Source organism: Synergistaceae bacterium DZ-S4 (assembly GCA_025943965.1).
GTDB classification, from domain to species: domain Bacteria; phylum Synergistota; class Synergistia; order Synergistales; family Synergistaceae; genus Caenicola; species Caenicola nitritireducens.
The window spans coordinates 57672-115180 of sequence record JAPCWD010000004.1; the positions used below are offsets into that span (position 1 = coordinate 57672).

The 57509-nt window shown below is 50.8% G+C and carries 57 protein-coding genes (2 of these 57 cut by a window edge); 24 read left to right on the forward strand and 33 right to left on the reverse strand.

Translation table 11 applies throughout. The features are described 5' to 3' along the window. The 3 genes from nifJ to fsa all read left to right on the forward strand — a co-directional run. A protein-coding gene (gene nifJ, locus OLM33_03630) for a pyruvate:ferredoxin (flavodoxin) oxidoreductase (protein ID MCW1712762.1) crosses the window boundary here: on the forward strand, nt 1-903 show its end. It extends 2628 nt beyond the left edge of the window; the window shows 903 of its 3531 coding nt (coding positions 2629-3531); its start codon lies beyond the left edge, outside the window; its stop codon occupies nt 901-903. Nucleotides 904-909: 6 nt separating this feature from the next. Beyond that, the gene (locus OLM33_03635; protein ID MCW1712763.1) at nt 910-2496 is read left to right on the forward strand and encodes a pyruvate carboxylase subunit B; all 1587 of its coding nucleotides are present in this window, start codon (nt 910-912) and stop codon (nt 2494-2496) included. 164 nt (nt 2497-2660) lie between these two features. Continuing rightward, nucleotides 2661-3317, forward strand: a complete 657-nt coding sequence (gene fsa, locus OLM33_03640) for a fructose-6-phosphate aldolase (GenBank protein ID MCW1712764.1) — start codon at nt 2661-2663, stop codon at nt 3315-3317. Between the two features lie 393 nt (nt 3318-3710). Here the strand turns inward: fsa and OLM33_03645 are convergent, their stop codons facing one another. From OLM33_03645 to OLM33_03675, 7 genes are all read right to left on the reverse strand, one after another. Beyond that, nucleotides 3711-4742: a M20/M25/M40 family metallo-hydrolase gene (locus OLM33_03645; protein ID MCW1712765.1), complete on the reverse strand. Its 1032-nt coding sequence runs from the start codon at nt 4740-4742 to the stop codon at nt 3711-3713. A 1-nt stretch (nt 4743) separates the two neighbouring features. Continuing rightward, the gene (locus OLM33_03650) at nt 4744-5874 is read right to left on the reverse strand and encodes an aminotransferase class III-fold pyridoxal phosphate-dependent enzyme (protein MCW1712766.1); all 1131 of its coding nucleotides are present in this window, start codon (nt 5872-5874) and stop codon (nt 4744-4746) included. Continuing rightward, on the reverse strand, nt 5859-6671 hold the full coding sequence (locus tag OLM33_03655; protein ID MCW1712767.1) for a uridylate kinase: 813 nt from the start codon (nt 6669-6671) through the stop codon (nt 5859-5861). The genes OLM33_03650 and OLM33_03655 overlap by 16 nt, the downstream gene beginning before the upstream one ends. A gap of 55 nt (nt 6672-6726) precedes the next feature. Continuing rightward, nucleotides 6727-7776 (reverse strand): N-acetyl-gamma-glutamyl-phosphate reductase, encoded by a 1050-nt coding sequence (argC, locus tag OLM33_03660; protein MCW1712768.1) that lies wholly within the window; start codon nt 7774-7776, stop codon nt 6727-6729. Between the two features lie 208 nt (nt 7777-7984). Then, the gene (locus OLM33_03665) at nt 7985-8827 is read right to left on the reverse strand and encodes a RimK family alpha-L-glutamate ligase (protein ID MCW1712769.1); all 843 of its coding nucleotides are present in this window, start codon (nt 8825-8827) and stop codon (nt 7985-7987) included. A 2-nt stretch (nt 8828-8829) separates the two neighbouring features. Then, nucleotides 8830-8997 carry a lysine biosynthesis protein LysW gene (gene lysW / locus OLM33_03670; protein MCW1712770.1) on the reverse strand — a complete coding sequence of 56 codons (168 nt, stop codon included), beginning with the start codon at nt 8995-8997 and terminating at the stop codon, nt 8830-8832. Nucleotides 8998-9362: 365 nt separating this feature from the next. Then, a complete protein-coding gene (locus OLM33_03675; protein ID MCW1712771.1) occupies nt 9363-10805 on the reverse strand; it encodes a 4Fe-4S dicluster domain-containing protein in 1443 nt (480 codons plus the stop codon). A 198-nt stretch (nt 10806-11003) separates the two neighbouring features. On the opposite strand from OLM33_03675, the gene sdaAB reads away from it, so the two are divergent. Both sdaAB and sdaAA read left to right on the forward strand, forming a co-directional pair. Continuing rightward, the gene (sdaAB, locus tag OLM33_03680) at nt 11004-11672 is read left to right on the forward strand and encodes an L-serine ammonia-lyase, iron-sulfur-dependent subunit beta (protein ID MCW1712772.1); all 669 of its coding nucleotides are present in this window, start codon (nt 11004-11006) and stop codon (nt 11670-11672) included. Continuing rightward, nucleotides 11669-12547 carry an L-serine ammonia-lyase, iron-sulfur-dependent, subunit alpha gene (sdaAA, locus tag OLM33_03685; GenBank protein ID MCW1712773.1) on the forward strand — a complete coding sequence of 293 codons (879 nt, stop codon included), beginning with the start codon at nt 11669-11671 and terminating at the stop codon, nt 12545-12547. Before sdaAB ends, sdaAA begins: the two co-directional genes overlap by 4 nt. Nucleotides 12548-12601: 54 nt before the next feature. Here sdaAA and OLM33_03690 read toward each other — a convergent pair whose 3' ends face one another. The 17 genes from OLM33_03690 to yqeC form a co-directional block, all read right to left on the reverse strand. Continuing rightward, on the reverse strand, nt 12602-13759 hold the full coding sequence (locus OLM33_03690; protein ID MCW1712774.1) for an ABC transporter substrate-binding protein: 1158 nt from the start codon (nt 13757-13759) through the stop codon (nt 12602-12604). A 61-nt stretch (nt 13760-13820) separates the two neighbouring features. After that, nucleotides 13821-14525, reverse strand: coding sequence for an ABC transporter ATP-binding protein (locus tag OLM33_03695; protein ID MCW1712775.1), 705 nt, complete (start codon nt 14523-14525; stop codon nt 13821-13823). Continuing rightward, nucleotides 14515-15282, reverse strand: a complete 768-nt coding sequence (locus OLM33_03700; GenBank protein MCW1712776.1) for an ABC transporter ATP-binding protein — start codon at nt 15280-15282, stop codon at nt 14515-14517. Before OLM33_03700 ends, OLM33_03695 begins: the two co-directional genes overlap by 11 nt. Then, the gene (locus tag OLM33_03705) at nt 15279-16181 is read right to left on the reverse strand and encodes a branched-chain amino acid ABC transporter permease (protein MCW1712777.1); all 903 of its coding nucleotides are present in this window, start codon (nt 16179-16181) and stop codon (nt 15279-15281) included. The genes OLM33_03700 and OLM33_03705 overlap by 4 nt, the downstream gene beginning before the upstream one ends. A 10-nt stretch (nt 16182-16191) precedes the next feature. Continuing rightward, nucleotides 16192-17055: a branched-chain amino acid ABC transporter permease gene (locus OLM33_03710; protein MCW1712778.1), complete on the reverse strand. Its 864-nt coding sequence runs from the start codon at nt 17053-17055 to the stop codon at nt 16192-16194. A gap of 166 nt (nt 17056-17221) precedes the next feature. Continuing rightward, nucleotides 17222-18943, reverse strand: coding sequence for a dihydroxy-acid dehydratase (locus OLM33_03715; protein MCW1712779.1), 1722 nt, complete (start codon nt 18941-18943; stop codon nt 17222-17224). Then, nucleotides 18921-20306 (reverse strand): UDP-glucose/GDP-mannose dehydrogenase family protein, encoded by a 1386-nt coding sequence (locus OLM33_03720; protein MCW1712780.1) that lies wholly within the window; start codon nt 20304-20306, stop codon nt 18921-18923. Before OLM33_03720 ends, OLM33_03715 begins: the two co-directional genes overlap by 23 nt. A 15-nt stretch (nt 20307-20321) precedes the next feature. Continuing rightward, a complete protein-coding gene (locus OLM33_03725; protein ID MCW1712781.1) occupies nt 20322-20693 on the reverse strand; it encodes an SMR family transporter in 372 nt (123 codons plus the stop codon). A gap of 2 nt (nt 20694-20695) precedes the next feature. Continuing rightward, on the reverse strand, nt 20696-21580 hold the full coding sequence (locus OLM33_03730; GenBank protein ID MCW1712782.1) for a polysaccharide deacetylase family protein: 885 nt from the start codon (nt 21578-21580) through the stop codon (nt 20696-20698). Beyond that, nucleotides 21577-22605, reverse strand: coding sequence for a bifunctional UDP-4-keto-pentose/UDP-xylose synthase (locus tag OLM33_03735; protein MCW1712783.1), 1029 nt, complete (start codon nt 22603-22605; stop codon nt 21577-21579). The genes OLM33_03730 and OLM33_03735 overlap by 4 nt, the downstream gene beginning before the upstream one ends. Nucleotides 22606-22609: 4 nt before the next feature. Further along, the gene (locus tag OLM33_03740; protein ID MCW1712784.1) at nt 22610-23494 is read right to left on the reverse strand and encodes a formyltransferase; all 885 of its coding nucleotides are present in this window, start codon (nt 23492-23494) and stop codon (nt 22610-22612) included. After that, the gene (locus OLM33_03745) at nt 23478-24416 is read right to left on the reverse strand and encodes a glycosyltransferase (GenBank protein ID MCW1712785.1); all 939 of its coding nucleotides are present in this window, start codon (nt 24414-24416) and stop codon (nt 23478-23480) included. The genes OLM33_03740 and OLM33_03745 overlap by 17 nt, the downstream gene beginning before the upstream one ends. 3 nt (nt 24417-24419) lie before the next feature. Further along, entirely contained in the window at nt 24420-25589 is a 1170-nt protein-coding gene (locus tag OLM33_03750; protein ID MCW1712786.1) for a DegT/DnrJ/EryC1/StrS family aminotransferase, read from the reverse strand. Between the two features lie 3 nt (nt 25590-25592). Further along, nucleotides 25593-27254, reverse strand: coding sequence for a glycosyltransferase family 39 protein (locus tag OLM33_03755; protein MCW1712787.1), 1662 nt, complete (start codon nt 27252-27254; stop codon nt 25593-25595). A 222-nt stretch (nt 27255-27476) separates the two neighbouring features. Then, a complete protein-coding gene (locus OLM33_03760) occupies nt 27477-28853 on the reverse strand; it encodes a purine/pyrimidine permease (protein ID MCW1712788.1) in 1377 nt (458 codons plus the stop codon). A gap of 103 nt (nt 28854-28956) precedes the next feature. Further along, nucleotides 28957-29535, reverse strand: coding sequence for a nucleotidyltransferase family protein (locus OLM33_03765; GenBank protein ID MCW1712789.1), 579 nt, complete (start codon nt 29533-29535; stop codon nt 28957-28959). After that, complete coding sequence (gene yqeC / locus OLM33_03770; GenBank protein ID MCW1712790.1) at nt 29532-30323, reverse strand: selenium cofactor biosynthesis protein YqeC; 792 nt, start codon at nt 30321-30323, stop codon at nt 29532-29534. The genes OLM33_03765 and yqeC overlap by 4 nt, the downstream gene beginning before the upstream one ends. Before the next feature lie 524 nt (nt 30324-30847). On the opposite strand from yqeC, the gene OLM33_03775 reads away from it, so the two are divergent. The 4 genes from OLM33_03775 to OLM33_03790 are packed head-to-tail and all read left to right on the forward strand — an operon-like array spanning nt 30848 to nt 33845. Next, entirely contained in the window at nt 30848-31426 is a 579-nt protein-coding gene (locus tag OLM33_03775; GenBank protein MCW1712791.1) for a hypothetical protein, read from the forward strand. A gap of 9 nt (nt 31427-31435) precedes the next feature. Continuing rightward, entirely contained in the window at nt 31436-32275 is an 840-nt protein-coding gene (locus tag OLM33_03780) for an energy-coupling factor ABC transporter ATP-binding protein (GenBank protein ID MCW1712792.1), read from the forward strand. Continuing rightward, nucleotides 32272-33078 (forward strand): energy-coupling factor ABC transporter ATP-binding protein, encoded by an 807-nt coding sequence (locus OLM33_03785; GenBank protein ID MCW1712793.1) that lies wholly within the window; start codon nt 32272-32274, stop codon nt 33076-33078. The genes OLM33_03780 and OLM33_03785 overlap by 4 nt, the downstream gene beginning before the upstream one ends. Further along, nucleotides 33078-33845, forward strand: a complete 768-nt coding sequence (locus OLM33_03790; GenBank protein ID MCW1712794.1) for an energy-coupling factor transporter transmembrane protein EcfT — start codon at nt 33078-33080, stop codon at nt 33843-33845. Before OLM33_03785 ends, OLM33_03790 begins: the two co-directional genes overlap by 1 nt. Here the strand turns inward: OLM33_03790 and OLM33_03795 are convergent. Together OLM33_03795 and OLM33_03800 are read right to left on the reverse strand one after the other, a co-directional pair. Further along, complete coding sequence (locus OLM33_03795; protein MCW1712795.1) at nt 33842-36112, reverse strand: DEAD/DEAH box helicase; 2271 nt, start codon at nt 36110-36112, stop codon at nt 33842-33844. The genes OLM33_03790 and OLM33_03795 overlap by 4 nt on opposite strands. A gap of 4 nt (nt 36113-36116) precedes the next feature. After that, nucleotides 36117-36875, reverse strand: a complete 759-nt coding sequence (locus OLM33_03800; GenBank protein ID MCW1712796.1) for a sulfite exporter TauE/SafE family protein — start codon at nt 36873-36875, stop codon at nt 36117-36119. 47 nt (nt 36876-36922) lie between these two features. Here OLM33_03800 and OLM33_03805 point away from each other — a divergent pair, with 47 nt between their 5' ends. Together OLM33_03805 and OLM33_03810 are read left to right on the forward strand one after the other, a co-directional pair. Next, nucleotides 36923-37744 carry an MBL fold metallo-hydrolase gene (locus OLM33_03805; GenBank protein MCW1712797.1) on the forward strand — a complete coding sequence of 274 codons (822 nt, stop codon included), beginning with the start codon at nt 36923-36925 and terminating at the stop codon, nt 37742-37744. 13 nt (nt 37745-37757) lie between these two features. Continuing rightward, entirely contained in the window at nt 37758-38123 is a 366-nt protein-coding gene (locus tag OLM33_03810) for a metal-dependent transcriptional regulator (GenBank protein ID MCW1712798.1), read from the forward strand. Nucleotide 38124: 1 nt separating this feature from the next. On the opposite strand, the gene OLM33_03815 is transcribed toward OLM33_03810, so the two are convergent. The 3 genes from OLM33_03815 to OLM33_03825 form a co-directional block, all read right to left on the reverse strand. Then, nucleotides 38125-38721: a biotin transporter BioY gene (locus tag OLM33_03815; protein MCW1712799.1), complete on the reverse strand. Its 597-nt coding sequence runs from the start codon at nt 38719-38721 to the stop codon at nt 38125-38127. Between the two features lie 72 nt (nt 38722-38793). After that, nucleotides 38794-39486, reverse strand: coding sequence for a DUF554 domain-containing protein (locus OLM33_03820; GenBank protein ID MCW1712800.1), 693 nt, complete (start codon nt 39484-39486; stop codon nt 38794-38796). A 124-nt stretch (nt 39487-39610) separates the two neighbouring features. Beyond that, on the reverse strand, nt 39611-40012 hold the full coding sequence (locus OLM33_03825) for a hypothetical protein (GenBank protein MCW1712801.1): 402 nt from the start codon (nt 40010-40012) through the stop codon (nt 39611-39613). Nucleotides 40013-40317: 305 nt separating this feature from the next. Here OLM33_03825 and OLM33_03830 point away from each other — a divergent pair, with 305 nt between their 5' ends. Further along, on the forward strand, nt 40318-41625 hold the full coding sequence (locus OLM33_03830; GenBank protein MCW1712802.1) for an O-acetylhomoserine aminocarboxypropyltransferase/cysteine synthase: 1308 nt from the start codon (nt 40318-40320) through the stop codon (nt 41623-41625). 185 nt (nt 41626-41810) lie between these two features. On the opposite strand, the gene OLM33_03835 is transcribed toward OLM33_03830, so the two are convergent. After that, a complete protein-coding gene (locus OLM33_03835; protein MCW1712803.1) occupies nt 41811-42134 on the reverse strand; it encodes a pyrimidine/purine nucleoside phosphorylase in 324 nt (107 codons plus the stop codon). 119 nt (nt 42135-42253) lie between these two features. Here OLM33_03835 and nudC point away from each other — a divergent pair, with 119 nt between their 5' ends. The 10 genes from nudC to OLM33_03885 all read left to right on the forward strand — a co-directional run bounded on the left by nudC (nt 42254) and on the right by OLM33_03885 (nt 53378). Then, nucleotides 42254-43018 (forward strand): NAD(+) diphosphatase, encoded by a 765-nt coding sequence (gene nudC, locus OLM33_03840; protein MCW1712804.1) that lies wholly within the window; start codon nt 42254-42256, stop codon nt 43016-43018. 88 nt (nt 43019-43106) lie between these two features. Beyond that, nucleotides 43107-43916 (forward strand): M48 family metallopeptidase, encoded by an 810-nt coding sequence (locus tag OLM33_03845; GenBank protein MCW1712805.1) that lies wholly within the window; start codon nt 43107-43109, stop codon nt 43914-43916. Then, a complete protein-coding gene (gene cobO, locus OLM33_03850; GenBank protein MCW1712806.1) occupies nt 43916-44443 on the forward strand; it encodes a cob(I)yrinic acid a,c-diamide adenosyltransferase in 528 nt (175 codons plus the stop codon). Before OLM33_03845 ends, cobO begins: the two co-directional genes overlap by 1 nt. Nucleotides 44444-44537: 94 nt before the next feature. Then, complete coding sequence (locus tag OLM33_03855; protein MCW1712807.1) at nt 44538-45032, forward strand: rubrerythrin family protein; 495 nt, start codon at nt 44538-44540, stop codon at nt 45030-45032. A 201-nt stretch (nt 45033-45233) separates the two neighbouring features. Then, entirely contained in the window at nt 45234-47378 is a 2145-nt protein-coding gene (locus tag OLM33_03860) for an AMP-binding protein (GenBank protein ID MCW1712808.1), read from the forward strand. A 137-nt stretch (nt 47379-47515) separates the two neighbouring features. Continuing rightward, on the forward strand, nt 47516-48628 hold the full coding sequence (locus tag OLM33_03865; protein MCW1712809.1) for a sodium ion-translocating decarboxylase subunit beta: 1113 nt from the start codon (nt 47516-47518) through the stop codon (nt 48626-48628). A gap of 153 nt (nt 48629-48781) precedes the next feature. Further along, nucleotides 48782-50134 carry a hypothetical protein gene (locus OLM33_03870; GenBank protein MCW1712810.1) on the forward strand — a complete coding sequence of 451 codons (1353 nt, stop codon included), beginning with the start codon at nt 48782-48784 and terminating at the stop codon, nt 50132-50134. Nucleotides 50135-50255: 121 nt separating this feature from the next. Then, a complete protein-coding gene (locus tag OLM33_03875) occupies nt 50256-51191 on the forward strand; it encodes a DMT family transporter (protein MCW1712811.1) in 936 nt (311 codons plus the stop codon). A gap of 16 nt (nt 51192-51207) precedes the next feature. Then, nucleotides 51208-52476, forward strand: a complete 1269-nt coding sequence (locus tag OLM33_03880) for an MFS transporter (GenBank protein ID MCW1712812.1) — start codon at nt 51208-51210, stop codon at nt 52474-52476. Next, on the forward strand, nt 52464-53378 hold the full coding sequence (locus tag OLM33_03885) for a DMT family transporter (GenBank protein ID MCW1712813.1): 915 nt from the start codon (nt 52464-52466) through the stop codon (nt 53376-53378). Before OLM33_03880 ends, OLM33_03885 begins: the two co-directional genes overlap by 13 nt. Nucleotides 53379-53529: 151 nt before the next feature. On the opposite strand, the gene OLM33_03890 is transcribed toward OLM33_03885, so the two are convergent. Continuing rightward, on the reverse strand, nt 53530-54279 hold the full coding sequence (locus tag OLM33_03890) for an aspartate/glutamate racemase family protein (GenBank protein ID MCW1712814.1): 750 nt from the start codon (nt 54277-54279) through the stop codon (nt 53530-53532). Nucleotides 54280-54633: 354 nt separating this feature from the next. Between OLM33_03890 and OLM33_03895 the strand changes: the two genes are divergently transcribed. Further along, complete coding sequence (locus tag OLM33_03895; protein ID MCW1712815.1) at nt 54634-55137, forward strand: TlpA family protein disulfide reductase; 504 nt, start codon at nt 54634-54636, stop codon at nt 55135-55137. Then, the gene (locus tag OLM33_03900) at nt 55138-55812 is read left to right on the forward strand and encodes a cytochrome c biogenesis protein CcdA (GenBank protein ID MCW1712816.1); all 675 of its coding nucleotides are present in this window, start codon (nt 55138-55140) and stop codon (nt 55810-55812) included. Nucleotides 55813-55901: 89 nt separating this feature from the next. Here OLM33_03900 and OLM33_03905 read toward each other — a convergent pair whose 3' ends face one another. Continuing rightward, nucleotides 55902-56462 (reverse strand): DUF308 domain-containing protein, encoded by a 561-nt coding sequence (locus OLM33_03905; protein ID MCW1712817.1) that lies wholly within the window; start codon nt 56460-56462, stop codon nt 55902-55904. A gap of 275 nt (nt 56463-56737) precedes the next feature. Then, nucleotides 56738-57509, reverse strand: the 3' portion of a protein-coding gene (gene buk / locus OLM33_03910) for a butyrate kinase (protein ID MCW1712818.1). The gene runs 311 nt beyond the window's last position; only the last 772 of its 1083 coding nucleotides appear in the window; its start codon lies beyond the right edge, outside the window — the gene reads right to left on this strand; its stop codon occupies nt 56738-56740.

Consider the following 57509-nt stretch of genomic DNA (forward strand, 5'->3'; position numbering starts at 1 on the left):
GCCGCCGAATTCGGACTCGGTTTCCGTATGGCGATAGACAAGCACTGCGAATACGCGGCTGAACTCCTTGAGAGGATGTCCCCGGTGCTTGGAAAGAAGCTCGTAAAATCGATCCTTGAAGCGCCGCAGACGACCGAGGCTGAGATAAGCGAACTCAGGCAGAAGGTGGAGGAGCTCAAGGGACAGCTCGAGTACATGTGCACGGAAGAGGCTGAAGAGCTGATATCTGTCGTCGACAACCTGGTCAAAAAGAGCGTCTGGTGCGTGGGCGGGGACGGATGGGCATACGACATAGGCTACGGAGGACTTGACCACGTGATAGCCTCAGGCAAAAACATCAATATCCTGGTCCTCGACACAGAAGTCTACTCCAACACAGGAGGCCAGATGTCAAAATCCACACCTCGCGGGGCCGTTGCCAAATTTGCTGCCGGCGGCAAGAGGCTGGGCAAGAAGGACCTTGCGCTAATGGCAATGAGCTATGGGAACGTCTATGTAGGAAGGGTGGCCATGGGAGCAAATGACGCCCACACGGTCAAAGTGTTCCGTGAGGCGGAGGCCTATGACGGACCCTCGATCATAATAGCCTACAGCCACTGCATAGCCCACGGCATTGATATGATGAAGGGTCTCGAACAGCAGAAAAAGGCTGTGGAGTCCGGGCACTGGATGCTTATGCGGTATAATCCCGACCTGGCGAAAGAGGGCAAGAACCCGCTCGTTCTCGACAGCAAAGAACCCAGTCTGCCGCTGAAGGATTACATCTACAACGAGACACGTTACAAGAGCCTTGCGGCAGCTGATCCTGAAGTTGCAGAGGCGCTTCTGAAAGAGGAAGAGAAGGACATAAAGGCGCGCTGGCGTTATTTCAGCCATATGGCCGCCATGAAAATGGAGGACTAGCAGTAAATGGAAAAAAGTGAAGTAAAGCAGGAGATCAAGGATACAAAAGGGCGTGTCATAGCGACAAAAGTCAGCTGCAACGGCGACAAGAGATGCAATGATGCCTCCGAGACAGAGTGTGTGTGCATCGATGAAAAGAAAGCCGGACCGGCAATAGAAGTCAAAGAGAGCCCCAGATCCGAGAAAATAGCTGCCGCTCCCAGACCGCGCGTCGGCATAATGGAAACTGCGTTCAGGGATGCCCACCAGTCAATAATGGCGACGAGGCTCCGTACGGATGACATGCTTCCCATTTGCGAGATAATGGATGAGGTCGGTTACCATTCAGTGGAGATGTGGGGAGGAGCGACCTTTGACTCTGCGATGCGCTTCCTCAATGAGGATCCATGGGACAGGCTGCGGCAGATCAAAAAGCGGATGAAAAAGACAAAGACCCAGATGCTTCTCAGGGGTCAGAATCTTGTCGGCTACAGGCATTACTCCGACGAGACAGTCCGCGAGTTCGTAAAGCGGGCGATAGGCAACGGTATTGACATCATAAGGATCTTCGATGCGCTCAACGACCTTCGCAACATGTCCATAGCCGCTGAAGCAGTCAAAAAAGAGGGCGGAGAACTCCAGATGTCTATATCCTACACGATATCCCCCGTCCATACCCTTGAGCTTTTCGCCAAGCAGGCGAAAGACATGGCGGACATGGGCGCAGACTCGATCTGCATCAAGGACATGGCAGGCCTTATGTCCCCTGTTGCGGCTTCAGAACTTGTAACTGCCATCAAGAAGAAGGTAAACCTGCCGGTGCAGCTCCACAGCCACTATACGAGCGGCATGGCGGCTATGAGCTACCTTGCCGGGCTTGAGGCCGGAGCGGATGTAGTCGACTGCGCCATCTCACCATTCGCTATGGGTACTAGCCAGCCGGCAACGGAAGCCATAGTCGCGGCGCTCAAGGGCGGACCTCTTGATACGCACCTCTCGCTCGACAAGCTCCTTCCTGTTGCTGAGTACTACGAGGCACTTCGGAACAAGTACAGCGACATCATCATGGGAGTGAGCGGAGTCAACATCAACATCCTGCTCTACCAGGTGCCGGGCGGGATGTACTCGAACCTGCAGAGCCAGCTCAAAGAAGGTAATGCCTTCCATAAGTTCAAAGAGGTCATGGAGGAAGTCCCAAGGGTCCGCAAGGAGATGGGATATCCCCCTCTTGTCACGCCCACCAGCCAGCTTGTAGGAACACAGGCTGCGATGAACGTGATCTCCGGCGAACGCTGGAAGATGGTCTCGAAGGAAGTCTACCAGTACTTCAGGGGCTACTACGGCAAGACCCCTGCCCCTGTCGATCCCGTGATCCAGAAGAAGGTCCTCGGGGACGAGATCCCCATCACATGCAGGCCCGGGGAGAAGATAGAGCCTGAGCTCGAAGCTGCCAGGAAAGAGATCGGCGTATGGATGACGCAGCCGGAGGACGTCCTCAGCTATGTTCTTTTCCCACAGGTGGCCAAAGATTTCCTGCCACAAAAGTACGCTAAGGAAAACTGTGTGGACATCGGGCTTGAGGAACAGGCATCACCGGAGGCATACGCAATATAGCCGGCCGTCCGAAATAAGAAAAGAACAAAAAGGTCCTCCCGGATATATCATTTGGAGGGCCTTTTCTTATTGCCACTGAATTTAATAATGGGTTAAAATCCTTTATGAAACAGATATGCCACTTGCTGCATAATAAAGCAAAAGACCTGGAAGGGATGGATATCATGAAATTCTTTATCGACACCGCGAATATCGACGAGATAAGGACGGCCTGTTCATGGGGCATCATCTCGGGAGCGACGACCAACCCTACGCTCGTATCGAAAGAGGGCGGTGTGGATTTCCACACCCGCGTGCGCGAGATAGCTGAGACAGTCAAGGGACCTGTGAGTGCTGAAGCCGTGTCGCTTGAAAAAGATAAGCTGATCGAGGAAGCAAAAGTGATCGCTAAGATAGATCCTAACGTAGTGGTAAAGATCCCGCTCTGTCCGGATGGATTGGGGGCCGTGAAAGAGCTTGCGAAAGAGGGCATCAAAACCAACGTGACACTGATCTTTTCAGCTAACCAGGCCATCTTGGCGGCTGCCGCGGGAGCAACTTATGTCAGCCCCTTCGTAGGGCGCCTGGATGACATCGGTGAAGACGGAATGCAGCTTGTAAGGGACATAGCAGGGATATTCGATATCTACGGGATAGAGACGAAAATAATCGCGGCGAGCCTGCGCCATCCCGCCCATGTCTTTGAATCTGCAAAGGCCGGTGCGGACATTGCCACTGTACCTTTCAAAGTACTCAAAATGATGTTTGAACATCCCCTGACAGCGAAGGGGATAGATCAGTTCAACAAGGACTGGGAGAAGTATCTGGGGGCTAAGAAATAGTAGGGCCTTAACTGCAATCGGCAAGTGCGGCGCGAAGATGCCGCGGCGAGCAGTTGGCAAGCAATGGATTTAAGGACATTGCTGAGCAATGGCTAAGCAGTTGCTAAGCGGTCGTCAAAGCTTAAAACCGTAAAATCACCCATCCCCGTCGTCCCCGATCTCAAAGCGCACTAGAAATGCTTCGAGCACTAAGGTCCGTTTAAAAAATTTTCCTTACGGAAAACGGTGCTCTCCCGATGGAAGCACTGGGGGACGACGGAAAGGGTCAGGTTCTTGCCCCCTACGATCGTTTGACTACTGTTTGACAATTGTTTGACTATAGTTTGACCGCTTTTACAACTGCTCGCCAACTGCTCGCCAATCGCTTGCCGCGGGCAGATCCCCGCCCGCTTCTCATATTGATGCCATTATTCTCGGAAGCGCGAGCTTCAGGACCTCGATCCCCTTCAGGTATTCAGAGACGGGGATCTGTTCATTGGAACTGTGGTCGTATATTGAGTTGCCGGGACCGTATGCTCCCATGTGGCAGCCCCAGGGGGAAAGCACATTGAAATCGCATGTTCCCTGCTTGGCCAGCACTCTCGGTGTGCCGCCGCAGTCACGTATAGCATTCCTGAAGGCCCTTATTACGGGATCAGATTTGTGGACGCCGTAGGGAGGCACATACTCTATTATTTCTGATCTGACCCCAAATGCAGCTGAGGTCTCTCTTATCATGAGTTCGAGCTCTTCCTGATCGGCCCCCAGGGGAGTTCTGAGATCCATGGTTATGCTGGCGCTTCTTTTGCCGGCTTCATGTCCTTCCATTTCCATTATCGCGACAGAGTAACCTTTACCCATGTTTCTGGTTATGTCTATGATGGAAGATGCAGCCATGACTGAATCAGTAATGGGACCGGGACTTCCTGACCTGTGCGCTCCGTCGTCCTCGCCCTTTATGTCAAAGAGTATCCTGCCCCTATAGGAGATCGCAACGCCGTCGCTCCCTGTCGGCTCACCTATTACGCATGCTTCGGGGGAGTGAAGGGGCATACGGAACCTTGCTCCCTTTGAATCGATCTCTTCTCCTACCGCTGCAACAAAGGTGATCCTCCATCCCTCCGGCACGGGGACGGCGCCACCCGCCACGGCCATTGCGCAGCAGGGGCCCTTTGCGTCAACGCTTCCGCGTCCCCGGATGACCTCGTCGCTTATCATGACCTCAGGCCCTCCCGGCACTGTATCGATGTGGCTCAGCAGGACAAGCTCCTTATCCCCTGTTCCCCGCTCTGCGACAACACTGCCCGCTCCGTCAAGGTGCGAGCCGCTCCATCCAAAGCGAGGGAGCCTGTCTGCGAGCATCCTTGCAGCATCAGCCTCATGCCTGGTCGGACTGGGGACAGCTACAAGGTCTGCCAGGAGCCTGGCTGATTCGGGAAGACCCATATCAGAAACCCTCCAGCGTCCTTGCCAGTATAAGTGCCGCGTCTCCAAAGTCCTTTTCCTCTGCTGCAAATGAGGGCAGAAACCTTAAAGTCCGGGGTCCTGCTGTAAGGGAAAGAAGACCGTTCTCCTGCAGTGCTTTGACCACACCCACGGATGGAATGTCCAATTCTATCCCGTTAAGCAGTCCCATACCGCGGACATCTTTTATGTGGCTGCTTCCTATGGCAGATATTAGGGATCTGAAAAACTCACCTGATCTCGCAGCTTTCTCAGGAAGGTCACTGTGCATCACCATTGAAAGGACAGCCAGAGAAACTGTCGCGGTCAGCTCGTTCCCTCCGTATGTGGAGCCATGGCTGTGAGGGATAAAGTCTCCGAGCTCTTTTTTCCACACCAGAGCCCCGGCAGGCATCCCGCCTGCAAGGCCCTTTGCCAGGCAGACCATGTCTGGAGCCAGCCCTGTAAGGCTGCTTGCAAGAGCAGCGCCGCATCTTCCGAGGCCGCTCTGTATCTCATCGGATACGAGGAGAACAGAGTGTTTTCTGCACGCTTCGGTAATTTTATTTCCTCTTTCTGCAGGAAGGGCAAAGACCCCTCCCTCGCCCTGTACCGGTTCTATAAAGACAGCTGCCGTATCATCGTCGATATTTTCAGCGAGGTCTTCCATTGAAAAATGTTCCGCCTTTCCTATCAGCGGAATGAAAGGTTCCCTGTATTTGGGGTTGAAAGTTATCGAGAGAGCTCCGCAAGTACGTCCGTGGAATCCTCTTCTGCATGCGAGTATACGACCGCGTCCCTTCCTCAGTGTCAGAACAAGTTTGAGCGCGGCTTCGATGGCTTCCGTACCGCTGTTGCAGAGGAAGACCCTTCCCTCTCCAAGCATCAGGCCAAGTTTATCAGCGAGCTTTTCACGGACAGGTGATTCAAATCCGGCTCCGCTCGTCCATATTCCCTTTGATGCATTTTCAAGGGCTTCGATCAGCAGCTGATGGGAGTGGCCGAAGAGGGAAGCCCCATGTCCGTTAAAAAAGTCGAGGTACTCCCTCCCGGCCGTATCAAAGACACGACTTCCTCTGCCGTGGGTCAGGGCGATCCCCCTTCCGCCGTAAAGGGCGCTTAGAGAGTCAGACATGTTCCGTTCCCCTCTTCCGCGTTTTTCAAAGGCAGTGAGACTCTTCCGTCCGCAAGGTATATCGAAGGGACCCCGAGGTCAAAGGCCTCACGGCATGCCAGAAGCTTTCTCTTCATATTGCCGGCCGCATATTCTTCGAGTTTTTCCCAGGAACCCTCAGATGTACGGGTCCTTATGAGGGAATCCGGATCATTCACGTCCTTCATCAATCCGGGAACATTGGAGAGGATCACAAGGGTGTCGGCTCGGACCGAACCGGCCACAGAAGCGGCAAGACGGTCGCCGTCAATGTTAAGCGAAAGTTTTGATGTGGTGTCAAGGCCCAGGGGAGGCAGGATAGGGATCCGGCCCTTTTCAGTCACGGCTAGTATCTTTTCCGAAGAGACGCCTGATATCGTCCCGCTGTAATTGCCCCGCAGAATACGGGTCCTCCCGCCGGAATATTCCCTGAGGATGTCCTTTCTATCCGCAAAGACCTCTTCCGTCTTTTCCGGGTCGAGGAACTCCGATGAGGCACCGAATGAGGCGAGTGTCTCCGAGATATTTGCCCCATAGGCAAGGGCGGCCTCCCTGAATAGTTCCCTCTCTTTTTCTCCTACGTAACGGCTCCTGTAACCGGAAGGACTTGTCACTATCCTTATCTCGACGCCGCGTTCCCTGCAGAGCCTGTCCATTATTCCGCTTGCGCCGTGGACAAGTATCCACTTTTCGCCGACGGCCACCCTTGCAGCCAGCTCTGACATCAGCGATCCGAGTTCGTTGCCTTCCGCACCGCCGATCTTAACTACTCCGATCATTACCTCTCCTCCGTTTCCTTTCGATCTCTGTTCCGACACCCGAATATCAGGTCTTTTAAGCAGGGTAGAGGGGCATCATTTCAAGCCCGGCTTTTTCATCTGTTCCGCACATTATGTTTGCTGACTGTACTGCGGATCCCGCTGCGCCTTTGAGCAGGTTGTCTATTGCAGAAGCCGCGATAAGGCGCCTTCCGTCTTCGGCGAGGGCAAATCCCGTGAGGACCCTGTTGCTTCCAAGTACGAACCTGGGATCAGGTATCCGGAAATGAGCCGGTTTTGCCGGTGAAACGGATACAAATGGCTCGTTTGCCCATTGTGAACGGTATAGTTTCCACAGATCAGCCTCTCTCACTGCTTTGCTCAGGGTCACATGAGCTATGCACTGTATCCCTCTTACAAGCTCAACGGCTGTCACGGTCATGCTTATGTTCTCTTCCTGCAGCCGGAGTTCCTGTATTACCTCGGCCATGTGCCTGTGCAGGAAAGGAGAGATAACTCTGAGCGATCTGCTTCTCAGCGAATGGGAACTTCCCTCTTTGGCTTCGGCCCCTCCCTCGGAAGAGCCTACCCGGCATTCGATCCTTGCACTTTCAATAAGGCCTGTCTTTGCGATGGGAAGCAACGCGAAGATGGCTGATGTCGCATTGCATCCTACTCCGGATACAAGACTTGCATTTGACATTTCCTGCCTGTGAAGCTCAGGAAGGCCGTAGACTGCTCCTTCCAGCAGTTCGGGGCAGGGATGCTCTGTCTCGTACCACCTTTTGTACTGTTCTTGATCCCTGAGCCTGAAATCAGCGGAAAGGTCGACGACCTTCTGCCCGGCAGAGAGCCTTTTCTTCGCTGTTTCTGCCGCGGCCTTGTGGGGCAGGGCCAAAAATACAAGCCCGGCATCGACATTTCCGCCTTCCTCCGGTGAGATGAAATTCACATCCGGATACGCAAAACGCAGGTGCGGATGTATGGCCCCGATCGGTGTTCCGGCTTTGCTTCTTGAAACGGCACCGACGACTTCCATGTAAGGGTGGCGTGCGATTATCCTAAGCAGCTCTCCTCCGGTGAATCCCGTTGCTCCCCAAATGATCACAGGTATTTTCCTGTTCATTTCCGGTCCCTCCCATTTTTTATTTATGGCAACAAAAAACCCGCTCCTCGTCAGGCAGCGGGCCGGTCTTTACAGAATGTCACAAATAACTGTTACTGACTGAACTGCAAAAGCAAACGGCCCACAATGCAACCACGCTTTATCCCGTGCTTGCATTTATTTACAGATATCTGTTTAGGATCAAGATGTTCTGCGGTCATCAAATTTTTCATCGGGAAGGTCTCCTTTCCCATGCAGCCCTTACAACTGCCGCAGGTATGTCTGTTCCTGTAGGTTCGATGGAATTTCTGAACTCTCCTCCGTCGTTGACCTCATTGACCAGCCATTCTCCCTCTTTCCTGAAGAGATCCACAGCCAGAAATTCTCCCCCGATCGCACTGTGTACTGATCTGAGTACGGAGCCTATCTCATCGTCAAGAGGAAGGTTCGAGGCTGCTCCGCCTCTTGCCGTGTTCGTGATCCAGTGGGAGCTCTTCCTGGTGATGGCGCAGATCGGATCTCCGCTCACAACAAAAGCCCTGACGTCATAATCGCCTTTTTCTATGTATTCCTGAATGTAAAATGTGTTGTGGATCGCTCCCAGCATTGACTTGTGCTCAAAGACAGCTTCTGCTGCCTCGCGGTCGTTGATCTTTGCCAGCAGCCTTCCCCAGCTTCCGCTTACGGGCTTGCATACTGCCGGGTATCCAAGGTCTTCAAGAGCTTCGATCGCAGCCTCGGGAGAAAATGCTGTCCTGAACTTAGGCTGGCTGATCCCCGCTTTTGCAAGCGCTATGCTTGTGGTCAGCTTGTTTCCGCAGACCGCCATTACAGATGAAGGATTTACCACCCTGATCCTCTGTGATTCCAGTATCTGTGCAACTGCCTCGTTCTGGTTGTGGGAGACGCACCTGGCAAGTACGACATCATCAGTGCCGCAGAAAGGCTCATCACCGTACCATACGTCGGATACGTTTATGAGTTCGCAGGGAATGTTTTGCTTCACCGCAGCTTCACGCAGAAGTTTCTCTTCCACTCGAAGCCTTGTGAATAGAATGCGCAGTGTAGACAAGGCTACTCTCCCCAATCCTCCTGGACCTGAGGGGCTTCCTCAACCGTGATGGGATCAAGGGTGACAACCTCAAGCTCAGTCCCGCAGTCCCCGCAGATGAGCAGCTCGCCCTCAGAGCAGTCGTTCGGCAGATCGATCCTCGCTTCGCAGACAGTACATATTGCAGTCATCATATACAACCTCCTATAATTTATTTTTTTATTTATAAATCAACATGGGTTGATTTATGTCATTAAATTATCTGAATATAACCTTTGTTAAGTAATTACTTATTTCAATTTTGCCCAAAAAGTTCATTTTTAGATAAAAAAATGAACAAACGACATTCATTAATATAAATTTGATTAATCGTATGCTGTGGAATCATACTCTAAATTTCAGAAGTGTCAATAGCCGAAGCAAAAAGTTTGTATTGTATTACAAAAATCATGTTTTTAAGTGTTCTTGAAAGGTTCTTTATGGATCTACGCGGAAAAAATGAGCCCGGGTCCTCATGCCGGACTCAGGCTCATTCGCGTTATGGATCAGACTTTGATCATTTTTCAGTTTCAAGCTTTTTGGTCTCCAAGACGAGCTTCCTTATCTCTTCCCTTGCCTTTGACTCCCTATTGATCACTCCCGCTCCGTTTACACACCCTCCCGAACAAGTCATGACCTCAAGCAGATCGAAGGGGCCGCCGTTTTTGGCGTAGGCTCTCATCCTTGCTATCTCAGACTTGCTCGTTCCGTTGATGCAGGCTGTCCTTATCTCCATTTCATCACCGACGGCGCTCTTTACGGCTGAAGCTACACCGCCGCTAAGCGCGAAGCCCCTTCCTTCTGCGGAGGCTTCGGTAAGATCTCTCTCTTCTTCGCATGCAGAGGGATCGATCCCGGCAGCCTCAAATACAGAGGCGAGCTCTTCGAAGGTCATGATGTAGTCGACGCATGAATCTTCCATTGCCTCCCGTCTCTTTGCGACACACGGCCCAATGAATACCGTCAGTGTCTGTGGATCCCGGGATTTGACCATCTCGCCGGTGTAGTGCATTGGCGTCGGTGTGTCTGATATGTGCGGAAGCATCTCTGGCATGTGCCTCCTGACCGTTTGGATATAGGCGGGACAGCATGAGGTAGTCATGAATGACTTATCCTTTGAAAGCCTCTCCATCAGTTCTTCCGCCTCTTCCCTGGCGGTCTTGTCCGCGCCGAGAGCTACCTCGGCCACATCTGCAAATCCAAGCTTTTTCATCGCGGTCACAAGTTTGCCGAGCGATGCACCGAACTGTCCCACTAGCGCAGGTGCGGTGATCGCGACGACCTTCCTGCCGCTCCTGAGCGCCTTTAAAATGTCTACGACCTGGCTACGTTCGAGTACCGCTCCAAATGGACATGCCGCAACGCAGCATCCGCAACTGATGCATTTTGTAAAATCGATCTCTGCGACCCCATGCTCTCCCTTTGTTATTGCGTCAACCGGACAGTTTTCCTCGCAGGGGACGGAGACTTTGGAGATGGCGTGATAGGGGCATGCATCCCTGCATTTTCCGCAGTTCCTGCATTTTTTCATGTCTATTGATGAATGGCCTTCTTTTACCGTAACAGCTCCGAACGGGCATACAGTTTCACATGGTCTGGCCAGACATCCCTGGCACAGTTCCGTGACAAAATATCTTGAGTTTACGCACCCCTTGCAGGCGATGTCGATGATCGTAAGGGGAGGACCCTCAAGGCGCTTTCTCTTAATTGCGGCATCGGCGTATTCGAGAAGCGATGTCATTTCATCGTCGGCTTCTACGCTGAAGCCCAGCCCCGCAAGTACCCTGGATCTGACGACCGCGCGCTCCTTGTAGACGCAGCAGCGGTATCTTGCCTCCGAACCCGGCGGTATCCTTTCAAAGGGGAGACGTTTGATGCCCTGTCTGAAATTGTCACCCCAGAAAGATTCCGCAATTTTTCTGATTATCCATCTTTTCGTATTTACGAGATGATTCTTCAATTCACAATTCCTCCGTTTGATTTGCAAACATTCGCAGAATCCTATACCCAATTATTACAAAGCGCAATATGATCCCGCATATTTTGAAAAAAGACGGAAAAGTGTAAATTGTCAGAAGCGTTATCTTTCACAAGTTTGCACATCTGCTGATACAATTAGTGCGGTCACTCAGATCACTTTTGACAGGGGGTGGGGCGCATGCCTCTTTGGGATATCATCGGCCCTGTAATGATAGGGCCTTCTTCAAGCCATACGGCGGGAGCGGTGCGGATCGGCAGGATAGTGAGGCTCTGCTGGGGCAGCGATGTCAAAAACGCAAATATCTACATGAGGGGAAGCTTTGCGACCACAGGAGAGGGTCATGGGACCGACAAAGCCATCCTGGCCGGTCTGCTGGGGTACGCGCCCGACGACCCGGAGGTCAGGGACGGAAGGGAATTTGCGCTCAGGTCGGGGATGAATTTTAATTTTTATGAGGAAGACCTTGAGGGCGCCCATCCAAACTCAGTGAGGATAGAGTTATGGGATGACGGGGGAAGAAGGATGGATGCAACAGCCGCCTCCCTTGGAGGAGGTGCTGTGTCACTTCAGGAGCTTGATGGTTTCGAGGTCGATGTCTCCTGCCTGCTGCCCGTCATAATAATCATGAACAGGGATGTCCATGGAGTAGTCGGTGCGGTCACGACATACCTCTCCTCACATGGGATCAACATAGCGACGATGAAGCTCCACAGGGACAGCAGGGGAGGCCTTGCGACGATGGTCCTTGAACTTGACGGCAGGGAACCCGCAGTGACGCCTGAAGAGATAAAACATGTCCATCAGGCTATAGTCAGGGTGATTTCAATACCGGGGGTGGCGTTATGAGATCATTGCAGGATCTTGCAAAATTGGCAGATGAACTTGATACGGATCTCCATGAGGCTGTCCTTGCCGCAGATTCTGAGGCAACGGGAGTTTCCCCGGATGAGATATTCGATATTATATCTTCAAGGCTCAAAGACATGCGCCGCTCTGCCGAAGAGGCGAGAAGGAACACCAACCCCTGCAGGCTGGTACGTGAAACGGGATCACTGATAAGGGAGTATTCCGACAAGGGCGGCATGTGCGGCGGTTTCCTTCTGAGAGCATCCGCGATAGCCCTTGAAGTTGCTTCATATAACGCCTCAATGGGAAGGATAGTGGCGGCTCCGACTGCCGGAAGCTGCGGCATACTGCCTGGGATGCTCTTTTCGTGGGAGGAGTTCTACGGGAAGGATGTGGCTGACAAAGACAGAACGCTGACCGAAGCCCTTATCGTGGCGGGGGCTGTGGGGGAGATCATAGCGAACAGGGCTACGCTCGCCGGCGCTGAGGGAGGGTGTCAGGCTGAGTGCGGGGCAGCAGCGGCAATGGGCTCCTCAGCTCTGGTCTATCTGAGGGGAGGAAGCTGCGACGCGGTGTCGAACGCTGTCGCACTTACGCTGAAATCAGTGCTTGGACTGGTCTGCGATCCTGTCGGAGGGCTAGTGGAGTCTCCCTGCATAAAGAGGAACGGCCTCCTCGTGGCGGTTGGCGCGCTTGCCGCCGATATGGCCCTTGCCGGAGTAACTTCCCTGATCCCCGCAGACGAGGTCATCGACGCGATGGGCCAGATAGGAAGGTCGATCCCTCCTTCGCTCCGTGAGACTTCAAGAGGCGGCCTCGCAGTGACGCCTACAGCAAGGGCGCTCCTCAAAGAGGCAGGTAAAATAAAAAGTTAAAAAAGGAGCCGGTCCCGAAATGAGACCGGCTCCTGCTTCCTGTCCGTCGGCAGTTTATTTGTTGGGCGTGATAAGTTTCGGATCCGTTATGACTCCGTAGTAACGGAAGAGGCCGTTCTTGACCGTCTGGACCTGGACCGGCTTTACGACTTCGCCTTCAGGTGTGAAGCCCTTGATGAGTCCTGTAAGGCCGTCATAGTTTGCTGTTTTTGCCAGGGCTTTCGCCACTGCAGGACCTTCAGTCGACTTGGCCTGCTTGATGGCGTTGACGAGGAGCATAAATCCGTCGTATGCAGATGCACCGACCATGTCAGGCTCGATCTTGTGACGTTCACGGTATGCCTTCAGGAATTCCTGGACAAAGGGGCGTTTGTCATCCCTGTTGAGGTTTGTGACCATGATGAAACCTTCGGCTGCATCTCCGGCGATCTCTATCGTCTTTGGCGAGTCAGCCCCCTCTTCTCCTATGAACTGGACCTTTATGCCCATCTCTTTTGCCTGCTTCATCGCAGGTCCTACCTGGAAATAGTATCCGCTGAAGAAGACCGCATCCGGCTCAGCTGCCTTCATCTTTGAAAGGTAGGGTTTGAAATCCTTTTCGCTCATCGGATATTTCTGGTGAGATACTATCTTGGCTTCGGGATGATCCTTCATGAACTCTTCGAAGCCCTGGGTGAGGGTAGTCCCAAAGTCATTGTCGCTGACGATCAGAGCGATCTTTTTTGCCTTCAGGAGGGTCACTGCTGTGTAAGCCGCCCCTTTTCCCTCAACTGTACCAAGGAATCCGTTCCTGAAAGTAAAGTCTCCCTTGGTGATGTCGGGGTGGAGGGCATAGGCTGATACGAGCGGTATTTCTGCGTCATTAAAAATGGCGGATACGGCTCTTGTCGGAAGGCTGTATGATCCTGCAACGAACACCGCTACCCTGTCCTGTCCGATAAGTTTGTGCGCAAGGGGCACGGACTGTTTGGGGTCTGCTGCATCGTCATAGCATATTAGCTCGACCTTTTTGCCAAGGACTCCGCCTCCGGCATTGACCTTTTCAACTGCAAGCTTCACTGACTCGTACGCGCTGAATCCGTCTGCAGCGGCGAATCCAGTAAGCGGGGCAAGCATGCCGACCTTAATTGTGTCTGCGGCAAATGCGGTCCCAGAGAAGCAAAGAACGGCAAGACATGAAACGAGCGCGATCAATTTGAAAAATTTACTCATTTTGACTCCCCCTTTTGATTGATAAGGCAGGCTGCAAAAGGTCTGCCGAAATGCACAAATGCTATGAGCCCAGATACGCCTCCCTCACCCTGCTGTCGCTGATGAGGTCTGAAGACAATCCCTCTATTTCTATGTTTCCGGTTTCCAGAACGTATCCCCTGTCTGAGATCTTCAGCGACGAGAGTGCGTTCTGTTCGACCAGCAGTATCGTGAGTCCCTTCTCCTTATTGAGTGCCCGGAGGACCTCAAATACCTGGGCAGCAAGCTTGGGCATGAGGCCCATCGATACTTCGTCTACCAAAAGCAGCTTCGGGGAAGAGACGAGGGCACGAGAGATCGCAAGCTGCTGCTGCTCTCCGCCGGAAAGAGTGCTGGCATACTGCCTGCTCCTTTCCCTGAGCACAGGGAAAAGTTCGTATATGCCGTCAAGTTGCTTTTTGAGAGCAGCCTGTTCGCCGTATACGCCCATCCGCAAATTTTCGAATACCGTAAGCTGAGGGAAGCACCTTGCCCTTTCGGGGACGATCCTTATGCCAAGGCGTGCCCTTTTGTGAGCAGGCATATGAGTGATGTCCCTTCCTTCAAAGGTTATCCTGCCAGACCTGACTTCCTGGACTCCCATGAGCGCCCTGAGCGTGGTCGACTTGCCTGCGCCGTTTGCCCCGATTATCGAGATAAGTTCGCCCTTTTCGACATCGAAGCTTATGCCGTGGACCGCTTCTATGTCCCCGTATGAAATGGAGAGATCCTTGACCTCAAGCAACATCGGCACCCTCTCCCTTCCCCAGATATGCTTCTATGACTGCAGGATCGGAAGATACCTGCGCCGGAGTGCCCTCTGCGAGTTTCCTCCCGTGATCCAGCACGACCACCCGGTCGGAAAGCCCCATGGCGACACGCATGTTGTGTTCGATCAGAAGTATCGAGACTCCCTGTTCCCTTATCTTTTTTATCAGATCCTCGATCACTTTTATCTCTTCGTGTCTCAGGCCTGAAAAGCATTCGTCAAGAAGAAGGAGCGCGGGCTTAAGTGCGAGAGCCCTTGCTATCTCAAGTTTTCGCAGATTTCCCAGGGGGAGCAGTCCCGCCTTTGTTGAAGCTTCCCGTTCCAACCCAACGGTTTTAAGGATGTCATTGGCCGCCATGACGTTGGCTTTGGTATGCCAGAATCTGCATGAACGTATGAAATTCTTATAATTGGGCATTCCAAGCGAGACTATGACATTTTGTCCGACACTGAGCCCGCTGAATGGTTTGACCACCTGGAATGTCCTTCCTACTCCAAGTGAGGCCATCTGATGTGCAGGCAGGCCGTCAGTCCGCCTTCCGTTGAGCCATATCTCTCCCGAGGTCGGCTTGTAGACCCCCGATATCATGTTGAAACAGGTAGTTTTGCCTGCCCCGTTAGGGCCGAGCAGCCCAAGGATCTCCTGCCTGCCGATCTCAAAGCTGACATTGTCCACCGCTTTGAGTCCCCCGAAATTTATGGACAGGTCCTTTACAGAGAGGATCTTATCGGTCAACTTTTATCCCCTCCTTTAGTTGCTGCCGCTTTTCTTTTTCTGAGGTTCTTTACAGAAAGAAGGTCGGAGCTGCCGAGGAGCCCGCCCGGCAGGAATCTTATCATCATGAGAAGGAGTGCTGCGTAAAGAAACATCCTGTAATCGACAAGGGGCCTGAAGACCTCGGGAAGAATACCAAGTACCACCGCACCTACAACCGGCCCCCAGAAAGTCCCGAGCCCGCCGACGACAGTTATCGAGAGAAGCGTGACCGAGAAGGGGAAGGTGAAGGAATCGGCGCTGATAAACTTCATGTAGTGGGCGTAAAGTATGCCTGAAAGGCCTGCCATCAGTGTTCCCAGTACGAAGGCGGAGAGTTTGGCCCTTACCGGTGATACGCCCATGCTCGATGCCGCTGTCTCATCCTCCCTTATCGCAAAGCAGGAGAGTCCGAGCCACGATTTTGTGAAAAGCCTGGATATTGCCAGTACAAGAGCCAGGCAGCAAAAGCAGAGCCAGAAAAAGGGCCTTGCCTTTATGGTCATGCCGAAAAACTCGACATTTGGTATCCCGCCTATTCCGAGCGCGCCGCCCAATGCCGGAGTGTATTGGAAGACAGCTACTACGATGAAGTTTATTCCAATGGTAGTGATAGCCAGAAAATCTTCCTTTACCCTCAGGCTCGGAAGGCCGCATAGAAGTCCTACTATGCCGACTATCAGAAGCGACACCGGGAGGGCCTGCCAGAAGGTAAGGCCTCCCGCGGTCGTGAGCATCGCGTTCGAGTATGCTCCTATCCCGACAAAAGCCGCATGACCCAGAGATATCTGTCCGGCGTGGCCTACTATGATGTTAAGGCCGCATGCGGCAATGGCCTGGATGATTATCTGTGTTGCCACATTTATCATGTAGATGCTCATGACGCGCCCCCTATCTCTTTCCCATAAGTCCGGTCGGACGCCACATCAGTATGATTATCATGGCTATGAAGGCGAGGGCATCCCTCGGCATCGGAATGTTCGCGTAACCTATGAGGAAGGTCTCGGCGAGTCCGAGGAGCATTGAGGCAAGCACCGCTCCGGGAGCCGATCCCATGCCGCCGACAACTATGAAAGCCAGAGTTTTGTATGCAGGCACCTGTCCCATCATCGGATAGACCTGGTTGTAGTAGATCCCCACAAGTATCCCCGCCACGGCTGCTATGGCCGATCCTATGACAAATGTAAGGGCTATGGTCACCTGGGTATTGACACCGAAAGAGGAGGCCGTTTCCATGTCCTGTGATACCGCCCTCATCGCGAGTCCCAGTTCTGTTTTTGTCATAAGCAGCCACAGGATTAGGAGTACGGTAAAGGAGATGCAATATATGGCGGTCAGGGTGGACGATATGGCAACTCCGAATACTGAGAGCGAAGGGAAAGGGAGTTCTGCCGGGAATGTGCGAACCTCGGGGCCTGCAACCAGCCTGCATAGCTCCTCGATGGCGATCAGCAGCGCTATGCTGCTGATAAGCGGCACATAGGGCGGATATTTCAGGAGCGGGTAGTAAATGAGCCGTTCGATCAGTACGCCGATAACTGCGCAGAAAACCATCGATCCGGCAAAAGCGAGCAGCATGCTGCCCGTGGAGGTGTAGATATAGAGTCCCGTATATGCGCCGGCTGTATAGACTGAAGCATGGGCGACGTGAAGTATCTTCATTACTCCGTATATAAGAGCAAGGCCCAGTGTGATAAGGGCGTACATGGATCCGGCAGCGAGACCGTTGAGAAGCTGTTCAATGAAAAGCTGCATTTTATCAAACCCTCTCAGAAAGTTTGCATCAACCCGATAATTTTAATCCCCTTTGGTCGTGTTGTAAAATGTTTTATTTGTAAGTACTTTTTTTGAACAGAAAGTGCAATTTAATATGAAAAGATGCTTGAGCTTTAGAATAAATAGAAAAAAGGTGACAGGGCATTTACCCTGTCACCTGACCTTCTGTTTCGACCGTATCGTCTATTATCGCGCCGAGATGGGCCTGCAAGGCCGTTTTGGCGTAAATGCCAAGGATCCCCTTTGATTTTTTGAGGGGGAGCTTCCAGTTCAAAAGCCTCTCTTTTATCGTCTCCTCAGGAAGCAGCAGATCTATTCTCCGTCCGGGGATGTCGACCCTGATCATGTCTTCATCCTCCACTACTGCTATGATGCCGCCTGCCGCGGCTTCAGGCGAAATGTGCCCTACAGCCGCGCCCTCGGTGAAACCTGAGAAGCGTCCGTCGGTAAGGACAAAAACGTCCTGGCCCATTCCGATGCCTACAAGGGCGTCCGTAGTCATCATCATCTCCCTCATCCCGGGTGCTCCTCTTGGTCCTTCGTAACGTATGACAACTACGTCTCCCTTTTTGATCCTGCCTGAGACGACAGCGGAATGAGCTTCCTCATCTGAGTGGAATACCCTTGCCGGGCCTTCAAATACCCTGATCGCCTCAGATATAGTTGTGGTCCTGCATATCGCGCCGTTCGGGGAAAGGTTGCCTTTGATGACAGCTATGCCTCCGTTTGCGAAGACCGGTTCTTTTGCCGTCGTGAGCACAGCGTGGTCAGATGACCTCCTCAGCTCGCAGATATCTCCGACAGAGTGTCCTGATACGGTGAGGGCCTCCCTGTTAAGGAAGTCTTTCATCTCGCCCATTACAGCGGGTACGCCGCCTGCGTTGTAAAGGTCGATCACGGTCGCTTTACCGGTAGGGATCACTCGGCTGATCACGGGGACAGTCTCAGAGAGCTTGTCAAAATCATCCAGAGTAAGTTCAACTCCTACTTCCCTCGCTATGCTGAGGAGATGGAGCACCGCATTGGTGGAGCCGGCCAGCGCCATGGTCAGGATGACTCCGTTGAGGAGCGCCTCCCTTGTGAGAATGTCTTTCGGCTTGATGTTTTCCTTTACCAGCTCGACTATCCGTCTTCCCGTCTGGGTTGCGTATCTCTCTTTTTCCGCTGATACAGCAGGAACTGTCGAGGACCCGGGAAGTGCCATGCCAAGGCCTTCGGCCAGTATCTGCATCGTGTTGGCCGTACCCATGAGGGAGCATGCACCCGGTCCGGGGCATACGTGGTCTTCCAGGTATTTGATCTTTTCGCGTGCTTCGTCGTTTGCGTAGTCTGCTCCGAAAACAAGCTGGTCCAGCTCGCTCATAACTACGCTGCGCCCCTCGCTTTTGCAGACTTCCTGCGGGCCTCCTGTGAGCATTATGCAGGGAACGTCGGACCTTATGCCTCCGATGAGTACGCCCGGTATTATGCTGTCGCATGAGGCCAGCAGAACAAGGCCGTCAAGGAGCTGCACCCCCGTCATTATCTCTACCGATGAAGCGATGACGTCCCTTATCACCAGTTCATACCTGAAGTGGGGCATCCCGATCGGCACCGCGCCGCATGTTGCTATCGTGCCGAATTCAAAGGGCGTCCCTCCGGCCTGGAGGATCCCTGCCCTGACACGGTTTGCCAGCCTGTCAAGATGTACATGCCCGAGGCCCGCGTCGTTGGCAGTGTTTACTATTCCTATCAGCGGTTTGCTAAGGTCTCCGTCATCGTAGCCGCAGCCCTTGTAGATGGCCCTTCGTGAAGAAGATCCCTTGCCTGAAAAGAGTCCGAGTTCTTTTGAACGGTATGTCATCTCATCTCTGTCCTTTTTTGTCATTTATATTTTTTGTGCAGCCGCGCTGGTCAAACTGCATCTGGGGCCTGCAGTTCCTTCCTATGCAGTAATACTCAAAGCCCTTGCCCTTCATTTCTGCCGGGGCATAGAGGTTCCTGCCGTCGAATACGATCCTGCACTTCATCAATGGCGCAAGGTTGTCCCAGTCGAGGGACCTGAACTCCGGCCACTCGGTCACCAGAACTGCCGCGTCCACGCCGTCGACCAGAGTTTCGATGCCGTCGGCAAACGTTACATCCTTGGGGAGCAGCATGCCTGCCTGTTCCATGGCTATGGGGTCATATGCCCTCACTGATGCTCCGCAGTCTATGAGGCCTCTGATCAGAGAGATCGAGGGAGCCTCTCTCATGTCGTCGGTATGGGGCTTGAAGGCAAGGCCCATAACTGCGATGGTAAGGCCTTCCATATCGCTGCCGAACCTTTCCCTTATCATCAGCTGAAGCAGCTCTTTCTGCTTGCGGTTTACTTTGTCTATTGCCGAAACCATTGTCATATCAAGTCCCTGTCCCTCTCCAATGTGGCAAAGGGCCTGTACGTCTTTAGGGAAGCATGAGCCACCGTAGCCGCAGCCGGCGTTCAGAAAAAAGCTTCCTATGCGCCTGTCCGAGGCTATGCCCTCCTTTACAGAGAGGACGTCCGCCCCAACTTTGTCGCAGAGCTGAGCGATCTCGTTCATGAAGCTGATCCTTGAGGCCAGCATCGCGTTTGCCGCGTATTTAGTTATCTCTGCCGAAGAGGGGTCCATAAGGAACAAACGGTCTTCAGTAACAAATGGCGCATATAGTTCGCGCATTATCGAACGGGCTTCTTCAGAGACTGCTCCCACAACTACCCTGTCAGGGTGTAGGCAGTCTTCAATTGCCATCCCTTCCTTTAGGAATTCGGGGTTTGAAAGGACTTCGAGGTTTATCTTCTCAAGCCCTCTTTCATGCATGTGGGCTCTTATGCGCTTCCAGAGGAGTGTGCCTGTGCCTACCGGCACTGTTGACTTGACAACTATGAAGCATGAATGGTCAATGCACGAGCCTATACTGTCCAGTGCGTTGAGTACCTGTGCAAGGTCAGCGCTTCCGTCGCTTGAGGGTGGTGTCCCGACAGCAATGAAGCAGAGCTGGGCGTTTTCAAGCCCTTCTTTGATGTCTGTTGAAAAGGTCAGTCTGCCTTCATTCATGTTTTTCTTCACAAGATCTCCAAGTCCGGGCTCGTATATGGGTATTATTCCTCGCTTGAGGTCTTCGATCCTTTTTTTGTCGATGTCGACGCAGCAGACATCATTGCCCTTTTCAGCAAAGCAGGTCCCCGTTACGAGACCCACATAGCCGGTGCCAACAAAACAGATCCTCATATCAAAAGATCCCCCTCAACTTTTTATCGTAAGCATCGTAATACCCAGGAGGATAGCTCCGATGCCCATTATCCTCAGCACTGTGATTTTTTCTTTAAAAATGAAGAAGCCGACGAACAGCAGGATGATATAAACAAGTCCGGACATCATTGGGTATGCAAGAGTAAGATCAGTCCTGGAGAGCGCCGCAGCCATAAAAAAGAACGATACCCCGAACATCCCGAGCCCGATGATTATCCAGGGGTTGAGAAGGATCTTGAGTATGCCTGTGATAAGTCCGGAAGAGACAATAGAGGTGTCGCCTCCGTAGGCGTGCTTCATGACAGTGCTGCCCAGAGCATTTGTCATTGCTGAGGCAATAAGGAGCAAAAGGCTTATCCTGTCCATATTTATTTCTCCTCCTGTAGTGCGAGAGTACCCGCCCGTCCGGTCATAGTGCCTATCCTGATGTTTTCTTCCATAGGGGCCGAGTCTCTTGCGTAGTCCGCCAAAGTATGGAATACTGCCCCGTTTTCCTTTGCCTTGACAATAAATTTCTCAAAGACACCTATTTTTGAAAGCCCTTCCATCTCAGCGTGTACAGTGAGAACGTTCCACTCTTTGTCCATGCCTTTAAGCCACACATCCCCTATGGAATCGTCGTCTATACCGGGAAGTCCCAGTATCTCGTCCATCGTTGGAAGTGTAGTGGGGATCTGTACAGGTGAATATGTCCTTCCCCTGAATACAGGGATGAAGGGAGAGTGCCCCCTCGTGTCGCTGCAGTATTCAAGTCCTGCTTCCTCCTGTACTTCAAGGCTGACGGGGGATATCTGCCATCCCGGCGCTGCACAGGAAAGGGGTTTTTTGCCTGAGAGTCGTTCAAACATCTCAGAGGATCTTTCAAAAAGCGAAAGGAATTCGCTTTTGCCGATCCCCGGCAGCTCATCCTGTACATAGACGTGATCCCAGGCGTGTACACCGCAGTCATGTCCCTCATCAGAGGCACGGACAAAGATATCAGGTGCGGAAGGGACTATCATCGGCGCAGGAAGGAGAGTCCCGTACATCAGCGTCTTGATCCCGTAGGTGGAAGGAGCTTTTGTCCTCATCATTTTGGAAACAAAGCCCTTTCGGAATATCCTTCTGATCGCTTTTCCTGAATTGTCCGGCCCGAATGAGAAAAATATCGATGCCCTTATACCATGTTTTTTAAAGAGGTCAAGCATCTGAGGGACACCTTCCCGGTATCCCCGCAAAGTATCTATGTCGACTTTGATCGCGAGCTTTTTCAATCCAGGTTTTCTCTGTCCGCGTACCAGCTGATCGTTCGGTTCAGAAGCTCACGCATTCCGGTCCGCGGTTTCCATCCAAGGAGGGTCTCCATTTTTTCCACTGATGGGAGTCGGTTCTGCATGTCGTCATATGTCTTTCCGTAATAGGCATCCGCTGATATGATCTCAAGCTCTGCCTTTTCAGCTTTTTCACGGTAGACCGGGAATTTTTTCATCTCGTTGATAAGCATCTCGGCAAGCTCCCTGATCGAGTAGTTGTTGTCCGGGTTGCCAATGTTGAATATCTGGCCTTCCGCCTTGTTGTCCTTATTCTCAATTATCGCGGCAAGTCCCTCGATCCCGTCGCCTACCCAGGTAAAGCTCCTTCTCTGTTCGCCTCCGTTGACAAGAGAGATCTTTCCGCTGTTAAGGACGTTGTATATCATCTGTGTTACGGAACGTGCCTTATTTTCGCTTGCGTCCCTGAACGTATCAAGTCGGGGGCCGACCCAGTTGAAAGGCCTGAAGAGGGTGAAACTGAGTCCTTCCTCCTGCCCGTATGCGAATATGAGCCTGTCCATCATCTGCTTGCTGCAGCTGTATATCCATCTCATTTTGTTTATCGGGCCTGTGATCAGGGGACTTTCGTCCTCTTTAAGGCTGCTGTCTCCGCTCATTCCGTAGACTTCTGAAGTGGAGGGAAAAATTATTCTTTTTTTATATTTTGAACATAGCCTTACCATTTTCAGGTTCTGCTCAAAATCAAGTTCGAATGTCCAGATCGGTTTCTGCAGATAATAGGCAGGTTTTGCAATGCCGGCCAGCGGCAATACTATATCTGACGATCCCACCTGCTCTTCGAGCCATTTTCCGTCTTTGAAGATGTCTCCTGCTGTGAATTTGAAATTTGGATGATCCATGAAAGGTCCTAGGTTGTCAGACCTGAGGTCAAAGCCCTGGACTTCCCATTTGCCGTCCCTGCAGAGGGCTTCAAGCAGATGAGTTCCGATGAAGCCGTTTATTCCGGTAATAAGTATTTTTTTCATATTTTTAAGCATCCCTTTCAGGTCCGCCCTCAGGCTGTATCCTAAGCACCCTCAGCAATCCGCTGCCGGTGCCTACAAGCATCGGCGACTCTGATTTTATTTTTCCCGGCTCAAATATGCCCTCGGCCGGGAGAGCTTTCCATATAAAAAACTTTTTGCCTTCCCAGTGCGTAAATGCACCCGGGAAAGGATGTGTAAGCGCTCTTACAAAGTTATATATTTCACCGGCAGATCTATTCCAGTCAATTTCTCCGTCTTCAGGCCTGCGTCTTCCGAATTTTGTCGCCTTAGACTCATCCTGAGGGTATCTTTTTGCAGTCCCTTTTTCAAGTGAGTGAAGTGAGGAGAGCAATATTTCCCGTGATGCTTCTGTAACCTTGAGAAAAACATCGTGAGCGGTGTCCTCAAAATTTATCGGGACAGACTTTTGCGCTATTATGTCTCCCCTGTCGGCAAACTCCGTCATTACGTGTAGGGTAGCCCCTGTTTCCTTTTCTCCGTTTATCACTGCCCAGTTCACGCAGGCGCGCCCCCTGTATTTAGGGAGGAGTGCGCCGTGGATATTGTAAGCCCCAAGCCTGGGTATATCCAGCACCTCTTTGGGTATCATCGCCCTGTAGTAGAATGAGAAGATCAGTTCAGGCCCTATCTGTCTCAAATGATCTGTCTCCATGCTGTCGATCTTTGAAGGAATTCGGACTTCTATGGAATTATTGAGGGCCGTCTCTTTTACCGAGCGGAACCATATCTCTTCGCCTGGATCGTCCTCGTGAGTATACACAACAACGACATTCGCATCGTCTTTTATAAGGTCATCAAGACAGGCACTTCCGACCTCGCTGTATGCAAATACCGCTATCCTGGGCCTGCTGTTATTCTCCGGCTTCATGCTCAAATATCTTCCTGACAGAGTACCTGGGTCTCCGGCTAACTTCCCGGTAGATCCTGCCCACATATTCGCCGGTTATCCCAAGGCTGAAAAGCGTTATGCCGGTCAGCATGAACTGTATTGCCATGAGTGTGAAGAGCCCTTCCGCTTCAGGTCCGATGAAGAGACGCCTGATAAGCATGTAAAGGACTAGGAGGGAAGAGAGCAGGGAGATGAGCATGCCTGCCATCGTAACGAACTGGAGCGGTACTATCGAGAAGCTTGTCATAAGGTCAAAATTGAGCCTTATGAGCTGGAAGATCCCGTACTTTGATGTGCCCATCTCGCGCTCCCTGTGCGCCACCGGTATCTCTATCGGGTTGGCTGCGAACTTCTGCCCGAGCGCCGGTATGAAGGTGGTAGACTCCCTGCTTATATTTATTATCTCAACGATCCTTCTGCTGTACCCTCTCAGCATGCAGCCATAGTCTCTGATGTTCAGTCTTGCGATCCTGTTGGTGATCCTGTTGACCATTTTGGATGCCACTTTTCTGAAGAGGGGATCCTGTCTTCCTTTCCTGTATGTTCCGACTAGGTCATGCCCCTCGTCCATTTTGGCAACTATATTGGGTATCTCTTCAGGTGGGTTCTGGAGGTCTGCGTCGAGGGTTATAACAATGTCCCCCCGCACATGCTCGAATCCTGCCATTATCGCCATGTGCTGTCCGAAGTTTCCGTTGAGGTCTATCACTCTGACTTCAGGATGTGAAACATATAGGTCGTACAGTATTCCAAGCGTCGAATCCTTGCTTCCGTCGTTTATGAAAATAATTTCGAAGGGCCTGCCCATGTCCGTCATGACAGGGTAGAGGCTCCCGAACAGCGGGTGGAGCGATTCTTCTTCGTTATAGGCAGGTATTACAATTGATATCTCAGGTTTCATATATCAGCTCTTCTTTCCGCAGACTTCGAAAATGGCCTCGACAACGTCCCTCGCGTCTTTGTCTGTCATTGCAGGGAAGAGAGGGAGCGAAACTATCCTGTCGGAGACGTACTCGGCCTCAGGCAGGCTTCCCCTGTCCAGTCCGGTCGCTTCCTTGTAACAGGTGAAAAGATGTATTGCCTGATAGTGGAGGGCCGTTCCTATATTTCTCTTTTTCATTTCAGACATGAAATCGTCCCTGGACATCTCCAGGCTGTCGATATCAATGAAGGGAGTGAAAATGTGCCAGCTGTGCTCGTGCTCCCATGGTGCAGGTTTTGGAAGGATCAGTCCTTTGGCTTTTGGAAGTTCTTCCATATAGAAAGAGACGATCTCTTTTCTTCTTGAATTGAATGACGCGAGTTCTCTCAGCTGTGAATCTCCTATAGCTGCCTGGATGTCCATCATCGTATATTTCAGACCCGGGAAGAATATGTCGTAGTTGGCACTTCCCTTTGCCGCGTACCTGTTCCAGGCCCCTTTGGACATACCGTTTTGCCTCAGGACGGCTGCTTTTTCAGCCATTTCTTCGTCTCCGGTGCAAATCATGCCGCCTTCGCCCGTAGTTATGTTTTTCGTGGGGTGAAAGCTGAATACCGATGCCCTGCGTTTTCCCCTGTCTGCACCGATCATTCTGCCCTTGTAAGATGCTCCCAGGGCATGTGCGGCGTCTTCTATCACAGCGAGGTCATATTTTTCTGCAATTGCTTCTATCCTGTCCATGTCGCACGGCATTCCCGCGAAATGTACAGGTATTATCGCCTTTGTATTTTTAGTAACTGCCTTTTCGATTCTGTCAGGGTCAATGTTCAGTGTGTTCCTGTCGATGTCTGCCAGGACGGGCTTCGCTCCCACGAACATTATCGTGTTCACTGTAGCCGCGAACGTCATCGGGGTGGTTATCACCTCGTCGCCCGGTCCTATGCCAAGGGCAAGCAAGACTGTGTGAAGTCCGGCTGTGGCTGAATTTACCGACAGGGACCACGAAGCACCGGTGTATTTTGAAAAGTTTTCTTCGAAACGGATAGTTTTGGGACCCATTGCGAGCCAGCCCGAACGTATAGACTCCACTACCTCATTTATTGCATCTTCTGCTATTGATGGTTTTGCAAAAGGGAGGAAATCGTTTCTCATTTTTTAGGGCCTCCTGTTGAAAAGAATAATATAGTCATCATGCTCGATTTTTTTTGTTTCATAGGTCTTCCCATCTTCAAAAAGACCATGGAGCCTCTCTTTTTCTATTACAAGTACAAATTCGCGCTTTTTAGACTTCCATTCAGGCAGGAACTCTTCAGCGGTGGGGAACCAGCCCTTACCTTCCGGTTTTCCTGCGCCAAACTCAAGCTCTCCCATACTGTCTATGAGCATTACGCGCTGTTTGGTATAAAAGGGTATCCCCTGGAGGATCTCGCCGTAAACAGCGATGGTCTCGTCAGGAAGCTTTTCCTTCATTATCACTTCAGAGATGCCTTTGGTGGAACGTGAATGTCCCATCATGTCGTATATGCCGTAGTGAGCAGCGATATAGACCACGGCAGAGAGACACAGAGCTGTTACAGCCTTTTCGTAGGCAGTTCTGTCTCCCTTTCTTGTTAAAAAAATTGCGAGGAGCGGTCCAATGAGCAGGCCCGCAGAAATCGCAAGAGCTACCGGCAGTGCCTCGTATTGATCAACTCTGCCTCCGACAAACGTATATACGATCAAAGCGGCGGAAAAGAGACCTCCGGAGACAATGGCGAAAATCAGCGCTTTCCCGTGCCATTTCCTGCGTTCGATCATCCTGTCGATATCAGATGCTATGAGTATAGCAAGAGGAGGGAAGCAGGGGACGATGTAGGGGATAAGTTTTGAACTTGAAAGTGAGAAAAACACAAAGATGACCGTGAACCATGACAGCATATAAATATTTGCATCCTTCATTTTTTTGTCTGAAGGAGACCTCAGAACGCTCTCTTTGCTGAAAAGGGAGAAGAAAAACCCGGTCCAGGGCATCAGACCTAAGGGGATCATCGGTATGAAAAACCAGAATGGCTCATAGCGGCTGTGTATTTTTGTCGCATAGCGCAGGAAATGTTCCCTTACAAAGAAGAAATAAAGGAAATCAGGGTTCTCACGGCTGACCATGTAAAACCAGGGGAAAGCTATTAAGAAAAAGAGCGCTATTCCGGGCAGGTAAAGTGCATCAAGGATAAGGCGCCATTTTTTTGTAAAAATGATGTACCAGAAAATTATCCCGGCCGGCAGGACTATCGCGACCAGCCCTTTTGCAAGCAATCCCAGTGCCACAGATGCGTAAAAGGCGAGGAACCACCTTTTGTCGTTTTTGATATGCCCATAATAAAAGGCAGAAAGCGCCGCAGTTAAAAAAAGCGAGAGAGGCATGTCGGTAAGCGTTATAGTCCCGATGGCAAAATATAAAAGGGAGAGTGCGGTCACTGCACCTGCTATCGCACCGGCCCTTCTGCCAAAGACTGCAGAACAGAGAAGGGCAGTTACAAGCGCTCCCAGAACTCCGCTGAGAGCAGTAGGAAAGCGGGCAGCAAACTCATTCTCGCCCAAAGCCATAAAGCTTGCGGCATTCATCCAATATAGGAGTATAGGTTTTTCAAAATATTTTACGTAGTTCAGCCTGGGAGTTACAAAATCCCCCGATTCGACCATTTCCCTGGGGATCTCGGGGTACCTTCCTTCATCCGGCTCAAGGAGTCCGTGCCATCCCAGAGGAACAAAATATACCGTTAGGATAAGAATGGCTATTCCAATGACAATGAACCTCTTTTTTTTCTGTGAAAATTCCATTAAGGCCGCAGCACCTTCCTGTTTGATTTGAATGCAGTCTTAAATAATGCCGTGTATGTGATGAACGTCGATTTTTTTTGCCAGATCTGCTTTTAAGATGGGACACCCGAATAACAATTATAGTTTAAAGAGGGGATTAATTAAATATCAGAATGCAAAATTTCGGGACCCCCGAAACATAGGGATCCCGAAATGATCTTATGTGATCTCTGCTGTCTTAACTTATTGTTTTTTGATCCCGCGCTCTTCGTCGGTCCCGGGGATGATGTTGTCGCATATTGCGGCAAGGACTCCTGCAACAGCCATCGGTGTCTTCATGATAGCCCAGATCATGCCCCCGAAGGTACTGCCGAGCGCTCCGGTGAAAAGGGCCTGGTTCGGCTCGACCCAGCCGGGCAGTCCAAGCGCCATCAGGAAGGAGAATCCTACGATAAGGACGTTCCTCTGGCTTCCCATATCCGCCCTCATGAGGTTCTGGATCCCGAGCGCACCGATCGTGCCGAAGAGGGTTATGTACGCTCCGCCTATTACAGGGGAGGGCATTGTCGCTATTAGGGCTCCCAGTTTTCCGACGAGTGAGAGGAGGATCAGGATCACAGCCCCGGCCCTTACCACGTGTCTGCTGGCGACTCCGGTGAGCCCTATCAGTCCGATGTTTTCAGTGTAGGAGGTGGTGCCGACGGACCCTAAAATTCCTGAGATGGCGCAGCCTATCCCTTCGGCGCCGATGCCTCTGTTGATCTGTTCAGGAGTCGGATCGTCTATTCCCGCCGCGAAGGAGCAGTTATGGTAGTCTCCTATCGATTCGATCATTACGCAGAAAAATCCCGCAGAGATTGCTCCGACTGCCAAGCCGGAGAACTTTGGGACTCCCCACGGCATGAAGAGTTTGTAGCGGATCCAGGGGGCCGATGCCACACTGCTTAGGTTGACGTAAGCTGGGTGACCTTCAGCGAATATCCCCGCAAGCGAAAGCGTCAGGCATATTGCGTATGCGATCGCAATTGAACCAAGTACGGCGAATATGTTGCAGTACTTGTTTTTGCTGCAGAGGCTGAAGAAGAATACAAGCGCCACGACGAGAAGGGAAATGGGCCAGAAGTTGGCCGCGTTGAACTGTATCGCTACAGGCGCAAGGGTAAAACCTATCGCCATGATCGTCGGACCTATTACCACAGGCGTTATCAGTTTTCTGACATGGCCGATCAGTTTGCTGTAACCGAGCAGCGAAAGGACCAGGCCTCCGATCAGGAGGGATCCTCCGATATACTGCATTACAATGTCGGGGCCCATTGCCTTGTATGCCCCTATTATAGTCATGATCGGCGGGATGAAGCTAAAGCTGGAGCCCTGAACTATGGGCAGTCCGGATCCAAGTTTCGGGTGGGTCTGTATGAGGGTGGCTATACCCATTGAAAAGTAAACACATCCGATAAAAGCGCCTATCTGCTGCGTTGTCATTCCCATTGCCGGTCCGAAGATCAGCGGAACAAGAGTCGTTGCCCCGAAGAGCGTAAGGACATGCTGGGCACCCGCAAGAATAAGTATTGGTGTCGGCGGACGATCCTCAACACCGTAAACTAACTGTTTTTTAGCCATGATACACCTCCAGGGGATTTAGCAGAGCAGGATCTCTGCAATCGGTTGCAAAAAACTTTCAGGGATATTATAAGCTGATTATCCCCAAAAATCCATAGATGGATCAGCTTTTATTTACTAATTTTTCATAATCGTCAGGTGTATCGATGTCACGGAAGTGACAGTCAGACGTTTCGGCAGCCATGATTTCATCTTTGTGCTCCCTGAGGATGTTCCTTCCCCCGGCGTCTCCCTGTGCGGCTTTGAATCTCTCTTTCCATATCGCACGGTAAAACATCGGGTGCCCGAAGACGCCGTTCCTGCAGGGGGTAAAGACTGTCCTGTCCTCCGGTATGCCAGAGAAGCGATCCTTAAGCTTTATCATTTCATCCTTCCCGACCAGGGGGAGATCTCCGAGCATTATGCAGAAATCCTCGCCGTCGGGCAGCATTTCAAGCGCAATAGAAAGGGAACTTGACTGTCCTCTTTCGGGTGCAGGGTTTACAGCAGCACGGATGCCATCTCCCAAATCTCCCAGGACATCATGAACTTCACTGGAAAAAACCGCGATGATCTCTGAGAAACCTGCTCCCCGCATATTTTCGAGTACTGTCTCTATCACAGTGCTATCACCGAAGGGGAGAAGAAGCTTCTGGACCCCCATCCTTTTTGATAGTCCGGCAGCAAGAAGTATCGCCTTCATCTTTTCAGTTTCCTCGCCTTATAGATGGCATCCATTTTAAGCGATCCCATTACCAGATAGTCGTAACCCTTAAGCAAAAGTGGAATTTTTTCATATATATTGTCAATTGCTTCGTCAGTGAACAGGTCGCACTTATTGATGAAGAGGATCCTCATTGCTGCTTCAGGAGAGTTCTTGAGATATTCTTCCCTGTTTGAGAGCAGCGCAGCACAGTTGGCCAAGGATATCATTTCGCCTGCCTGAAGAGAAAACTTTTCCTTGATGATGTCAAAGCGGAAGGCATTGGCAGGAGAGAGGGGAGATGTGAAGATGTCCGCGCCTGCAACAATAAAGTGGCAGTCCGTAACAGCCGGAACAGGGGGTTCCCACGCCTCATACGCCTTCAGGGAGAGGCCTCTGGAACCGTCAGCCTCGACTATGATCCTGCCGACCGGGCACCCTGATGCGATTTCCGCAATTTCTTCCGGATCGTATCCGTTAAGCTTCTCTCCTACCTTCCCCTTGGCCGCTGTCACCATGGATGCCGAGGGTCCGATACCGGACAGAGTTCTGATGAGGTCCTCGGTCCCCGCAGTCATTGCGAAGAGAGATCCATCCTTTTGGGGAGGAAATATCTTAGTCGTAGTGGTAAGAATAGTGAAGGTATCCTTTGAGGAGTGCCGTCCCAGTGCGAACATAAGGGATGTCTTGCCCCCTCCGCCGGTGATCGATATAACTTTGTATTTCGCAAGACCGAGGCTTTCAAAAATCACTGCAGCCGCGTTCTCTCCGTTCGATGGTGCTTCCAAAATCACCACTTCCTTTGCATGGGTAAAATCATAGCAGAGAAAGTCCGGATGTGAAGGATCATTTGTCAGAAATATTATTTTTGAGTTATTTTTTTAAATAAAGTAAGATCTTAAAAAATATCGGGACCGGGATCAGTATTGACAAATAAATGTTTTGATGGTAATTTGCACCCCAATATAACCAATATCCAAACTGATGAAGTGGAAATCAAACCGTTTCGTGCGCCTACAGAGAGCGGGGGATGATGAGAACCCTGCGGAAATGCAGATCGGCAAATGGACCACAGAGGGCGAGGCCAAAGGCTAGAGCCGAGTATCCGAGACGTACGCCGGCGTAAACGGCAGGATGTGTGACTGCACATCCGTCAGAGCGGGTCCTTTACGGACCAATTAAGGTGGTACCGCAGATGCGTTATATCTGTCCTTTGAAATTTCAAAGGGCAGATTTTTTTATACAGGGAATCATCGCGCGGAAGACAGCACAAAGCAAGAAGAGAAGAGAGAAGAGTCAGGACGAGAAAGGAATGGTGGATATGGAACAGAGAGCGGAGCTAAGAGAGCAGAGAGTTGCGGCAGCAGAGAAGAAAGAGGGTCTTTCAATATCGGATGTTATCCTTGTCGGAGTACTCCTTGCGGCAGGGGCGGTCCTCAAGTTTTTTGTGGGTTCGATGTTTTCTATGGGAATGAAACCGAACTTCATCATCGCTATGTACTGCCTTTCAATACTTATCATAAGGCCGAAATTCAAAGAAGCGGCCGTCATCGGCCTTCTGGCGGGGGCGATATGCCAGTTTTTCCCCGGAACGCCTTACCTCAATTTTATAAGTGAGCTTGTGGGCGCACTTGTGATGGCTGCCTTCATGTACATACCTACAAGACAGGGCAGATTTTCTCCGCTGCCTGTCATAAGCACGTTCATAAGCACTCTTGCCAGCGGTTTCACCTTCATTGCCGCCATGTATCTGATCTTCTATGCCGGAGCTGATGTAAAGCCAGTCCCGCTCGCGATATTCCTTGGCATAATTTTCGGCACCGCGGCTATAAATTCTGTGATCGTACAGATACTTTATGTCCCGCTGAAGCTCGCGCTGAAAAAAGGCTAGGAAGCAACAATGATAAGGATCAGGGGACTCTCCTTCAAATATAAAGGAGGCAGGGAAGAGGCACTGAAAGAGATAGACCTCACTGTCAAGAGGGGGGACTTCCTAGGGATCATCGGGAGCAGCGGCGCCGGAAAGACGACGCTGCTCCATGCGGTCAACGGTATAGTTCCCCACAACTTCCGTGGAGAGTTCTACGGTTCTGTCGAGGTGGACGGCTCAGACACCATAGAGAACAGGCCTGAGGCCCTGGCCCGGAAGGTGGGGAGCGTACGCCAGGATTTTGAAAGCCAGATGGTCTCTTCCGTGGTGGAGGACGAGATGCTGTTCGGTCTTGAAAATTTCTCTGTTCCGCGTGATGAGATCGAAAAGAGGGTCACTGATGCCCTGGACAAGACGGGCATCAGAAACCTCAGGGAGAGAAACATAGCGACCTTGAGCGGAGGGCAGAAGCAGAAAGTAGCGATAGCGGCGATCATTGCCCTTATGCCCGAAATACTTATCCTGGACGAACCGACCGGTGAGCTGGATCCGAGGAGCAGCCGTCAGATATTCCTTCTCCTTAAGGAGCTAAATGAAAAACACGGTATCACCGTCGTGGTAGTCGAGCAGAAAATAATGCTGCTGTGCGAATTTGCAGGCAGTCTTGCAGTGATGGACAGGGGAAGGATCATTCTGGAAGGACCGGTGGCAGAGGTCCTGACAAACAGCAGGGAGATGGAGAGGGCCGGAGTCAACTGCCCCAGGGTAGTGACGCTGGCCGACAGGCTGAGGGAGGAAAGGCTGTACGACGGGCCGATCCCCGTCAGTATCCCTGAGGCAGAAGCTATGGTGAGGAGCATAACGGGATGATACTTTTTGATAACGTTTCGTACTCCGCAGGCGGCATGCGGATAATCAACGGCGTATCTTTTGAGATAAAGAGGGGAGATTTTACGGCCCTGATCGGAGCCAACGGCGCCGGAAAGTCGACCCTGGCAAGGCTGTGCATCGGTCTTCTGAAGCCAGTCTCCGGCACAGTGCGGGCAGGCGGCTTTGATACAGCTTCGGTCAGGACGAGCCGTATAGCAAAATTTGCAGGATTCCTCTTCCAGGATCCGGACAGGCAGATATGCAAAAACAGTGTGCGTGATGAGATAAGGTTCAGCCTGGAGTGCGTTATGGAAGACAGAGATGAGATCGAGATGAGATGTGAGAGGGCTATAAGTGAATTTTCCCTTGACGGTGAGAGAGAGCCCTTCAGCATGAGCAGAGGGGAGCGGCAAAGGCTTGTCCTGGCCTCCATTCTGGCTGCGGAACCGGAACTGCTTATCCTTGACGAACCCACCACGGGCCTCGACTACAGGGAGTGCATGCATATAATGGACTGCATAAGCGAGATCAACAGAAAGGGAGCGACCGTGCTGATGATATCCCACGATATGGAGATAGTTCAGGATTTTGCAAAAGATGTAATGGTGCTGAACGACGGTGTGCTGCTGGCACACGGCAGTACGAAGGAGATCATAAGGGAGAGGGAACTCCTTGCACGGGCCTCACTCCTTCCTCCTCAGATAACCGACCTTGCCCTCGTTCTTGGTGAGGGATATGAGAGCGCGGTCACAGTCGAGGATATGGTATCGGCTGTCAGGGAAAAGAGCGGGAATCCAAGGTAATGGGCGGCTTTCTCGACTACTCACCGGGAGATTCCTTCCTTCACAGGCTCAATCCGCTTGCCAAGCTTTTTTTATCACTGATGCTCTGTGTCTCATGCTTCGTGACGGACAGTCTTTATTTTTGCCTCTTCATCATCCTTCTTGACCTGGCAATGGCGGCTTCGGCCGGAATATCAGGCAGAGCTCTCGCTATGCTGAAAGCCCTGATGAAGCTGAGTGCACTCCTCTTCCTTATCCAGGTATTTTTTATAAGAGAGGGAAACATCATCCTTTCACTCCCTCTGAATATCCGGGTCACTGACAAGGGAGTCCTTTTTTCGCTGATGATGGTGCTCAGGCTGATCGGAGCTACTATGCCCCTTGCCCTGATGCTATCCATTACTAAGATGAACGATCTGTCAAACGTTCTTGTCGGGACGTTAGGAATACCCTACAAGTATGCCTTCTCGCTGACTACCGCGATAAGGTTCATTCCCGTATTCACTGCCGCAATGTCAGGGATAATGGAAGCTCAGACAGCTCGGGGAGTATCTTTCGATACAAGAAACATATTCAAAAAGATAAGGCTGATCTTCCCGCTTTGCGTGCCACTGCTCGTGACATCGGTGAGGAAGATCGAGGGCGCGGCAATATCGGCCGAACTTCGCGGCTTCAACCTCCGAACGAGGAAGAGCGGATACAAAAACTATCCGATCAGTGTGGCTGACATTGGAATTTTCCTGTTCTCCGTCACTGTTGCGGCCCTTGGCGCCTTCATTCCTTTTTAATATTCAAGAAGATCATCAAGCAGTTCTTTTGCCATATCCTTTGCCCTCACGCCATTCGTGCCGTGCCCGATACAGGAGGGACACCCCTCCCTGCACCTGCATGAGTCGAGTCGGTCTCTGCAGGCCCTTAGGATCAGTCTGACGGAGCCGTAGGCTCCTTCCGCAAGCCCTACACCTCCGGGAAACGCATCCGAGAGAAATATGGCGGGCTCTCCGAGGCTGAGTTCGCTGACGGAGGTGTTTACATAAATGTCGCTGCTGTCGCACATCAGGAAAAGGGGAGCCAGGTTTTTTAGGAGGTTTGCCACACCTTCCATCGCAGTCTGAAGGCCGGGCCTTGATATAGCCTCAGCGGGCATTTTTATCCAAAGCGAAGTGGTCTCCATGCTTTCATCGGGGAACTCTGCCTTTCCGTGTCCCATGACTTTTCGGGTCCCGATGTCAATGATTTTGTAGATGCCTGACAGGACCGTTACCCTGGTATCACCCCAGGCAAACAGGCCGGATGATTCGGTCTGTTCGGCTATAACGGTTCTTACGAAGAGTTTCGCCTCCGTATATGTGTTCGTGCATGATCTTCTGACGAAACATTTCATATCGCCGTGGTCGACCTTTTCAACAGAATAACTCGTTCCGTTGTGAAAATATACGGCTCCCGGAAAGATCATTGACGCTGCCGAGTGCCTGTCCACCGTCCCGATCATCCGCGGTCTGTGCGGAGGATCTGTCTCGATGATGTCATATTTTTCTCCAGAGGCGCTCCTTATTGAAAAGGATGAGGCAGGGTACAGGTCTGAATTCCATGAGTAGATCCTGCATCCATGGTCTTCGTATGCGTCTATTGCCCCGTTCCTGAACAGGAATTCCAGGATGGCTGAGATGTTTTCTCCTCCGAAGGCCTCATCCTCCCTGAAAGGCAGTTCGTATATTGAACATTTGATATGTTCAAGCCTGATATACGGATTTGTCGGGTCTATCCTCGCCCTCTCGGGGGATGCTCCGAGGAGCCATTCCGGCCTCTCTGCGAGAAACCGGTCTGCGGGAAGGGCTGACGGGATTATGACTGCAGCTGAGACGCTGTTCCGTCTTCCTGCCCTGCCTATCTGCTGCCAGACGGAGGCTATGCTCCCCGGAAATCCGTGTATAAGGACAAGGTCGAGGGAGCCTATGTCTATGCCCAGTTCCAGCGCGTTAGTGCTTACCACGGCTTTGAGTTTTCCGTTCCGGAGATCCCTTTCCGTCTCTCTTCTTTCAGCAGGAAGGTACCCTGATCTGTATCCTCTTACTGAATCGGGATTTTTGCCGTCTGCATACAGCTGCCTTTTCAGGCTTTCTACCAGAAGTTCCGCATTTATCCTGGACCTGGTGAACAGTATTGAACTGATCCCGCACGATATAGCCCTGTAGGCCAGCCTTCCTGACTCATAGAGCGAAGATCTTCTTATCTCCCGTCTTTTGTCGGTAATCCCAGGGTCGTATATGATCAGTTCCTTTTGAGCAGAGGGCGCACCGTTTTGGTCAATAAGCACGGCGGCCCTTCCAGTAAGCAGCGCGGCATGTTCTGCCGGATTGGCTATCGTTGCGGAACAGCATATGAAGACAGGGTCTGACCCATAATGGCGGCAAATACGGAGCAGCCGGACGAAGAGGTTTGCAAGATGGGAACCAAGCACGCCTCTGTATGTGTGAAGTTCGTCGACAACTATGAAGTTAAGTTCCCTGAAAAATTCGGCCCAGGACTGATGGTGCGGCAATATTGCCGTATTGAGCATATCTGGGTTTGTTATTACTATGTTCGCATAATTTTTTATTTCTTTTCTCTTGGAAGGGGGAGTGTCTCCGTCATAGGTGAAGGACTTTATATCGACAGTCAGTCCGCTGCACAGTTCTCTGAGTTCGGTAAGCTGGTCTTGGGCGAGGGCCTTTGTCGGGAAAAGATAGAGCGCCCTTCCTGAGTGGTCTTTAAGGATGGAGTCAACTACCGGGATGTCATAGCAGAAGGTCTTTCCTGATGCCGTGGGGGTGACCACAACGATGTCCCTCCCCGAGGATGCCAGTCTGAATGCGCTGCTCTGATGCGACCACAGTTTTTTTATGCCTCTTTTGTTCAGTATCTCCACGATCTCGGGATCCAGATCTCCGAATCCGCCATAACTCGGCTCCCTGGGTTTTATGGTGTGGGCTGACCTGATGTCACCATCCTGTCTTCTGAGCCATCTTAAAAAACCTTCGACACCGTCTCTTTTTCCGCTGAAAAAAAATCGCATCATCTTAACGGAATGCGTCCAGGAGCATTTTGACCGAACTGACCAAGACAGCTGACGTCAGTATCCATCTCGTATAACGCATGTCAGCGCTCAGGTTGAACCTCGCCCCAACATTGCCTCCGGCCGCAGATCCGATGGCAAGCGTGAAAGCTGTTTTCCAGTCGACCATCCCGAATGATGCAAAAAGTGCCAGGCTAGCCATGGTGTAAAAAGCTACGACCACTATCTTAAGTATGTTTGCCTCTTTAAGGTTTTTCCTGCAGCCTCCCGAAATGGCCCAGATGAGGAGAAAGCCTACTCCGGCCTGTAGGAACCCCCCGTAGATACCTACGGCGAAGAGGGCCGCACTCCTCATCGGCATTGATAGCGGTTCGCCCTTCGGCTCATCCCACATCTTTGGCTTAGCGGCGAGTAGGTATCCCATAGAAAAGATCGAAAGTGCAGCAATTATCCGGAATGTCTTTGAGGGCATGTATACTGCCGTCAGGGTCCCCGCTGCTGCCCCTGCTGCTGCAGGGATGACATAGGAGAGGGCATCCCTGAAGTCTATCTCCCCCTTTGAATGGTAATGCCTCATCGCGGACAGGTTCTGGACCAGTATCGAGACCCTGTTGGTGGCGTTTGCCACACCTAGATCAAGTCCAATGAAGTTTAAGATCGGAAGGGTAAGGAGGCTGCCGCCGCCGGCCGTGACGTTCAGAAAGCCGGCTGCCAGGCCTGTAAGCATTGCAAGTGTCAGCTGATAAATATCACTCAGAACCATAAGCGGATGACCTCCGTATCATGTAAAATCATCAGGGGGTGGTCGGTATGCTGAAGTTGAAGGTACTGGTAGACAATAATACACTCATTGACAGATATTTTACAGCCGAACCGGGTCTCAGTTTCTGGATAGAGTCCGATGGAAAGAAGATACTGTTCGATGCGGGCTATTCTGACGTCTTGATCAATAATGCCCGTATAATGGGTACAGACCTGAACGGGATGGATATTGCGGTACTCTCGCACGGGCATAACGACCACACATGGGGACTCAACCACCTGGTACAGCACTTTGACAGAACAATGAAGACGGGCAGACCGAGGCTTATCGCCCATCCGGGAGCTTTTGAAAGAAAGCGCTGCGGCAGCCTGGAGATCGGGATGACATTAAGAGAAGACGTACTCAGTGAGTATTTCAACATTACAAAATGCTCAGCTCCGGTCAGGATAACGGAAAGGCTGCTCTGGCTCGGGGAGATACCGGCAAAGGACGGCACCAGGAGAACAATAGGCAAAACGCTGATAGACGGCGAATGGGTCCCGGATGCATGTTCTGACGACTCAGCGCTGGTATACGAAGCTGAAGCGGGAATTGTCATAATAACGGGGTGCTCACACTCCGGTATCTGTAATGTGATCGACTATGCCGTAAAGCTGACCGGAGCGACGAGGATCCTGGACGTCATAGGAGGGTTCCACCTGCAGAACGCAGACGAAGAGATAATGAAAAGGACGGTAAAGGGACTCACAAAGGCAGCACCGGAGACGATCCGCCCTTGCCATTGCACCGACCTGAAGGCTAAAATGAAGCTCGGTGCATCGCTTAAGGTCGAAGAAGTCGGCGCAGGCCTTGAACTTGACTACGAATGAGAGGTTGGACGGAATGCAGGAATCAGGCGAAAACTATCTTGAGACTATACTGATCCTAAGGGAGAGGAACGGTACAGTCCGTTCCATAGATATTGCGAATGAACTCGGGTATGCCAAGCCGAGCGTCAGCAGGGCGGTCAAACTCCTTGTAAAAAGGGGCCTGATAGTGATGGAACACAGCGGGGAACTTGTTCTGACCGAAAAGGGCCTTGTGATGGCAAATGCGATCTATGAGAGACACAAGATAATCTCGAAATTTTTCGTGGACATGCTCGGAGTCGAGAAGAAGACAGCTGACACGGACGCCTGCCGGATAGAGCATGTCATAAGCGAAGCCACTTTTGAAAAAATTAAGGAATATATCAGCAAGGGAGCTTAGCTCAGATACCAGAAAATACTGTGGTCTTCCTGATCCTGAGAACAATTACAGAAGATATGAAGGCCTTGATAATATCCCCTCCGATCGTGCTGAAAAAACCGACGGAGAGGACCTTCATGAGAGGCATGCCATTTCCCGGCATCCAAAAATTCACTATCAAATAAAGGTGAACAAGACCGAAAATATATACAGCAGCTACACCTGCAAGAGCTGCTGCTGCGTATTCCTTTGCCGACGGCGCGCGTCCGTCTGCAGACATTCTCTGCGTTAGTGTTCCGGTCACCCATGCGCATGCAACGAACCCCACAACATATCCAAAAGAGGGCATAAAGATGGACGAAAGTCCCCCTCCTCCTGTGAAGACAGGTATCCCCACAAGCCCCATCAGCATATACAGCCCCTGTGAGGCAGCCCCGTACTTGGGCCCCAGAAGCAGTCCGGCGAGCATGCAGAACATCGTTTGCAGCGTAAAGGGCACAAGGGGAAGTGGAATTGCGATCCTGGCTCCTATTGCAGTGAGTATGGCAAATATTGAGATGTATATTATCCGGCGTGTTTTCATGGAGGAGATGATATCTTCAAACGGGAGACTTGTCAACTAATATTATTTCAACAGTTGACAAGTCTCCCGTTTGTCTCCTGATATCTGGGGCGATGCCGTCTGTGGCCGTCAGCTGAAAAATTGTAAAAGAAGGACAGCTATGACAAGGCCGGGAAGCATGTTCATTACACGGATCCTCATGAATCCCAGAAGATTGATCCCGATCCCTACGAGCATCAGGCCTCCTGTGGCGCTCATTTCCAGGACCGCAGCTTCGGACATGAAGGGCTGTATCCAGACTGCCGCGAGGGTCATGGCTCCCTGGTAGAGAAACACCGGAACAGATGCAAATATGACTCCGAACCCAAGGGAAGCGGCCAGCGCTATCGATGTCAGTCCGTCGATGAGGCCCTTTGCCAGCAGCAGAGAGGGATACCCTCCAAGTCCCTCTTCAAAGGAACCCAGGACTGCCATGGATCCGGTGCAGTAGATAAGGCTTGCCGCGATGAAACCTGAAGAAAAGCCCTTTGCGCTCTCACCGAACCTGCATTCCAAAGCAGCACAGCCTCTTTCCAGCTTTCCTTCAAGGTCAAGAAGTTCTCCCAGAACAGATCCCGCCGCAATGCTTGCGATAACTATAAGGGGCTGTTTTGTGCCGATCGACATGGAAAATCCCAGCGATACGACAAATATCGCCATTCCCTGTACGGGCAATTCAAGTATTTTGGGGGGAAGCTTTTTCCTTACGGCAAGGCCGATGAGGGCTCCGCATATAATAAATAATGCGTTTGCTATGCTCCCAAAAAGAGGGATACCTTTCATGAACTCCAATAAAATTCTCCTTTTTTGTAAAAACTGATCATGAATTTTACTACGAGCAGCTTACAGTGTACACAAAAGAAAGAGAGGCCGGCTGATCCGGCCGGCCTCTCTGCGATTTGGACCTCTAACCCAGGATGACTCGTTCGTTGTTGATGTAATCCCTGAGTTCCCTGCGCAGATACTCGTGGACCATCTCGTCAGCCTTTTTCTGCAGCTCTTCCTTCTTTTCCTCGAAGAACTTGGCGCAGGCATCTTCATCAAACTCTTCTTCATGTCCCTCGGCCAGTTCCTCAACGAGGCATTCAATGCAGTCCGCACCCAACTCAGGCAGAGAGGCCCAGCGTATCGAGTCCTCCTCCATGGCTCCGCGGCTGTTGAGCACTGACTCAACTACACTGTAAGTCCCGCTGTTTGTTGCCGCCATCTCCTCAGCATAGTTCGCTGCATCCGCCTCACTGTCAAATACGCTCGCATCAGTAACTTCCAACCCCTGTATGTGAGTTACCACCCAAACTTTTTCCTGCATATGAAACGCCCCCCATAATGATTATCTTAGAATGGCAATTACTATAGACATAAAATCAACGCTTGTACAGTAAAAACGACCGGTTTTCTGAACATTGACCGCCTTTGTTGACTTTATTATAGGTGAAGATTAGAATTTCCGCTAATATCGCGGACTGAATTTGAGTATGTTCCCTGCCGGACGCCATTCTTCAGCAATAAATCCAAGAAAAGCCAGCTGTCTGATCGTCGGGGGAAAACTATGACTGAGACAGGGCCTGCTCATTATGAGCCCCGGTCTCTATTCTCCAAAGGGGAGGAATGGGTATGTCGGAAAAAAAGAAAAACTTCGGAATGATGACCAAAGCACTGCACAGCGGATGGAAGTGTGACCCCGCCACAGGAGCGTCGGGACTCCCGATCTACATGACCTCTGCGTATCAGTTCAGGGATACGGACCACGCCGCGAGACTCTTCAGCCTGGCTGAAGAAGGGCATATCTACTCCAGGCTTTCCAACCCTACTGTATCCGCTTTTGAAGAGGGACTCAACTCGCTTGAGGGAGGGAGCGGATGCGTAGCGCTATCGTCGGGGCAGTCAGCCTTTACTCATCTCATAGCCGCCCTCTGTTCCAAAGGAGACAACGTGGTCGTTTCAAGAAAGATATACGGGGGCACTCTTACCCTTTTGCAGAACGTCTTCTCGAGGTTCGGCATCGAAACCATACTCGTTGACAGCGACCATCCCTGCCAGGTGGAACAGGCGATAAACGACGGAACAAGAGGGATAATAACAGAGACCATAGGCAATCCGATGATGAACGTGGCACCTTTGGAAGCACTTGCCAGGATAGCTAAAAGGCAGGGAGTCCCGCTGATAATCGACAACACATTTGCCTCACCCGTCCTCTGCAGGCCGATAGAGTGGGGTGCAAATGCTGTTATACACTCGACAACAAAATATATTTCCGGCAACGGCAACGTTATTGGAGGGGCGATAATAGACGGAGGCAATTTCGACTGGTCGGCATACCCAGACAAATTTCCAGGGATAACAAAGCCTGATCCTGCCTACCATGATATAGTATTCGCCGATAAGTTCGGACCCTCTGCCCTTTATGCGAAGCTGCACATGGCGCTGATCCGCGACCTTGGAGGGTGTCAGTCGGCCTTTGACGCATACCTTCTCCATCTTTCGCTGGGCACTCTGCCGCTCAGGATGGAGAGGCACAGCAATAATGCTGTGGAAGTCGCTGAGTACCTGGAAAAACACCCCTCGGTCGAATGGGTAAGATATCCCGGTCTCGCAAGCCACCCTCAGAATGATATGGCAAAGGTATACCTGAAGAATGGCTGCGGCGGCATGATGGCCTTCTCGATCAGGGGAGGAGTCCGGGCAGGAAAGAGGTTTATTGAGAGCCTTGACCTGATAGGGCATATGGCCAATCTCGGGGACTCCAGGACTATCGTCATCCATCCTGCCAGTACTACCCACAGCCAGCTTACACCTGAACAGAGGGCGGCTGCGGGGATAGGCGAGGGCCTTATAAGACTGAGCGTGGGCCTTGAGGATTTCAAGGACATCAGGGAAGACCTGGCATCGGCACTCTCTGCTGCATCGGCGCAGAATGGGTGAGCGGGTGAGCGCCTTTAAAGGCCGCAGCATCGTCATCCTTGCAGGATGCTAATGTTATGAGGCAGGGACAGAGTGCTAAGCTTTAATAATTTTTATGAAAAAAAAGATGAGGATACGGGGGTCTCCACCGTATCCTCATCTTTAAAGGATCTCGTTCAGTACCGGTAATTTAGCCTTGTGCCCGTTCAGCTGAGTGGTATGTAGGAACACACGTACTGGACAGGTACGTAGCAGCGGAACCCGAACTTGCTGTTGCCTGGCAGGTTGAAAGTCTCGCCTGCCTTGATCTCCATATATTCTGTTGTTCCGGGAAGGCGTACCTGACAAACACCGTCGATGATCTCCATGATCTCCGCGTCGCCTGTTCCGAATTCGTAATCGCCGGGGAGGAAAAGTCCGAGTGTCTTGCGGTCGCCCTCTGCAGTGTAGATGGTGTGGCTTACTACCTTACCGTCAAAGTATACGTTCGCCTTGGCAATTGCTGTAACATTTTCGAGCTTTTCTATCATCTGGTAACGACCTCCTGAAAATTGAATGTTTGATTATGATAGTGTCATTTTGCACATACGTCTAGTACAATGGGGGCAGTTTGGGAGAAACAACATAAACAGACTCTGGAGGATGCGTCTTGAGCAAATATTATATTTTCTGCAATGGGAAGATCCTGCTGAAAAGCGGAGGCAAAGAGCTTCCTGATACGGTATCAGACAGGGAACTGGAACCCTTTTTCAAGGCGAGCGGAAGTGTTGACAGGGAACATCCGGATATGGATAGGTGGGCGGAGATCGATCCGGAGTCAGAGCTGTCCGACAGATACGTAATAATGGAGAGAAGATCGATCTGGCCGACCTTTGAGGAGAGGGAATTTTTCAGGGCGGGCAAGGCATTCCACCTGATGGACTGGCAAAGGACCAACAGATACTGCGGAGTCTGCGGGACCGGAACTGAATATGATCCGGCAGAAGGAGCCATGAGATGTCCGGCCTGTGGTGAGATATATTATCCGGTGATCTCCCCTGCGATAATAGTGGCGGTCGAACGGGAAGGAAAACTTCTGATGGGTCACGGAGTCAATTTCCCTCCGGGCAGGTTCAGCGTCCTGGCCGGGTTCGTCGAACCGGGTGAGAGCCTTGAGGAATGCGTGAAAAGGGAAGTGTATGAGGAGACAAGGATCAGAGTCAGAAATATCAGATATTTTGGCAGCCAGCCCTGGCCCTTCCCGAGATCACTTATGCTTGGCTTTACAGCGGAATGGGAGAGCGGGGAGATAGAAGTCGACGGCAGGGAAGTCACCGAAGCAGCATGGTTCGCACCTGACGAGATCACGGATGTATTCCGTGGACTGAGCATTTCATGGAAGCTGATAGAGAATTTTATCAAAAAGCATTCGTAAACTACCGATGCGGCGACAGCCTTATCAGATGACAATATTGACAATATGTGTGTAAAAATTATGCTTTTAGGGCACGGAGGCGAAATTAATGGCATTTACCGATAAAAATAAATTGCTTGCAGTTTTAGCGGTTTCTGTGCTCTTGTTGCTTACCCCCGGCCTTTCAGAGGCAAAACTGAGCGCCGAGGATGCCAAAGCCGTATGGTCTCGCGTTGCAAAGGCGACAGAACTTAACGGACTTCCTTTTAACGTGAAGGAGGAAAAGATCCCCAACGCTTGGGTCACGAATGGCAGCTCAGTAACAGTAACGACCGGACTGCTTCAGATCCTTGACACCCAGGCCGAATTGTACGGGGTGCTGGCCCATGAAGCCGGGCATGCAAAGCTTGACCACTATGAAGACACAGTAAAGAGAGGGGTAGGACTTTCAGTAGCCGCCACTCTGCTTGGCAAGCTGCTCGGGGGAGGCATCGCTGAGACTGCGGCAGGGGTAGGCGCAAACCTGGCTTACTCCGGCTGGAGCAGGGAACAGGAAGTTGAAGCGGATGACTATTCTGTCCGCCTTGCCCACAGGATGGGAGAGGATCCGGTAGGGCTTTACAGCGCGTTGCTCAAGCTTTCAAAAGTTGGCAGCAGGCCTCAGCCAAGCGGATTCAATTCACACCCTCCTGATGACCGGAGGCTTCTGCACCTCAGAAACGAGATACTCGGCCTTGATCCAAAAGCCAAGTTCCCTGACGGTTCCGAGAAGGGTACAGTAATTCAGCCGAAATCGGAGATAGAAAGCGAAACGGACGGAACTGTTGCCAAAAAGGGCGGTTATGACATAGACGCCGCCATAGAAAGACTGAAGAGGGAAGAGGCTGCAAAGGCGCAGGCCGGAGGACAGAGCAGCTGATGTTCGGCGAAAGGGGCCTTGTCCACATATATTCCGGAGATGGAAAGGGAAAGACCACATCAGCGCTTGGACTCGCGATGAGGGCACTGGGGCACGGAGCCCGTGTAAAAGTGATCCAGTTTATGAAGGGCTGGAATAGTTACGGAGAACTTAATACGGCACTGAAGCTTGAAGGGCTGGAGATCATCCAGACCGGCAGATCCGACTACGTCTACAAAGGCAGGGAACAGCCGGAGGACTATGAAGAGGCTGAAAGGGGCATGGAAAAAGCGCGCGAAGTCATAAACGGAGGCTGCTGCGACATGCTCATACTTGATGAAATTAATGTTGCGATCGATTACGGACTTGTTTCCCCTGGATCTGTAGCCGAACTTGTAAAAAACAGACCTTTCGGAATGGAACTTGTCCTGACCGGAAGAGGAATGCATCAGGAGCTTATTGCCCTTGCAGATCTTGTTACAGAGATGAGGGAGATCAAACACCCCTACAACAGGGGGGTCCTGGCAAGAAAAGGGGTAGAATTCTAGTTGACATTGACCTTATTATGGGTTAACCTAAAATCGTTTTAAATTAAATCGGAAGACTAAAAATAATATAAATACCAATAGGAGGAAAAGATCAATGAAGACAAATGAAAATCTCGCAACTGCATTTGCAGGTGAATCACAGGCCAACAGAAAGTATCTCTGCTTCGCGGCACAGGCGGAAAAAGAGGGTTTCACCAGTGCGGCAAGACTTTTCCGGGCTACGGCTGAGGCCGAGACCATACACGCTTTTGCGGAGTTCAAAGCGAAGGGCGGAATAGGAACAACAGCCGAGAACCTTGTTGCGGCAAAAGAGGGTGAAACATATGAATTCACCGAAATGTATCCCCCGATGATCGAGGATGCGAAGGCAGAGGGAAACAACGAAGCAGCCCGTATTTTCCATTACGCCAACGAAGCCGAAAAAGTACATGCGCGCCTCTACGATGAAGCGCTGGCAAATCTCGGAAATGAACCGGAGGGACAGGATTACTATCTTTGCCCGATATGCGGCTATATCCACAAGGGTAAAGAGTCGACAAGCCCCTGCCCGATCTGCGGAGCCAAACCTTCAATATTCAAGAAATTCTAGAGAAATTTTCAAAACAGAAGGTAAAGAGGACATATTCAGGGCCGTTAAGCGTAAAGCTCCAGCGGCCCTTTTGGTTTTTCCTTATCAAATAAAGAGAAAAGAGGTGAAATGTTTAAACTGCTCAACGTCAGAGGTTTTTAGCCGCTGTTGTCCATGCTATAATAAACCATTATCTTCTTTTTGGGGAATGAGGAATGCTCAATGTGGCTTATGATAGTTAAGTTTTTTCTGAATCTTTTTTTTCGGATAGAGATCAAGGGATGGGAGAACTGGGAAAAAGCAGGAGACGGAGTGTTGATAGCTCCAAATTATGTCTCATTCATAGACCCTCTTATTTTGGCAGTATGCCTTCCTGAAAAGGTCCCTTTTGCAATAGAGCGAAGGCTGACAAAAAAACGATTCATAAGCCTTTTCCTTCCGCTGGCAGAGACTCATATACTTGACGCAGACGCACCGCTGACACTGAAGTATTTCCTGAATCACCTCAAGAATGGGGGAAGATGCGTTATCTTCCCTGAACTCCAGCCCACCACGATAGGCAATCCGATGAAAGTTTCACAGGGCGTCGCAATGATAGCCGACCACACAAAGGCAAAGATCCTTCCGATAAACATAAAAGGCACTGAACTTACCCCCTTTTCACGCATCCAGCACAAACCCGGCCTGCGTTTTTTTTCCAAAGTCACCATAACGATCCTTCCGGCAACACAAATAGATATTCCTGATGACATGTCAGGTCCTAAAAGGGCCGCAGCCGCCGGCAGGGCCCTTGAAAAGATCATGGATGAGGCATCTCTCGCAGCAAGAGTGAAGGAAAAGCCCTTCTTTGACGTTCTCCTCGACGCAAGAAAACAATACGGAGGCAAGTTCAGGATCTTCTGCGACCATGGGCAGAGGCCTATAACGTACAACGGATTTATAACCAGGGTGCTTCTCATCGAAGATGTGCTGAAAAATGCAGACATGGCGGGCGACAATATCGGAGTGCTTCTGCCGACTTCTCTGGGAGGGGTAGTTACAATGTACTCACTCCAGAAAATGGGGAAGATACCTGCAATGCTGAATTTTTCTCTTGGCGGCCGCTCATTGGTGAACTGCTGCCGAACTGCCTGCGTAAAGACGGTAGTCACGTCAAGAAAGTTTATTGATCTTGGAAAACTTGAAGCTCTCATAACCGCAGTTGAAGAGGAGGGTCTGAGGGTCATATGGCTGGAGGACCTGGCTCCCTCGATAACCAAATTTAAAAAGATATCCGCTGCGTTAAAAACTATTTTTATTAGATCGAACCCGGTAGTAGAAGGAGAAACGGACAAGCCGGCAATAATCCTCTTCACATCCGGATCGGAAGGGGCGCCCAAAGGCGTTGTGCTGAGCTACAAAAACCTTCACACCAACCATGCGCAGATGTACACCAGGGTCGACTTCTACCGGTCAGACAGGATACTCAACACCATGCCTATTTTTCATTCATTCGGGCTCTGCGGAGTGTTCATGCCTGTGACTCTCGGAATATTCGTCTACTTCTATCCCTCTCCGCTGCATTACAAAACGATATCGACCATCTGTTACGATGAACGGATAACTTTCCTTTTCGCCACGGATACCTTCCTTGGAGGCTATGCGAAGGCGGCATCGGACAACTATGACTTCGCGACGATACGCATGCTTGTGCAGGGAGGTGAGAAGCTGAGGCACTCAACACAGGAGATATGGTTCGAAAGGTTCAGCATAAGGATAACTGAAGGATACGGGGTCACAGAGGCATCTCCGGTCGTTGCCAACAACTACTACGCTCACCACAGGAGCGGTACCGTCGGACAATTCGTTGCGGGAATAGAATACAGGATAGAGCCGGTAGAGGGAGTGCACGAAGGGGGAAGGCTCTGGATCAAGGGACCCAACGTGATGCTCGGTTACCTCAGGGCAACGGACCCTGGCGTTATAGATCCTCCGAAAGACGGCTGGTATGATACCGGAGACATAGTCAGCGTCGATGAAGACGGGTTCGTCAGGATACTGGGCAGGGCGAAAAGGTTTGCTAAGATAGGCGGCGAGATGATATCTCTCGCTGCAGTGGAGGAGGTCCTCTCTGAAGTATGGCCGGAAGACAAGCACGCCGTGGTTATGATAAAGGGAGGCCCGAGAGGTGAGACGCTCTCGCTGGTGACCTCAAAGCCTGAACTGAAGAGGGACGAACTGCGCCAGACGCTTTCGGATCTCGGAGTCGCAGAGATAGCGGTACCCAAAAAAATACTGACGATGGAAAATATCCCCTTGCTTTCAACGGGAAAGATAGACTATGTCTCCCTTGAAGAGATCCTTAAAGACATTGACCCCGATTCCTGATACAGCTCTTTTTATTTGTAACGGGAAGTGATATAAGTATCTTTGACGATACCAAGATGAGTATCAGGTGTAGAATGCTTCTGTCCTGAACTTACAGAAATTTCCGGAGGTGCGTCCTGTTGGATCTCTTTTCAAATATGATCGCGGCGGTCACATGGCAGAACATGGTAATGATGCTTGTCGGCGCGTTCCTGCTTTACCTTTCGATAGAGAAGAACTTTGAACCGACCCTTCTTCTGCCAATGGGATTCGGGACCCTTCTTGTCAATCTGCCGCTGTCATCGGCACTTGACCAGATGGCCGGAACAGAGATGGTGGAGGGCGCGCTCTCCATGCTCTTCAGGCTCGGCATCGCGACTGAGATACTTCCCCTGCTGATACTTATAGCGGTCGGCGCCATGTGCGACTTCGGACCTCTTTTGGCGAACCCGAAAGTCTTTCTTTTCGGACTAGCGGCACAGATGGGGATATTCCTCACGATGGGTATAGCGCTCCTCCTCGGCTTCAACGTCTATGAAGCTGCTTCGATCGGAATAATAGGAGCTGCGGATGGCCCAACGTCGATATATGTCTCGACCAGATTCGCTCCCCATCTGCTGGGTCCGATATCCGTGGCCGCATATACTTACATGGCGCTGGTGCCTATGATCCAGCCCCCGGTCATACTGGCCATCACGTCCGAAAAGGAACGGCGAATGAGGATGCCGGCCCCAACAAGGACTGTGACGAAAAGGGCAAGGATAATCTTCCCGATAGCCGTTACGATGCTCGGCGGGATAATTGCGCCCGCTTCAGTATCGCTGCTTGGCTTTGTTATGTTCGGTAACCTCCTCAGGGAGAGCGGAGTCACGGAAAGGCTTTCACAGGCGGCCCAGAACGAGCTCGCAAATATTGTGACCATCCTGCTTGGTTTTTCTATCGCCGCAACTATGACGGGTGAGAAATTCGTAAACGTAAGCACCATGATAATAATAGCGATGGGCCTTGTCGCCTTTGTCCTCGATACTGCAGGCGGGGTCATGACCGCAAAGGTGCTGAACCTTTTCCTTCCGGAAGGCAAAAAGATCAACCCAATGGTAGGAGCCGCAGGGATCTCTGCCTTTCCGATGTCGGCAAGGACGATCCAGAAGCTAGGGCAGAAAGCTGACCCCTCAAACCATCTCCTGATGCATGCAGTCGGTGCGAATGTCGCAGGTCAGATCGGCTCCGTGCTTGCGGGCGGAGTGCTCCTGGCGTATCTCGGCGGCTGACATAGCCCGGATCCAAAACTTTCTGCAGCTTTTATCTGCCGGTCCCTTCTGTATTGGGACCGGTATTTTGTTTTTGGGTAAATTTTAAATATTATTATGAATTTTTTTTGTTTATCGTGTCTGATTATTCTGATATAATTCACAAATAAGGAGGTGGAGCGATTCCCTAAAACAGCCAGAAACATTTCCCTCTTCGTGATCCCTTCTGCATTTGGTGTCTGTGCTTTTTTAGTCCCTTTTGAATGGCACGGAAATGTCAACACGCTTATCGGACACTGCAAAGAATATTTACTGGCACTGCTGAAGGATGATCTCGGCGGTCTGGTCGTAGCTATCTCTCTTGTCACTGTGATACTCAGCGTAACAGCGACGGCAATAAGACCGGAGTGGATCATGAGGAATCAGATCTTCAGGGAAAACCTCATCTGCAATCCCTTCTGGTTCATAGCGAGGTTTTCAAGCATCCCAATAGCAATGGCAGCTGCGTGGGGGAACACCGACATCTTCGGTTTCGTCATCAGGGATGCACAGCTGATAGTCCTCAACCTTGCCCCCAAACTTATTATTCTGACTTTTATAATTGCCATGGCGGTGCCCATGCTGCTTGACTTTGGCCTGGTGCAGTTTGTAGCCGTTTACGCGAGCCCTGTCATGAGGCCGCTCTTCAAAGTCCCGGGACGTTCAGCTGTAGACTGCATCGCTTCCTGGCTCGGGAGCAGTTCGATGGCTGTAGTGATCACGGCAAAAATGCATCACTCCGGCTATTACAACGACAGGGAAGCTGCAGTGATGGTTACAAGCTTTTCCCTCACTGGGATATACAACATTTACGCCATCGCGACCCTTCTGGATTTCAGATATGCCTTCCCTCAGATAATATTCTCCGTTTACCTGACAATGTTTTTCCTGGCGGTATTGCTCCCAAGAATATGGCCCTTGAGATCGATCACCGAGAATTACCACGGGGGGATCGAGACGTACGATGTATTGCCGACAGAAGAAAGACATGGGCATTCCCTGTTCGCCTGGGCGCTTCTGAGAGGGGTAAACAAGGCGCGCCATATGACTTTGAAAATGTATTTTAACGAGACGCTTTCAGTTGCTGTGCCCCTCCTCTTCGGTACTGTCCCTCTAATGATAACTTTCGGCACTGTACTCATGGCTGTAGCGGACATGACCCCCATCGTCGATATGATCGCGTATCCTTTCTCATGGCTGATCGGCCTGTTGGGTGTACCGGAAGCAAAAATCCTTGGCGGAGCAACTGTATTCGCCTTTGTTGATCAATATCTTGCTGTAGCCTACGGACAGATGCTTTTTTCAGAACAGGCCAGATTTCTCTGCATCTGCCTGACCGCAACAGGACTGATAAACCTGACTGAGATCGGGCTGCACGTGTGGCACTCTTCAATTCCGGTAACATTCCTGCAGATGTCGGTCATCTATCTGATCCGGATAGTGATCTCTCTTTTCATACTGATACCTCTCGCATTATTATTTTTCTGAAGTGATCCGTGTCCCATTTAAAGTCATTCCGTGAACAACGACCGGAGCTTATCATATATATCCGGCTTGTATCGGAGGGGAAAAATGTATACAATATATCAATTTGGCAGGGGGTGCCGGAATGCCTTTATGGGGTTTTCTTCTTAGTTTCGTTGTCGCTATAATGTGGGCCGCTTCGCCGATAATGGTGGCCCGGGGCATGGCGCTGTCGAAATGTACCTCCAACGAGATAAATCCCATCAGGTCAATATCATTTTTTGTTTTCACCCTGGCTCTCGCCCTGATACATACAAACGGAAGCATACCGATAATCCTCTCTCCAAAAGCGCTGCTTTACATAGGCGGCAATGTGCTTCTGGGATATCTTGTAGGAGACGTGCTCTACTTCATCGCTATAAAAAAGATAGGAATAAGTCTTGCAGTGCCGGTTTCCAACTCATACCCCATGCTTGTCGTCCTTACGTCATGGCTTTTGCTTGGCGAACCGATAACAGTACAGATCGTCACAGGGATAATCGTAGTCATAACCGGTCTTCTCCTGCTGAGATTCGGAGGAGTGAAGGAAAAAGAGAATGAAGGTGCCCCTGCCCCTGATGAGATCGGCCTCTCAAACCTGATGAAAGGGTTCCTATTTGCCATCGGAGCCGGACTTGCGTGGGCGATCGGAGCTCCTCTGACAAAAATGGCCATGGAGGCTTCCGGACTCGGCCCTGTCGAGATATCCTTCTACAGGGCGGCCGCACTGCTGATAATGGCTTGGGGATACAGGCTCATCCTTGTAAAATTCCGGCCCGCAGTCCTGATGCCTCTGAAAGCAGTCCCCCTCAAAGCGTGGGGCTACATGCTGGCAGCCGCTGTGATCGGTCTTGCAATGGGTTCTATACTCTACACCACATGCATCAGGGTAATGCCTGTCGCAGTTGTTACCGCCATCACCTCGACCAGCCCGTTCATAGCGGCTCTCTTCGGTCACTTTGTGCTTAAGGAAAGCCTGACAAGGCTTCAATGGGCAGGGGTGATGCTGATAATTACCGGCTCCATAACAGTGAGTATTTAGGATAGTCTCTGTGAAGATGGTCGTCCCCGATTCTCTTCGGGCACTTAGAAGCAGGAACTACAGGCTTTTTTTCATGGCCCAGGCGATATCGCTGACGGGCCTCTGGATGCACCGTGTAGCCATGGGGTGGCTGGTATTCAGGCTGACGGGACTTAACAGCGCTCTTGGGATAATTGATTTTGCTGCCTCCATATCAGTCTTTTTATTTGCTCCGTTTGCAGGGGCTTTGATAGAGAGATGGGATCTGAGGAAAACATTGTTCTGCTGTCAGGCAGGATGCATGATAATAGCATTCATACTGGCCTTTCTTACCCTTACAGGCCTTGTGACTTTCCACATAGTGGTATTCATGAGCCTGATGCTGGGCCTTGTAGATGCCTTTGAACTGCCATGCAGATATTCACTTGTCTCTTACATGGTAGACAGAAAAGAAGATGTATCAAACGGGGTAGCTCTTAACTCAATGAATTTTAATATCGCCAGAATGATCGGACCATCGATAGCCGGATTTGTGATACATGCCGTCGGTGAGGGTGTTTGCTTTCTTGTAAACGGTTTTGCCTATTCCTCGACTCTTTTGGCTGTAAAAAAGATGAAGATGGGCCGTCCTCCGATCGGGAAAAATGACGGAAGCAGATCAAGGCCCTTGAAAGATACTGTCGAGGGCTTAAAGATGGCCAGGAAATTTGAGCCCAGCCGATATCTGCTGATCCTTATCGCTTCTACCGGTTTCTTTTGTTTTCCAAGCATAGTCCTGATGCCTGCAATGGCAAAAAGTGTGCTGGGCGGGAACTCCGAGACTCTGGGATTTTTGCTGATGGGGGTAGCGATAGGGGCGCTTTTGGGATCATTTATAATGGCATCGCTGAAATCTTCGCAAAGGTTGTACTGGTGGTGTACCAGGGCATGCCTTGCTTTTGGAGTTTCAGTTATCCTTTTTTCGTTTTCAGGAAACATATACGCCGGGATAGCGCTTGCCGCTCCTGTCGGATTTTGTATGGTGACAAGCACTATTTCGTGTAATACACTGCTTCAGTCTATGGCACCTGCCGCGAACAGGAGCAGGATAATGGCGCTTTATACCATGGCTATCCTGGGGATCCCGCCATTTGGCAGTTTGCTTTCGGGAAGGCTGGCTGACCATCTCGGTACTGACTGGGCACTTTTTATATGCGGATCGATAAGCGCAGTGATAGCATTTTACTTTATGAAGAAGATCGACAGGGTCAGAGATCAGATTTCAGAAGCTCTGGAAGACCCGGAGGCAGTTCAATGGGAGAACTAAAAACAGAATTCAATGCGAAACAGATATTGATGGCAGATATGCTTTTGGTGCTTGTCGCCCTGATATGGGGTGCCGGCATTCCTATGAGCGCATTGCTAGCCAGAACGATCACCCCTCTGTGGGCAGTCGCGCTAAGGATGCTTTTGGCTGCTTTTTTTCTTATATTGATCTTTCCTCAGAAAATAATAACATCCACAAGACGGGACTGGGCGATATCTTCAATTCTTACAGCTGTCCTCACCGGAGTATTTATATCCATGACCTTTGGTCTGGTTTACAGCACTGCAAGCAAGCAGGCCTTTATTGGCGGGCTGAACGTAATTCTAGTTCCTGTCTTTGTCTGGATCATCTATAAGACAAAACCAAGTTTGTGGATATTTGCAGGTGCGGGCATAACCACCCTGGGACTGCTAGTAATGGGCTTTACCCCCGGGATGGAATTCAACAGCGGAGATTTTCTTTCTTTCATAATGGCGATCTTTTATGCGTTCCAGGTCCTGGCTGCAGGATTCGGCGCAAGAAGGGTCGAGCCATACCGTCTCGTTGCCCTTCACATAATAATGCTTGCAGCAGTCATGACAATATTAGCCTGCATATTTGAGCCACTGCCTGAAATTGGATCATTCAGCATCAAGATATGGGCGACTCTGCTCTGTGTTTCTCTTGGAAACACGATATTGTGTTTTATTATCCAGTTCAAAGCCCAGAGGATCACTCCTGAGTCACACGTCGCAGTCATCTTTTCGCTGGAGGGCCTTTTCGGGTATATGGTCGCAGTGCTGAGCGGGCAGGACCCATTCCATCTCCAGGGAGCATTTGGAGGTATGTTGGTCATAGCCGGAATGATGCTGACTGAAACCGAAACTTTTCTTAAACAGAGGAGATCCCCGAAGCAACTTTAACAAAAGTTTTTTCCGGACCCGCCTATTGCATTATTAATTGACCGTTTTACCCTGTACCGGTGTACTTATAAAACATAATGAAAGGACCGGTCGATGGAAATGCCGGTCCTTAGTCTAAATATAAATCAGAATTATAAGCGAAGCTTTTCAATTACATCCGGTAGTCCGGTCCGCAGTATTTTGTCGGGTTCAAAGCTGACTCCACGTGTCTTATCATCGTTATGAAATCAAATACAGGCAGTCCGGTGTGTGCGTGTACTGCTGCAGCAAAGGGAGGAAGATCACTGCATTCGAGCTGTATAGCCGCCACTTCGGGGTGGTCTTTGAGCATCTGATTACATACTTCGAGTATCTCTTTCTCTATTACGTCGGTATCCATTGTGCCTTTTTCTTCCAGAACAGAGGAACGGAATTCGTATTTCCCCTCCATGCCGTAAAGCACTACCGGCATATCGGGCGTAATGCCCACATTTCTTAGATGCTGATCAGTCATTACAGAAGCGTTTGCCGAGATTATCCCGACTTTCTGCCCACGCTTTAAAGTTCTTGTAATAAACGGGACCTGAAGCATGCTTGACATGAAGACAGGGATGTCGACCGCGTCGGCGATCTCCTGCTGGAAAAGGGCCATAAAGCCGCATGCGCCTGTTATTGCGCGAACCCCTTCGGCTTCGAGCTTTCTCGCGCCTTCAAGGAAGGGTTCCAGAAGGGTAAGGTCCCTCTGATTCAGAAGCCTTTCGATCGAGGCTCCCTTTACTTCATGGTAGCGGACAGGAAATGGATAGGTCGTAGCATTTCCGACGTTTCCCGGAACGCAGGGATATGCAGCATCGAGTATGAGGATACCTATGGGTTCACCGTCCCACGAGCGCGATTTGCTTCTGATCTTGTAAAAAGGCATACTTACTCCCCCCAAATGGAATGTAATCATAGTATTGAAAATAACAGTGACATGACCTAACTGTCAAGGAGACATCAAAATAGTTCAATTTTTAAAGCAGTTTTAAAAATACGCCGCATCACGTAGGACAGCAGTAAAATTTAAATATAGAATGATAAAATAATAATGTAAATCAACTTTCCCACCGTTTTTCCCGCATGCTTCTAAGCGGGAAACCAGTGGCTTCAGTATTTTGGAGCAATTGGGGCTCCGCTAAAAAACATGCGGTCGAGGCGAAAGAAGGGATTTAGTTCTACTTACTCGAACTGGTGGGAAAGTTCAGTAATGTAAATCGAAAAATGGGAGAGATGCAACATGAAGAAGTCGATTCTGACCATTGCCGCAGCTTTTGTTCTGATATTCAGCTTTACACAGGCTGTTTGTGCCCTCGAACCGGGCACTGCAGTAAGCGACTTTGAACTGAAGGACATAGAGGGGAAGGCGGTAAGGCTGGGTGACTACAAAGGAAAGACAGTCGTGATCAATTTCTGGGCCACGTGGTGTCCGCCGTGTAAAAAAGAGATGCCCGACTTCGACCTCCTTGACAAGGAACTTAAAAAGAGCAAGCAGGCGGTGCTCCTTGCCGTGAATATGACTGACGGGAAGAGAGACACCAAAAGCAAAGTCGAGGCATTCATAAAGGAAAATAATTTCGGCATGAAGGTACTCCTCGATACAGAGGGAAAAGCCGCCAAGCTTTTTGATATAAGATGGCTTCCCACTACAGTTGTAGTTGATGGCAAAGGCATACTTCGCTGGCAGGTCCTCGGGGAAACCACCAAAGAGGATGTTCTGAAGGCAGTCAGGGATATTAAGTAAATGTGGGCAGACCTTCCGCTCCTATTCCTTGAAGGCTTTCTTGCCTTCATCTCTCCATGCATGCTTCCGATGCTGCCTGTATACCTGATGTACCTTGCGGCAGAAACAGAGCATGGAAAGAGGGCCAGCATCGTAAACACGATAGGATTCGTCTGCGGGTTCACTGTGGTCTTTATGGCGCTCGGAGCCACTGCTACCGCGATAGGATCGCTGATGAATGAACACAGGATGCTTCTGCAGAGAGTCAGCGGAGCGATCATCCTGGTCTTCGGACTGCACTTTCTCGGTATCCTGAAGATAGGCTTCCTTGATGTTGAAAAGAAGATAGATCTGGGTCTGAAGAAGCGAGGAGGCTTCATAGGAGCCCTGCTCTTCGGCTCAGCTTTTTCGCTTGGGTGGTCGCCATGCCTTGGACCCTTCCTGGGTTCGGCCCTCATGCTTGCTGGGAGCGGCAAAACAGTTATGCAGGGTGTATTTTACCTGTTTGTGTTCTCAATGGGGCTGGGAGTGCCCTATTTGCTTGCGGCTGTATTTTTCACGAACATAAAGGGTGTCTTCCAGTGGCTGAAAAAACATGGCAGGCAGATAAAGACCGTATCCGGCTTTGTCCTTGTACTTGCGGGACTGATGATGCTCTTTGACCTTTTCGGTTATTGGGCAGGACTCTTTGCCTGATTTGAAAAGACAACAGATAAAACTGAACCGGAAAGACGGGCGTCTCCGGCTCAGTTTTGGTGGTTTTTCTTCTTAGTAATTGTGTATCCTCAGCAGTCTCCAGAGGCTTTGGAGCATCCCCTGCCCAGCAGGATAAGGCTCATCCCGCTGAAGACAAGATTTATCCCGAGTATGATCCCTATCATCGCGGCTCCTGTGAAAAGGTTTTTCCACATCATGACGGAGAGGATGATCCCGAGAAATCCGGAGACGAGGATCCAGATCGAGCCCTCTATCTCCCTTACTCGGAAATACTCAATGACCTTGGTGGCCCCGTCAGCCATAAAATATGCCGCAAGTATTATGCTTAGGGTCATAACTCCTGCCATGGGATGGACCAGGAATATGAAACCGGACGCCATGGCGGCCACAGCCATTATCGTCTCCTGCCACGGGATCCCGCCGTCACTGAAGCCTCTGAAGGCACTCCACCCCTGACTGAAGGCTACTGCTATCAAAAGCATGCCGACAATAGTTTCAACTGCGAACGATGCGATAAGAGGCATTGAAAGAGAGATGAGTCCCAGGAGAAGCATAAGCCCTCCTATAAAGTAGAACCGCCTCTTGTTTTTTTTGAGGTCCTCTTTGGAAAACTTTCCGGTAAAGAGCATTGTATCGCCTCCTCTTATTCTTTTTCCTCAGATCCCTTTGAGCCTTTTGCAAAATCTTTTATTTTCGATACGATCCATGAGAATGACGCGGCGACCGCCACGATCGGCAGAAGCAATATTCAGGGAGGACATCCCCCGCGACGTTTTTTTAATGTCAATTCGAACACCTCCGGTCATTGATATTGGATCGATCGTCTCACACCTATACCCTAAACGGGAGGGGGTAATTACTGTATTATCTGTAATCATTCTATTTTACATATGATCCGGAGGTCTTAATTTCCGACAAACTCACCGCTTGGGTAATTTCTTGGTTTCTCTTCCTTCATAAGCACCCTTTCTGCGCCTTTGAAGAGGGCCTCAAGTTCGTTTTCTCCTGGCACGACTCTTATAGGGGCAAGGAATCTGATCTTTTTGATAAGCATTCCGGTCAGGATGTCGGAGTATGCCATCCCGCCGGTGAGTATTATCGAGTCGATGTCTCCGTCGAGGACGGTGGACATCTCCCCGATACCCTTGGCTATCTGATAGGCCATGGCCTCTAGGACAAGTTTTGCATTAGGGTCATGTTCAGCAATTTTACCGGCCTCCCTAATGTCCCTTGTTCCCAGATATGCCACCATGCCCCACCCCGAAAGAAGTTTTTTCTTGAGTTCAGCCTCACTGTATATCCCGCTGAAGATGAGGTCGACCAGTTCCCCCACCGGAAGCCCGCCCGCCCGTTCGGGAGAGAAGGGTCCGTCAGCCTTTGCGCCGACCACGTCAACTATTTTACCGCCGCAGTGAGCTCCGATCGTTATACCGGTACCCAGGTGGGCAACGACGAATCTGCAGTCTTCATATTTTTTCCCGAGTTCAGCCGCCGCTTTTCTTGCCACTGCTTTCTGGTTGAGGGCATGGACGAGGCTTGACCTTTTTATTTCAGGTGCACCTGAGATCCTTGCTACTTCAGTCAGTTCGTCCACAGAGACCGGATCGACTATGAAAGCCCGGCAGCCCGACATCTCTGCGAATCTTTTGGCGATGAATGCTCCCAGGTTTGATGCA

Excerpts from the sequence above, each read along its gene's own strand:
- OLM33_03635 (MCW1712763.1), top strand. The coding sequence starts at position 910 with ATGGAAAAAAGTGAAGTAAAGCAGGAGATCAAGGATACAAAAGGGCGT.
- fsa (MCW1712764.1), top strand. The coding sequence starts at position 2,661 with ATGAAATTCTTTATCGACACCGCGAATATCGACGAGATAAGGACGGCC.
- OLM33_03645 (MCW1712765.1), bottom strand. The coding sequence starts at position 4,742 with ATGGGTCTTCCCGAATCAGCCAGGCTCCTGGCAGACCTTGTAGCTGTC.
- OLM33_03650 (MCW1712766.1), bottom strand. The coding sequence starts at position 5,874 with ATGTCTGACTCTCTAAGCGCCCTTTACGGCGGAAGGGGGATCGCCCTG.
- OLM33_03655 (MCW1712767.1), bottom strand. The coding sequence starts at position 6,671 with ATGATCGGAGTAGTTAAGATCGGCGGTGCGGAAGGCAACGAACTCGGA.
- argC (MCW1712768.1), bottom strand. The coding sequence starts at position 7,776 with ATGAACAGGAAAATACCTGTGATCATTTGGGGAGCAACGGGATTCACC.
- lysW (MCW1712770.1), bottom strand. The coding sequence starts at position 8,997 with ATGACTGCAATATGTACTGTCTGCGAAGCGAGGATCGATCTGCCGAAC.
- sdaAB (MCW1712772.1), top strand. The coding sequence starts at position 11,004 with ATGCCTCTTTGGGATATCATCGGCCCTGTAATGATAGGGCCTTCTTCA.
- sdaAA (MCW1712773.1), top strand. The coding sequence starts at position 11,669 with ATGAGATCATTGCAGGATCTTGCAAAATTGGCAGATGAACTTGATACG.
- OLM33_03690 (MCW1712774.1), bottom strand. The coding sequence starts at position 13,759 with ATGAGTAAATTTTTCAAATTGATCGCGCTCGTTTCATGTCTTGCCGTT.
- OLM33_03695 (MCW1712775.1), bottom strand. The coding sequence starts at position 14,525 with ATGTTGCTTGAGGTCAAGGATCTCTCCATTTCATACGGGGACATAGAA.
- OLM33_03705 (MCW1712777.1), bottom strand. The coding sequence starts at position 16,181 with ATGAGCATCTACATGATAAATGTGGCAACACAGATAATCATCCAGGCC.
- OLM33_03710 (MCW1712778.1), bottom strand. The coding sequence starts at position 17,055 with ATGCAGCTTTTCATTGAACAGCTTCTCAACGGTCTCGCTGCCGGATCC.
- OLM33_03715 (MCW1712779.1), bottom strand. The coding sequence starts at position 18,943 with ATGACAAAAAAGGACAGAGATGAGATGACATACCGTTCAAAAGAACTC.
- OLM33_03720 (MCW1712780.1), bottom strand. The coding sequence starts at position 20,306 with ATGAGGATCTGTTTTGTTGGCACCGGCTATGTGGGTCTCGTAACGGGG.
- OLM33_03725 (MCW1712781.1), bottom strand. The coding sequence starts at position 20,693 with ATGGACAGGATAAGCCTTTTGCTCCTTATTGCCTCAGCAATGACAAAT.
- OLM33_03735 (MCW1712783.1), bottom strand. The coding sequence starts at position 22,605 with ATGAAAAAAATACTTATTACCGGAATAAACGGCTTCATCGGAACTCAT.
- OLM33_03740 (MCW1712784.1), bottom strand. The coding sequence starts at position 23,494 with ATGAAGCCGGAGAATAACAGCAGGCCCAGGATAGCGGTATTTGCATAC.
- OLM33_03745 (MCW1712785.1), bottom strand. The coding sequence starts at position 24,416 with ATGAAACCTGAGATATCAATTGTAATACCTGCCTATAACGAAGAAGAA.
- OLM33_03750 (MCW1712786.1), bottom strand. The coding sequence starts at position 25,589 with ATGAGAAACGATTTCCTCCCTTTTGCAAAACCATCAATAGCAGAAGAT.
- OLM33_03755 (MCW1712787.1), bottom strand. The coding sequence starts at position 27,254 with ATGGAATTTTCACAGAAAAAAAAGAGGTTCATTGTCATTGGAATAGCC.
- OLM33_03760 (MCW1712788.1), bottom strand. The coding sequence starts at position 28,853 with ATGGCTAAAAAACAGTTAGTTTACGGTGTTGAGGATCGTCCGCCGACA.
- OLM33_03765 (MCW1712789.1), bottom strand. The coding sequence starts at position 29,535 with ATGAAGGCGATACTTCTTGCTGCCGGACTATCAAAAAGGATGGGGGTC.
- OLM33_03775 (MCW1712791.1), top strand. The coding sequence starts at position 30,848 with ATGGTGGATATGGAACAGAGAGCGGAGCTAAGAGAGCAGAGAGTTGCG.
- OLM33_03780 (MCW1712792.1), top strand. The coding sequence starts at position 31,436 with ATGATAAGGATCAGGGGACTCTCCTTCAAATATAAAGGAGGCAGGGAA.
- OLM33_03785 (MCW1712793.1), top strand. The coding sequence starts at position 32,272 with ATGATACTTTTTGATAACGTTTCGTACTCCGCAGGCGGCATGCGGATA.
- OLM33_03790 (MCW1712794.1), top strand. The coding sequence starts at position 33,078 with ATGGGCGGCTTTCTCGACTACTCACCGGGAGATTCCTTCCTTCACAGG.
- OLM33_03795 (MCW1712795.1), bottom strand. The coding sequence starts at position 36,112 with ATGCGATTTTTTTTCAGCGGAAAAAGAGACGGTGTCGAAGGTTTTTTA.
- OLM33_03800 (MCW1712796.1), bottom strand. The coding sequence starts at position 36,875 with ATGGTTCTGAGTGATATTTATCAGCTGACACTTGCAATGCTTACAGGC.
- OLM33_03805 (MCW1712797.1), top strand. The coding sequence starts at position 36,923 with ATGCTGAAGTTGAAGGTACTGGTAGACAATAATACACTCATTGACAGA.
- OLM33_03810 (MCW1712798.1), top strand. The coding sequence starts at position 37,758 with ATGCAGGAATCAGGCGAAAACTATCTTGAGACTATACTGATCCTAAGG.
- OLM33_03820 (MCW1712800.1), bottom strand. The coding sequence starts at position 39,486 with ATGAAAGGTATCCCTCTTTTTGGGAGCATAGCAAACGCATTATTTATT.
- OLM33_03825 (MCW1712801.1), bottom strand. The coding sequence starts at position 40,012 with ATGCAGGAAAAAGTTTGGGTGGTAACTCACATACAGGGGTTGGAAGTT.
- OLM33_03830 (MCW1712802.1), top strand. The coding sequence starts at position 40,318 with ATGTCGGAAAAAAAGAAAAACTTCGGAATGATGACCAAAGCACTGCAC.
- OLM33_03835 (MCW1712803.1), bottom strand. The coding sequence starts at position 42,134 with ATGATAGAAAAGCTCGAAAATGTTACAGCAATTGCCAAGGCGAACGTA.
- OLM33_03845 (MCW1712805.1), top strand. The coding sequence starts at position 43,107 with ATGGCATTTACCGATAAAAATAAATTGCTTGCAGTTTTAGCGGTTTCT.
- cobO (MCW1712806.1), top strand. The coding sequence starts at position 43,916 with ATGTTCGGCGAAAGGGGCCTTGTCCACATATATTCCGGAGATGGAAAG.
- OLM33_03855 (MCW1712807.1), top strand. The coding sequence starts at position 44,538 with ATGAAGACAAATGAAAATCTCGCAACTGCATTTGCAGGTGAATCACAG.
- OLM33_03860 (MCW1712808.1), top strand. The coding sequence starts at position 45,234 with ATGTGGCTTATGATAGTTAAGTTTTTTCTGAATCTTTTTTTTCGGATA.
- OLM33_03865 (MCW1712809.1), top strand. The coding sequence starts at position 47,516 with ATGATCGCGGCGGTCACATGGCAGAACATGGTAATGATGCTTGTCGGC.
- OLM33_03875 (MCW1712811.1), top strand. The coding sequence starts at position 50,256 with ATGCCTTTATGGGGTTTTCTTCTTAGTTTCGTTGTCGCTATAATGTGG.
- OLM33_03880 (MCW1712812.1), top strand. The coding sequence starts at position 51,208 with ATGGTCGTCCCCGATTCTCTTCGGGCACTTAGAAGCAGGAACTACAGG.
- OLM33_03885 (MCW1712813.1), top strand. The coding sequence starts at position 52,464 with ATGGGAGAACTAAAAACAGAATTCAATGCGAAACAGATATTGATGGCA.
- OLM33_03890 (MCW1712814.1), bottom strand. The coding sequence starts at position 54,279 with ATGCCTTTTTACAAGATCAGAAGCAAATCGCGCTCGTGGGACGGTGAA.
- OLM33_03895 (MCW1712815.1), top strand. The coding sequence starts at position 54,634 with ATGAAGAAGTCGATTCTGACCATTGCCGCAGCTTTTGTTCTGATATTC.
- OLM33_03900 (MCW1712816.1), top strand. The coding sequence starts at position 55,138 with ATGTGGGCAGACCTTCCGCTCCTATTCCTTGAAGGCTTTCTTGCCTTC.
- OLM33_03905 (MCW1712817.1), bottom strand. The coding sequence starts at position 56,462 with ATGCTCTTTACCGGAAAGTTTTCCAAAGAGGACCTCAAAAAAAACAAG.